Source organism: Pseudomonas sp. DCB_BI (assembly GCF_026240995.1).
Taxonomy (GTDB): Bacteria; Pseudomonadota; Gammaproteobacteria; order Pseudomonadales; family Pseudomonadaceae; genus Aquipseudomonas.
In genome coordinates, this window is the sequence record NZ_JAPFCG010000019.1 from 1 (window position 1) to 57,671 (window position 57,671).

General features: G+C 64.1%; 46 protein-coding genes (1 of these 46 running past the window's edge). 24 read left to right on the forward strand and 22 right to left on the reverse strand.

Annotated elements, in window-relative coordinates; translation table 11 throughout:
* The 7 genes from OO258_RS20020 to OO258_RS20050 all read right to left on the reverse strand — a co-directional run.
* On the reverse strand, window positions 1-2,170 hold a 2,170-nt coding region (locus OO258_RS20020; RefSeq protein WP_266032161.1), incomplete at its 3' end, for a condensation domain-containing protein.
* A 167-nt stretch (window positions 2,171-2,337) separates the two neighbouring features.
* Window positions 2,338-3,987, reverse strand: coding sequence for a cyclic peptide export ABC transporter (locus tag OO258_RS20025; protein ID WP_266032162.1), 1,650 nt, complete (start codon window positions 3,985-3,987; stop codon window positions 2,338-2,340).
* 22 nt (window positions 3,988-4,009) lie between these two features.
* Window positions 4,010-5,029: a GNAT family N-acetyltransferase gene (locus OO258_RS20030; RefSeq protein ID WP_266032163.1), complete on the reverse strand. Its 1,020-nt coding sequence runs from the start codon at window positions 5,027-5,029 to the stop codon at window positions 4,010-4,012.
* Window positions 5,030-5,105: 76 nt separating this feature from the next.
* Window positions 5,106-6,545, reverse strand: a complete 1,440-nt coding sequence (locus tag OO258_RS20035) for an efflux transporter outer membrane subunit (RefSeq protein WP_323054386.1) — start codon at window positions 6,543-6,545, stop codon at window positions 5,106-5,108.
* A complete protein-coding gene (locus tag OO258_RS20040; RefSeq protein WP_266032164.1) occupies window positions 6,542-8,512 on the reverse strand; it encodes a MacB family efflux pump subunit in 1,971 nt (656 codons plus the stop codon). The genes OO258_RS20035 and OO258_RS20040 overlap by 4 nt, the downstream gene beginning before the upstream one ends.
* Complete coding sequence (locus OO258_RS20045) at window positions 8,513-9,676, reverse strand: efflux RND transporter periplasmic adaptor subunit (protein ID WP_266032165.1); 1,164 nt, start codon at window positions 9,674-9,676, stop codon at window positions 8,513-8,515. It lies immediately after the preceding gene.
* A 205-nt stretch (window positions 9,677-9,881) separates the two neighbouring features.
* A complete protein-coding gene (locus OO258_RS20050) occupies window positions 9,882-10,166 on the reverse strand; it encodes a hypothetical protein (RefSeq protein ID WP_023381347.1) in 285 nt (94 codons plus the stop codon).
* Between the two features lie 153 nt (window positions 10,167-10,319).
* Here OO258_RS20050 and OO258_RS20055 point away from each other — a divergent pair, with 153 nt between their 5' ends.
* The 4 genes from OO258_RS20055 to OO258_RS20070 all read left to right on the forward strand — a co-directional run bounded on the left by OO258_RS20055 (window position 10,320) and on the right by OO258_RS20070 (window position 14,037).
* A complete protein-coding gene (locus tag OO258_RS20055; protein ID WP_266032166.1) occupies window positions 10,320-10,796 on the forward strand; it encodes a PaaI family thioesterase in 477 nt (158 codons plus the stop codon).
* The gene (locus OO258_RS20060) at window positions 10,793-11,275 is read left to right on the forward strand and encodes a PaaI family thioesterase (protein ID WP_110745672.1); all 483 of its coding nucleotides are present in this window, start codon (window positions 10,793-10,795) and stop codon (window positions 11,273-11,275) included. The genes OO258_RS20055 and OO258_RS20060 overlap by 4 nt, the downstream gene beginning before the upstream one ends.
* A gap of 68 nt (window positions 11,276-11,343) precedes the next feature.
* Entirely contained in the window at window positions 11,344-13,248 is a 1,905-nt protein-coding gene (gene htpG / locus OO258_RS20065) for a molecular chaperone HtpG (protein ID WP_110745673.1), read from the forward strand.
* A gap of 63 nt (window positions 13,249-13,311) precedes the next feature.
* Complete coding sequence (locus OO258_RS20070) at window positions 13,312-14,037, forward strand: dienelactone hydrolase family protein (protein ID WP_266032167.1); 726 nt, start codon at window positions 13,312-13,314, stop codon at window positions 14,035-14,037.
* A 30-nt stretch (window positions 14,038-14,067) separates the two neighbouring features.
* On the opposite strand, the gene OO258_RS20075 is transcribed toward OO258_RS20070, so the two are convergent.
* On the reverse strand, window positions 14,068-14,931 hold the full coding sequence (locus tag OO258_RS20075) for a pirin family protein (RefSeq protein ID WP_266032168.1): 864 nt from the start codon (window positions 14,929-14,931) through the stop codon (window positions 14,068-14,070).
* Window positions 14,932-15,047: 116 nt separating this feature from the next.
* On the opposite strand from OO258_RS20075, the gene OO258_RS20080 reads away from it, so the two are divergent.
* Complete coding sequence (locus OO258_RS20080; RefSeq protein ID WP_110745676.1) at window positions 15,048-16,055, forward strand: amidohydrolase family protein; 1,008 nt, start codon at window positions 15,048-15,050, stop codon at window positions 16,053-16,055.
* A 63-nt stretch (window positions 16,056-16,118) separates the two neighbouring features.
* Here the strand turns inward: OO258_RS20080 and fabB are convergent, their stop codons facing one another.
* The 5 genes from fabB to OO258_RS20105 all read right to left on the reverse strand — a co-directional run bounded on the left by fabB (window position 16,119) and on the right by OO258_RS20105 (window position 23,040).
* Window positions 16,119-17,339, reverse strand: a complete 1,221-nt coding sequence (fabB, locus tag OO258_RS20085) for a beta-ketoacyl-ACP synthase I (protein WP_110745677.1) — start codon at window positions 17,337-17,339, stop codon at window positions 16,119-16,121.
* Between the two features lie 11 nt (window positions 17,340-17,350).
* Entirely contained in the window at window positions 17,351-17,866 is a 516-nt protein-coding gene (gene fabA, locus OO258_RS20090) for a 3-hydroxyacyl-[acyl-carrier-protein] dehydratase FabA (RefSeq protein ID WP_008089108.1), read from the reverse strand.
* A 208-nt stretch (window positions 17,867-18,074) separates the two neighbouring features.
* Window positions 18,075-20,006 carry an ATP-binding protein gene (locus OO258_RS20095; protein ID WP_266032169.1) on the reverse strand — a complete coding sequence of 644 codons (1,932 nt, stop codon included), beginning with the start codon at window positions 20,004-20,006 and terminating at the stop codon, window positions 18,075-18,077.
* Complete coding sequence (locus OO258_RS20100; protein WP_266032170.1) at window positions 20,003-20,893, reverse strand: ABC transporter substrate-binding protein; 891 nt, start codon at window positions 20,891-20,893, stop codon at window positions 20,003-20,005. The genes OO258_RS20095 and OO258_RS20100 overlap by 4 nt, the downstream gene beginning before the upstream one ends.
* Window positions 20,893-23,040 carry a TonB-dependent receptor plug domain-containing protein gene (locus OO258_RS20105; RefSeq protein WP_266032171.1) on the reverse strand — a complete coding sequence of 716 codons (2,148 nt, stop codon included), beginning with the start codon at window positions 23,038-23,040 and terminating at the stop codon, window positions 20,893-20,895. The genes OO258_RS20100 and OO258_RS20105 overlap by 1 nt, the downstream gene beginning before the upstream one ends.
* Window positions 23,041-23,279: 239 nt before the next feature.
* Here OO258_RS20105 and OO258_RS20110 point away from each other — a divergent pair, with 239 nt between their 5' ends.
* The 14 genes from OO258_RS20110 to OO258_RS20175 all read left to right on the forward strand — a co-directional run bounded on the left by OO258_RS20110 (window position 23,280) and on the right by OO258_RS20175 (window position 37,878).
* Complete coding sequence (locus OO258_RS20110; protein ID WP_266032172.1) at window positions 23,280-24,305, forward strand: NAD(P)H-dependent glycerol-3-phosphate dehydrogenase; 1,026 nt, start codon at window positions 23,280-23,282, stop codon at window positions 24,303-24,305.
* A gap of 24 nt (window positions 24,306-24,329) precedes the next feature.
* Window positions 24,330-24,677, forward strand: a complete 348-nt coding sequence (locus OO258_RS20115) for a DUF4389 domain-containing protein (protein ID WP_110745681.1) — start codon at window positions 24,330-24,332, stop codon at window positions 24,675-24,677.
* Window positions 24,674-25,132: a phosphohistidine phosphatase SixA gene (gene sixA / locus OO258_RS20120; protein WP_266032173.1), complete on the forward strand. Its 459-nt coding sequence runs from the start codon at window positions 24,674-24,676 to the stop codon at window positions 25,130-25,132. Before OO258_RS20115 ends, sixA begins: the two co-directional genes overlap by 4 nt.
* 130 nt (window positions 25,133-25,262) lie before the next feature.
* Complete coding sequence (locus OO258_RS20125) at window positions 25,263-25,637, forward strand: hypothetical protein (RefSeq protein WP_266032234.1); 375 nt, start codon at window positions 25,263-25,265, stop codon at window positions 25,635-25,637.
* A 92-nt stretch (window positions 25,638-25,729) separates the two neighbouring features.
* Window positions 25,730-26,518 (forward strand): alpha/beta fold hydrolase, encoded by a 789-nt coding sequence (locus tag OO258_RS20130; RefSeq protein ID WP_266032174.1) that lies wholly within the window; start codon window positions 25,730-25,732, stop codon window positions 26,516-26,518.
* Window positions 26,515-27,369: an alpha/beta hydrolase gene (locus tag OO258_RS20135; RefSeq protein WP_266032175.1), complete on the forward strand. Its 855-nt coding sequence runs from the start codon at window positions 26,515-26,517 to the stop codon at window positions 27,367-27,369. Before OO258_RS20130 ends, OO258_RS20135 begins: the two co-directional genes overlap by 4 nt.
* Before the next feature lie 108 nt (window positions 27,370-27,477).
* Window positions 27,478-28,272 carry a DUF4892 domain-containing protein gene (locus OO258_RS20140; protein ID WP_266032176.1) on the forward strand — a complete coding sequence of 265 codons (795 nt, stop codon included), beginning with the start codon at window positions 27,478-27,480 and terminating at the stop codon, window positions 28,270-28,272.
* Window positions 28,273-28,283: 11 nt separating this feature from the next.
* Complete coding sequence (locus tag OO258_RS20145; RefSeq protein WP_266032177.1) at window positions 28,284-29,336, forward strand: AI-2E family transporter; 1,053 nt, start codon at window positions 28,284-28,286, stop codon at window positions 29,334-29,336.
* Window positions 29,337-29,954: 618 nt separating this feature from the next.
* Window positions 29,955-30,044 (forward strand): K(+)-transporting ATPase subunit F, encoded by a 90-nt coding sequence (gene kdpF, locus OO258_RS20150; protein WP_003251485.1) that lies wholly within the window; start codon window positions 29,955-29,957, stop codon window positions 30,042-30,044.
* A gap of 9 nt (window positions 30,045-30,053) precedes the next feature.
* Window positions 30,054-31,748, forward strand: coding sequence for a potassium-transporting ATPase subunit KdpA (gene kdpA, locus OO258_RS20155; RefSeq protein ID WP_266032178.1), 1,695 nt, complete (start codon window positions 30,054-30,056; stop codon window positions 31,746-31,748).
* Window positions 31,749-31,757: 9 nt separating this feature from the next.
* Entirely contained in the window at window positions 31,758-33,812 is a 2,055-nt protein-coding gene (kdpB, locus tag OO258_RS20160) for a potassium-transporting ATPase subunit KdpB (RefSeq protein ID WP_266032179.1), read from the forward strand.
* A gap of 10 nt (window positions 33,813-33,822) precedes the next feature.
* Window positions 33,823-34,374, forward strand: coding sequence for a potassium-transporting ATPase subunit KdpC (gene kdpC / locus OO258_RS20165; RefSeq protein WP_110748495.1), 552 nt, complete (start codon window positions 33,823-33,825; stop codon window positions 34,372-34,374).
* 157 nt (window positions 34,375-34,531) lie between these two features.
* The gene (locus tag OO258_RS20170; protein WP_266032180.1) at window positions 34,532-37,186 is read left to right on the forward strand and encodes a sensor histidine kinase; all 2,655 of its coding nucleotides are present in this window, start codon (window positions 34,532-34,534) and stop codon (window positions 37,184-37,186) included.
* On the forward strand, window positions 37,183-37,878 hold the full coding sequence (locus OO258_RS20175; protein WP_110748486.1) for a response regulator: 696 nt from the start codon (window positions 37,183-37,185) through the stop codon (window positions 37,876-37,878). Before OO258_RS20170 ends, OO258_RS20175 begins: the two co-directional genes overlap by 4 nt.
* 54 nt (window positions 37,879-37,932) lie before the next feature.
* Here OO258_RS20175 and OO258_RS20180 read toward each other — a convergent pair whose 3' ends face one another.
* Both OO258_RS20180 and OO258_RS20185 read right to left on the reverse strand, forming a co-directional pair.
* Complete coding sequence (locus tag OO258_RS20180) at window positions 37,933-38,838, reverse strand: LysR family transcriptional regulator (RefSeq protein WP_266032181.1); 906 nt, start codon at window positions 38,836-38,838, stop codon at window positions 37,933-37,935.
* Window positions 38,839-39,012: 174 nt separating this feature from the next.
* Window positions 39,013-41,943, reverse strand: coding sequence for an aminotransferase (locus OO258_RS20185; RefSeq protein ID WP_266032182.1), 2,931 nt, complete (start codon window positions 41,941-41,943; stop codon window positions 39,013-39,015).
* 191 nt (window positions 41,944-42,134) lie between these two features.
* Here OO258_RS20185 and OO258_RS20190 point away from each other — a divergent pair, with 191 nt between their 5' ends.
* Window positions 42,135-44,324 carry a TonB-dependent receptor gene (locus OO258_RS20190; protein ID WP_266032183.1) on the forward strand — a complete coding sequence of 730 codons (2,190 nt, stop codon included), beginning with the start codon at window positions 42,135-42,137 and terminating at the stop codon, window positions 44,322-44,324.
* A 162-nt stretch (window positions 44,325-44,486) separates the two neighbouring features.
* Here OO258_RS20190 and OO258_RS20195 read toward each other — a convergent pair whose 3' ends face one another.
* The 7 genes from OO258_RS20195 to gloB form a co-directional block, all read right to left on the reverse strand.
* Complete coding sequence (locus OO258_RS20195) at window positions 44,487-46,094, reverse strand: ABC transporter ATP-binding protein (protein ID WP_266032184.1); 1,608 nt, start codon at window positions 46,092-46,094, stop codon at window positions 44,487-44,489.
* A gap of 1 nt (window position 46,095) precedes the next feature.
* Window positions 46,096-47,115 (reverse strand): ABC transporter permease, encoded by a 1,020-nt coding sequence (locus OO258_RS20200; protein WP_110744728.1) that lies wholly within the window; start codon window positions 47,113-47,115, stop codon window positions 46,096-46,098.
* Between the two features lies 1 nt (window position 47,116).
* The gene (locus OO258_RS20205; protein ID WP_056803365.1) at window positions 47,117-48,190 is read right to left on the reverse strand and encodes a microcin C ABC transporter permease YejB; all 1,074 of its coding nucleotides are present in this window, start codon (window positions 48,188-48,190) and stop codon (window positions 47,117-47,119) included.
* A gap of 1 nt (window position 48,191) precedes the next feature.
* Window positions 48,192-50,027: an extracellular solute-binding protein gene (locus tag OO258_RS20210; RefSeq protein WP_266032185.1), complete on the reverse strand. Its 1,836-nt coding sequence runs from the start codon at window positions 50,025-50,027 to the stop codon at window positions 48,192-48,194.
* The gene (locus OO258_RS20215; protein ID WP_266032186.1) at window positions 50,024-51,853 is read right to left on the reverse strand and encodes an extracellular solute-binding protein; all 1,830 of its coding nucleotides are present in this window, start codon (window positions 51,851-51,853) and stop codon (window positions 50,024-50,026) included. The genes OO258_RS20210 and OO258_RS20215 overlap by 4 nt, the downstream gene beginning before the upstream one ends.
* A 220-nt stretch (window positions 51,854-52,073) precedes the next feature.
* Window positions 52,074-53,504: a lytic transglycosylase domain-containing protein gene (locus OO258_RS20220; RefSeq protein ID WP_266032187.1), complete on the reverse strand. Its 1,431-nt coding sequence runs from the start codon at window positions 53,502-53,504 to the stop codon at window positions 52,074-52,076.
* Between the two features lie 100 nt (window positions 53,505-53,604).
* Window positions 53,605-54,384, reverse strand: a complete 780-nt coding sequence (gene gloB / locus OO258_RS20225; RefSeq protein ID WP_266032188.1) for a hydroxyacylglutathione hydrolase — start codon at window positions 54,382-54,384, stop codon at window positions 53,605-53,607.
* Between the two features lie 85 nt (window positions 54,385-54,469).
* Here gloB and OO258_RS20230 point away from each other — a divergent pair, with 85 nt between their 5' ends.
* From OO258_RS20230 to OO258_RS20245, 4 genes are all read left to right on the forward strand, one after another.
* The gene (locus OO258_RS20230; protein WP_110744723.1) at window positions 54,470-55,243 is read left to right on the forward strand and encodes a class I SAM-dependent methyltransferase; all 774 of its coding nucleotides are present in this window, start codon (window positions 54,470-54,472) and stop codon (window positions 55,241-55,243) included.
* 15 nt (window positions 55,244-55,258) lie between these two features.
* Window positions 55,259-55,705: a ribonuclease HI gene (gene rnhA / locus OO258_RS20235; protein ID WP_029886642.1), complete on the forward strand. Its 447-nt coding sequence runs from the start codon at window positions 55,259-55,261 to the stop codon at window positions 55,703-55,705.
* A gap of 51 nt (window positions 55,706-55,756) precedes the next feature.
* Window positions 55,757-56,515 carry a DNA polymerase III subunit epsilon gene (gene dnaQ / locus OO258_RS20240; protein ID WP_266032189.1) on the forward strand — a complete coding sequence of 253 codons (759 nt, stop codon included), beginning with the start codon at window positions 55,757-55,759 and terminating at the stop codon, window positions 56,513-56,515.
* Between the two features lie 146 nt (window positions 56,516-56,661).
* On the forward strand, window positions 56,662-57,671 hold the start of the coding sequence (locus tag OO258_RS20245; protein WP_266032235.1) for an Orn/Lys/Arg decarboxylase N-terminal domain-containing protein. It continues 1,240 nt past the right edge of the window; 1,010 of the gene's 2,250 nt are visible here — the first part of the coding sequence; the start codon lies at window positions 56,662-56,664; the stop codon falls past the right edge of the window.

Here is a 57,671-nt window from a genome sequence, read left to right on the forward strand (position 1 = left end):
AGATTTCCCACACCGAGAAGTCGAAGGCATAGGAGTGGAACAGGCTCCACACGTCGTCGCTGCCGAAGCGGAAGTCGGCGTCGGTGGCCGTGAACAGGCGCAGCACGTTGCGCTGCGGCAGCAGCACCCCCTTGGGCTTGCCGGTGGAACCGGAGGTGTAGATCACATAGGCGAGGTTGTCCGGGCTGACGGTGACCGGCGAGCAGGCCAGTGGGTCGGCCTGGCTGCTGTCATCGTTGCTTTCCAGGCTGAGCACGCGCACGCCTGCCGGCACCGGCAGGCTGGCCAGCACCTGGGGCTGGGCCAGCACGCGCTGCAGGCCGCTGTCTTCGATCATGTAAGCCAAACGGTCGGCCGGGTAGGCCGGGTCCAGCGGCACATAGGCACCGCCAGCCTTGAGAATGGCGAAGATGCCAACGACCATGTCCAGCGAGCGCTCGGCAGCCAGGCCGACCAGCACGTCAGGCCCGACCCCGTCGTCGACCAGGCGCCGGGCCAGGGCGTTGGCACGCTGGTTGAGCTGGGCATAGCTCAGGGCCTGGCCCTCGCAGGTGACGGCGATGGCATCGGGGGTGCGCTGTACCTGGGCCTCGATGCGGCTGTGCAGGGCCTGATCGGCCGGGTGCTCGGCGGGGGCCGGGTTCCACTGGGCGAAGGTGGCCTGCTGTTCCGGCGTGCCCAGCATGTCGAGCTCGCCCAGCCGTTGTTCGGGCCCCCGGGCCATGGCCAGCAGCAGGTTCTGCCAGTGCCGGGCCATGCGTTGCACGGTGGCGTGGCTGAACTGGCTGCAGTCGTATTCGAGGCTGAAGCCAAGGCCATCGGCTGCGTATTCAAGGTCGATGCCGACCAGGCATTTGGCCTGGGCGCTGGCGGTATCGAGGAAGTCCAGCTGCAGTGGGCCCAGGGCCAGCGGGCCGCTGGCAGTCCCCGCCACGCGCCAGTTGAACAGGGCCTGGAACAACTGGGTGGGTAGCACCTGGCCGTTGTGCTGCAGCGTCTCCAGGTACAGCTCCATCGGGTAGTCGCTGTTGCTCAGGGCCGCAATAGACTGCTCGCGCAGGTTTTGCAGCAGGGTCTGCACGGATTGCTGCGGGTCGAGTTCGGCGCGGTAGATCTGGGTGCTGACGAAGAACCCTACCAACTGCTGGGTTTCGCTGCGGTTGCGCCCGGCGCTGGGCACGCCGAGGGTGAATTGCCGCTGGCCGCTGTAGCGGCCCAGCAGCACCTGCCAGGCGGCCAGGGCGATGACGAAGGGTTGCACGCCTTGCTGCCGGCTGAGCTGCTGCAGGGCCCGGAACACCTCGGCGTCCAGCTGCAGGCCATGGTAGCGGGCACTGGTGCCCTCGGGCGGTGCGTCAGCGCAGCGCGGGTCGACGTCACCCGGCAACATCAACGGCTGCAGTTCGTCACCCAGCCGGGTATGCCAGTAGCGGGCAGACGCTTTGCACTCGTCGCTTTGCAGGTAGGCCTGGCGTTGCCAGATGGCGTAATCGGCATACTGGATGGCGGGCCGTTGCAGCTTGCAGGCTCCCTGGGCGGCTGCCTGCGAATAGGCGCCGAGCAGGTCCTGCAGCAGGATCGGATTGGACCAGGCGTCTGAAACGATGTGGTGCATGTTCAGCAGCAACACATGCTCGTCACCTTGTACTTTCACCAGCCGGGCCCGGATCAGGGGCGCCTTGCCGAGGTCGAACGGTGCCAGCGCATCCGCTTCGATGAGCCGCTGCAATGCATGAGGGCGTTGCGTGGCGGGCATGGCGGTCAGGTCGTCGCAGGGCATTTCGAGGCGTGCGTCGGCTTCGACGAACTGCTGCGGTATCCCCTCGACCTCGGCGAACCTGCTGCGCAGGATGTCATGGCGGTCGACCACCGCCTGCAAGGCCATGGCCAGGTGCTGGTCATGCAGTTCACCCTTCAGTGACAGTGCCCGTGGCAGGTTGTACGCCGCGCTCTGCGGGTTGAACTGCTGCAGGTACCACAGGCGCTGCTGGGCGAAGGAGAGGGGGGCTGGCCCGGCGCTCTCGCGTGGTGTTATCCGGTCGGGTTCAGGCAGCTCATCCTGGAGGAGGGCGAGCAAGGCGTCGTCCAGCAAGTCTTCAGCGAGCGAGTCGGCATCCAGTGATTCGTGCATGGCGGTCCCTGTGGCAGTCGAGGCGAAGGACAGCAGCATGGGGGCCGGCCTTGCCGGCGAATGGCCGCTGCCCTCTGGAGAGGTGTATGGCCAGTAAACGAGCCGCCGCACGGCAAATTTACCGGCGGGCGCGTGGGTGACGGGGCGGGTGGGCAGGCCCCGGCCAGGGTTGTAGCCGACCTGGTCGGGGCGAGGGATGCAGCCGGTCAGGCCGGCTGGGCTGCGGTGCGAACCTTGCCGCTGTCCATGTGTACCAACTGGTCGGCAATATCGAAGTAGCGGTCGTCGTGGGAGATGACGATGATGGTCTTGCCCAGGCGCTTGAGGTCCGGCAGCAGCTCTGTGTAGAAGATGCGGCGGAAGGTTGGGTCCTGATCGGCTGCCCACTCGTCGAACACCAGTACCGGGCGCTGCTCCAGCCAGGCGCTGATCAGTGCCAGGCGCTTGCGTTGCCCAGTGGACAGGTCGGTGGTGGTGAAGGCGCCGTCGCGTACGCTGACCTTGTGCGCGATCTCCAGGCGTTGCAGGTATTGGGTCGCATCGTCGGGGATTTGCTGGTCACCCTGGACCACGTCGTCGAACAGGTAGTAGTCGGCGAAAATGGTGGTGAACAGCTGCCGGTAGTCATCCCGGTCAAGCACCGACACCGGCTGGCCATCCAGCAGGATGTCCCCACTGTGCGGCGCATACAGGCCAAGCAGCAGCTTGATCAACGTGGTCTTGCCACAACCGTTCTCGCCGACGATGAACACGACGTCGCCCTGGTTGATCGTGAGGTTCACCGGGCCCAGGCGAAACGGCGTGCTGCCCTCGACGGCCGGAAATGCGTACTGCACATTGCGCAGCTCCAGGCTGGTGATGGTCTGGCGCGGTGCGCCTTGGCCGTCGAGCAGCAGGTTCGGTTCGGGCGAGGAAAACTGCTCTGACAGCTCGGCAATGCGCTGGAATGCCACCTGTGCCTTGCTGACCAGCGGCAGTACGCTGACCAGATGGTCCAGTGGGCCTTTCATGTACAGCAGCACCAGCACGAAACCGGTCATTGCGGCCTGATCGACGCTTGTCCAGGTGCTTTGCAGCGCCAGGGCCAGGCCGATGACGATGAAGAACAGCGTCGAGCCGAACGTCTTGGCCAGGATGTAGGTATTGACTGCCTTGATCTGGATGGCGCTGATCCGCTCGCTGATCCCCTGGATATGCCGGGTGAACATGCGATACCGGCGTGGCCGGTGTATGCGCAGCTCCTTGGCGCCCTGGGCAATGGCGTTGTAATGCTTCTGCAGGTCGTCCTCGGCCTCGCGGGCGGTGTTGAACCCCTTGATGCCGCGCGTGCGGGCGATGACCTGGGCGGTGATGCCGGCGCCCAATGCCAGCAGCATCAGCAGGAACAGCGGGCCGGACAATGTTGCCAGGTAGCCCATGCAGCCCAGCGTCACCGCCAGCGAAATGGTCAGGGGGGCGAAGGCGAACGAGAAATCGCTGATGGTATCGATATCGTGGGTCAGCACCGGGATCAGGCGGTGGCTGCGATAGCGCTCGATCTGCTCGATGGGCGCCGAAAGCACTTTTTCGCCCAGCTCTTTGCGCAGTTTGGCGATGATCTTCTGGCCAACGAAGTTGGTGCCCATGTCGGAGAAGATGCTGCTGAGCAGGGTGAGCACGCAAAGGCTGGCGAATAACCACAGCACGGCATGGGTCAGCCCTGCTTCGCTGTTGAGGGCGCGGTTGATGGTGGCCAGCAGCGTGGTGACGCTGAAGCCGCCGAGGATGCCCAGCAGGGTGGACACCAGCACGATGGGCCAGAACGGCTTGAGCAACTGGGCAAGCTCGCGGGTCGCGCTGAGCGGTTTGCGAATCATGGGGAAGTCTTCTCCAGGCGGATCAAAGGACGTGGTCATCAAAGAAGGCTTCACGCTCCAGGCGCAGCAGGGCGGCTTTCTTGTGGGCCAGTTGAATGTCCTTCAGGTGGCCGAACCCCTGGGACTTGAGGAAGTCGATCTGGCGGGTATGGTCGATGCGCGGCTCGCCGAGGATGCGCTGGGTGCGGGGGTCATCGAGGAACATGTAATGCATCAGCGAACGGAACCAGCCGCGCAGTTTGCCAATGCCCTGGTGCTTGGGCTCGCCGATCACCACATGCCAGCCACGGTCGTAGTCGGCGACGTCGTAGTAGGGTGCGATGCGGTCTTCCTTGCACCAGTACACTTCAAAGTAGGCGAAGGGTTCGTCATCGAAGCAGCCGATCAGCGGGTGCACGCGCGGGTCGTCGAGCATTTCGCGAATGTATTGCGCATGTTCTTCCGGGGTGCCGGTCTGCTCCCAGAAGAACGCGACTTGCTCCAGGTTCATCCAGCGGTTGAAGGCTGCAAGGTCTTTCACCGGGTCGATGGTGCGCAGTGAAAAGGTGGTGTTCAGCTTCGGCAGGTGGCGTCGATAGACTTCGCCCGCCGGTTTTGGCGGGCGTTGCGGGTGGCGTTTTTCGCCGCTGAAGCAGTAACGCGGGGCCGTGTGCACGCTGGCCGGCTCACGAAGCCATGGCAGGGGTTGCTGCCAGAAGGTCTGGCGGGTGCAGCGCAGGGCAAGCTGGCCTTGGTCGTCGACCTGCCAGTGATCGAAAATGCCTTCACGTACCGCACGCACGGCAAATTCCCGGTCGCCAGGAACCCGCACAGTCACCTGGTCGCATTGTTTGCGGTGGCAGAAACGGGTCGCCAGTACCGCCAGCATCGCGCTGGCCGGGAACGCAGGCGGAAGTGGCTCGAAGACGATACTGTGGTCGACCTCCCGGTAGGGGATGGCGGCGCTGCTGTCGAGGCGCAGGCTGCCGCTCTCTGGCGTTTCATCCTGGGCGCTGGCTTTGCGGCCATCGGCCAGGATCAGACTGAAAGAGGGTGCGTTCATAGGGCTTCCTGTGAGGGGGCGGGTGCGACTTATCGGGTGCTGTCCATGGATAAAGACGAACCGCACCTGCCGATGTTTAAGCGCCGGGTGCGGCACCTGGTTCAGCGCCAGCGACCTGCCAGCCGCCGCCCAGGGCCTTGTACAGGGCGATGCTGCCCATGACCCGCTTGAGGCGCAGTTGCACATCCTCGTCCTGAGCCTGGTACAGGGTGCGTTGGGTCTGCAGGACGGTCAGCAGGTCCTCGGCGCCCGCCTGGTAGCGGCTTTCGGCAATGTCGAAGGCTTTGCGCGCGTGTTGCAGTTCGATCGCCTGCCAATGCAGTTGCCGGTCGATGCCGTCCAGGGTATTGAGGGCCTTTTCCACATCGCTGAAACCGGCCAGGATGGCACCGCGGTAGTCCTGCAGCAGTTCGTCCTGGGCTGCCACCGCTTTGTCGCGCTCGGCGCCCAGTCGGCCGTTGTCGAACACCGGGGTAACCAAGCCTGCGGCGAGGCTGGTGAAGGGGTTGCGCAAGACGTCCGGGAAATGATCGGCGCCGCTGCCGACGATCAGCGTCAGGTTGAGTTTGGGCAGCATCGCCGCGCGGGCTACCCGCACATTGGCCTGAGCCGCCGCCAGCCTGGCCTCGGCATTGGCGATATCCGGCCGTCGGCTGATCAGTTCGCTGGGCAGGCCCGCATCGATCGAGGGCCAGTTGAGCTGTTCAAAGCGCGTGTTGCCCAGTTGCAGGTCCTGCACCGGCTGCCCGACCAGGGTCGCCAGGGTGATCAGGGCTTCCCGGGCCTGTTGTTGGTACAGTGGGCGTTGCCGTTGCTGGGCGGCGACCAGGCTTTGTTGCTGGGCCAATTCCAGTGCCGTGGCCGAGCCTGCATCGAAGCGGGTTTGCACCAGTTGCAGGACACGCTCGGCATTGGCCAGGTTAAGGTCGGCAATCCGCCCCTGCTGCTGGAAGGCCAGCGCCTGCATGTAGCTGTCGGCAACCTTGCCGAGCAAGGTCAGTTCAACGGTCGCGCGGTCGAACTCACTGGCTTGCAGGTTGTGCAGGGCACTTTCGCGCGCTGCCGCGTTGCCGCCCCAGAAGTCCACCTCGTAGCTGGCCTTCAGGGCCACATCCAGGTAGTGAGTGGTGCGCTGGGTCGGGCTGGAATTCAGCTGGCTGTAGCCCTCGCCGTGCTGCAGGCGCTCGCGGTTGGCGTTGGCTGCCCCGGTCACCTCAGGCAGCAAGGGGCCGCCGGCAATGACCGCATCGGCCTGCGCCTGGCGAACCCGGGCCATGGCCGCACCGACTTCGACGCTGTCGGTGCGGGCTTGCTCCACCAGTTGGTTCAGTGTCGGGCTGCCGAACGACTGCCACCAGCCGGTCAAGTTGCGGGGTGGCGCCTCGGGCGTGGCTGCCTGCCAGCGGGCCGGGGCAGGCACGCCGTGTTGCGGCGGCAGTGCAGGGGTGGCGCAGGCGCTCAGCAGCAGGCAGGCGCCCAGCAGGGGCAAGGGTTTGATCAACGTTGGGGTACTCATACGCTGGTAAGGGCGGCCACCGGGTCGAGCCGGGCAGCCTTGCGGGCGGGCATGAAGCCGAACGCGATACCGGTGACCACGGCGCAGCCGAAGGCACCCATGGCGGCGGGCAGCGAGAAGGCGACGGCGACCTGGCCGAGGCTCAGGGCGCCGCCAATCAGCAATGCCAGGGCGATGCCGCTGACGCCGCCGACCATGGTCAGCATCACGGCTTCGGTAAGGAACTGGCGCAGGATGTCGCGCTGGCGCGCGCCGGTGGCCATGCGGATACCAATTTCCCGTGTGCGCTCGCGCACGGTCATCAGCATGATGTTCATCACCCCGATGCCGCCCACCAGCAGCGAAATGGCGGCAATGGCGCCCAGCATCAGCGACAGTGCGTTCTGCGTTTTGGCTTCGGCCTGGATCATCGCCGCATTGTTGGTGAGTTCGAAGTCGGTTACACCGTTGTGCAGTTTCAGCAGCAACTGGTCGATGACCTGCTCGGTCTGCTTCACCTGGCGCGCATCTGCAGCGGCGATCACCACGTATTCCGGGGCCTGGTTGCCGAACAGGCGCACGCTGGCGGTGGTGTAGGGCACCATCACCCGGGCATCGGCATCCTGGTCGCCAGAGCTGGCGCCCTTGCCGGCCAGCACCCCGATGACCTGGAACGGTGCGTTCTCGATGAGAATGTACTGGCCCACCGGGTTGCGGTCGGCAAACAGTTTTTCCCGGGTCTTTTCGCCAATTACCGCCACTGCCGCGCCGGCGGCTTCGTCGGCCTCGGTGAAGAAGCTGCCTTGCACGACCGGCCAGTTGAATATCTGCGGGAAGTAGGTGTTGGAGCCGCCTACATACAGCTTCAGGTCCTGGTTGCCATAGCGTACGCCGGCCTTGCCGCCATTGACGGGCATGATCATGCGTACCTGGGGCAGGGTGGCGATGGCGCGGGTGTCGTCCAGGGTGATGATGCCTTCCGGCGCCCTGGGGGCGGGTGGCTTGCCGTTGAGGTAGATGATGTTGGAGCCGAAGGCGCCCATCTGGGCCATGACCTGGCGCTTGCTGCCTTCACCCACTGCCAGCATGACGACCACCGACGCCACGCCGATGATGATGCCAAGCAACGTCAGTGCGGTGCGAAAGCGGTTGATCCACATCACCCTCCATGCCGCCTTGACGGCGTCCAGCAGTTCGCCTTTCCAGGCACCGTTGTGCTCGCTGCCGTCGTTCAGGCGTTGGCGCAGGTCAACGGCCTGCAGCGCGCTGGTCTTGGGTGTGGAAACGGGCCGTGGCTCAGGCTGGGCCTGGTCGCTGATGATTTGGCCATCGCGGATTTCGATGATGCGCTTGGCCCGTGCGGCGACTTCCCGGTCGTGGGTGATGAGGATCACCACATGGCCCTGGCTGGCCAGTTCGTCGAGCAGGGCCATGACTTCGGTACCGCTGCGGCTGTCGAGGGCGCCGGTGGGTTCGTCTGCCAGAATGATATGGCCACCGTTCATCAGCGCGCGGGCTATCGATACGCGTTGTTGCTGGCCGCCAGACAACTGGTGCGGGCGATTACCGGTACGTTCGGCCAGGCCCAGGCGGGTCAGCAGGGCATGGGCGCGTGCGTGGCGCTCGGCGGCAGGCGTGCCGGCATAGATCGCCGGCATTTCGACGTTTTCCTGGGCGGTGCCGGAGGCAATCAGGTGATAGCCCTGGAACACGAAACCGAAGGCTTCACGCCGCAGCCAGGCGAGTGCGTCACTGTCCAGGCTGGCCACCTGTTCACCCGCGAACAGGTAGTCGCCACTGGAGGGGCGGTCCAGGCAGCCGAGGATGTTCATCAGCGTAGATTTGCCTGAGCCAGAGGTACCGACAATGGCGACGAATTCACCGGCATGGATGCTCAGGTCGATGCCACGCAAGACCTCGATTCGCGGTGTATCGACGCCGCCATAGCCTTTGCGGATATCGCGCAGCTCAATCAGGGGAACCGGCATTCACCCTCCTGCACTGAGCAAGGGGCTGATCAGCAGGTGGTCACCTTCTTCCAGTCCTTCGAGAATCTGCACGCGCAGGCGGTCGCTGATGCCGGTGCGCACTTCGCGATTTTCAATGGCGCCTTGTTTCGTCAGTACCTGTGCCAGCCTAAGATCGGGCTGCTTGCCCGGGTTGAGCGCGGAAATCGGGGCGGTCAGCACGTTGTGCGCGCGGTCAGCGACGAAGAACACCTGGGTGGTCATTTCCGCCATCAGGGCGCCGTCGGCGTTGTCGACGTCCAGCAAGACCGTATACAGCACCACGCGGCCATTGCTTTTGCTGGCCGGGCTGCCGCTGCCCTGGTTGGCATGCTCCAGCGGCTTGGGCGGCACCGGCAGGATCTGCCGCACCCTGCTGCTCCAGCGCCGGGTGCCGCCGCTAAGGGTGGTGAAATAGGCGTGCATGCCGGGTTTGACATGGCCGATGTCCGCTTCCGAGACCTCTGCCCAGACGGTCATCGGTGACAGCTTGGCAATGCGCAGGATCAGCGGTGTTTGCTGCTGGGCGTTGAGTGTCTGCCCCTCGCGGGCATCCAGTGCGACCACAGTGCCACTCATGGGCGCATAGATGCGTGTGTAACCCAGTTCGGCCTGGTCGCTGCGCAGGCTGGCCTGGGCCTGGCGAATCTGCGCCTTGATCATGTCGATGCGCGCCTGGGTGGCCTTGAGTTCGGCACGCGCCGTTTGCACGTCCTCTTCGCGCGTGGCCCCGCCTGCCGCCAGGCTCTGCTGGCGCTCGGCCTTTTGCCGGGCCAGCTCATGCTGGGCACGTTGCTCTTGCAACTGTGCCTGCAGGTTCTCGACCGAGTAGCGTCCCGCGTCCAGCTTGGCCTGTTGCGTGGATGGGTCGATTTCGACCAGCAGCTGGCCTTCTTGCACGGCGTCGCCGACCTCGACCTTGATGGCGCGGATCTGCCCGGATGCCTGGGCGCCGACATCCACATAGCGGCGCGGCTGCAACGTGCCGATGGCGGTCACGCTGCTCTCGATATCACCCCGGCTGACAGTGACGGTGTTCAGGCCGTCGTGGCTGGGCGGCATGATCTGCCAGGCACTCACGGCCAGCAGCGTTGCCAGGCCAAATACGATGATCAGGGCCCGGCGGGCCAAGGGGGGACGATTCATGCAGGGTTCCGGCCAAAGTGAATTCCTCCGAGACGCGTCGCGGGGTTGTCCTTTGAACGAGAAGTAGCCTGCAAAATTTACTGCGCGGCATGCCGCAGGTGTTGAAAGTTGCCGGTGCCGCGTTAACTGTCTGATTAATCGATTAAGCTACAACTAGCAGAAACAAAAAAACCCGACAGGTGTCGGGTTTTTTTGTGAGCTTACATTACTGCTTGGCAGGTTCTGCCGGAGTAGCTGGCGCGGCTTCCGGAGCCGGAGTAGCCGGTGCGGCTTCTTCGGCAGCCTTCTGCTCGGCTTCGGCCTGATCTTTGGCAGCTTCGGCGTTTTCCTTGGCTGCTTCGTTCATTTTATCCTGAGCTTCGCCCATTTTTTCCTGGGCTTGCTCGGCGTGTTGCTGTGCGTCCTGGGCTTTGTCTTCGCTCGCTTTATCGCAAGCGGCCAGGCCCATGGCAGCGGCCAGCATCAGAGCAAAAGCAAAAGGTTTACGCATGGGGGTGTTTCTCCTTGGTGGAATAAGTGACTTGTTCCTTCGATGCAACTACGCGGAATAAGTTCCGCGAAGATTACAGATATATAACGTACCGTTCTACATAGACTTTTCAATAAATTTATGCCGCTGCGACAAAGCGGGTGGAAGCTGCCAATGAGCGATTCAACCTTGATGGCCATGGCCGAGCGTTTTCTCTCGGCGTTGAAACATTGCCAGTTATTGCAAATGCGTGTGGCGCAGGCGGATGGCGATGGCATGACCCTGGTCCTGCCGTGGTCGCCGGCCATTGTCGGCAACCCGCAAACTGGCGCCGTGCACGGCGGCGCGCTGACCACCCTGCTGGACACTACCTGCGGCATGGCCACCTTGTGCGTGTTGCCGCGTTTCGAAGTGTGCCCCACGCTGGACCTGCGCATCGACTACATGCACCCAGCCGAGGCCGGCAAGGACATCTATGGCCACGCGCAGTGCTACCGGGTTACCCGCGACGTGATCTTTACCCGTGGCAGCGCCTACCAGGACGACCCCGACCAACCCATCTGCCAGGTGGTGGGCACGTTCATGCGCCTGGGCCAGGAGATCAAGGGCGGCATCCGTTTCGGCAACAGCCTGAAGGAGGGCGGGGCATGATTCCGCACGCGGTTCGCCAGCAGCTCAACGCAGCCCACGCGGTAGGCGACTATCGACCACTGCTGGCGCTGATTCCCTACGCCGGCTTGATCGGCATCGAATGCGAGCGCCAGGGCGAAGACCTGCTGTTCCGCCTGCCGGCCAGCCAGGACAACATTGGCAACCCGCTGCTGCCGGCTATTCATGGCGGGGTGATCGCCGGCTTCATGGAGCTGTCGGCAGCGTTGTACCTGCTGATCTACAGCGAGAGCGCCAGCATTCCGAAGATCATCGATTTTTCCATCGACTACCTGCGCGCCGGGCATTTTCGCGATACCTACGCCCAGTGCCAGTTGTGGCGCCAGGGCCGACGCGTGACCAACGTGGCCATCACCGCCTGGCAGGGTGACAGGCAATCACCAATCGCCACGGCCCGTGCGCATTTCAAGATCGAGCCGGAAAAGCCCTTGAAATCATCCGGGCAGCCCCCATCTGCATGACATCCGCCTTGACGCAGGCCAGACCGGCCGCCAGGCGCCACTGCCATCAGATCGGAGTTTTGAAGACCATGAGTGTGGAGACTCAAAAAGAAACGCTTGGCTTCCAGACCGAGGTAAAGCAACTGCTGCACCTCATGATCCATTCCCTGTACTCGAACAAGGAGATCTTCCTGCGGGAACTGATCTCCAACGCCTCCGACGCTGCCGACAAGCTGCGTTTCGAAGCCCTGTCCAAGCCTGAACTGTTCGAAGGCGATGCCGACCTCAAGATTCGCCTGAGCTTCGACAAGGACGCCGGTACCGTCACCCTCGAGGACAACGGCATCGGCATGAGCCGCGAAGACGTCATTGCCCACTTGGGCACCATTGCCAAGTCCGGCACTGCCGACTTCATGAAGAACCTCACCGGCGACCAGAAGAAGGACTCGCACCTGATCGGCCAGTTCGGCGTGGGCTTCTACTCCGCGTTCATCGTTGCCGACAAGGTCGACGTGTACAGCCGCCGTGCCGGCCAGCCAGCGGCCGAAGGTGTGCACTGGTCGTCGCAAGGCGAGGGCGAATTCGAAGTCGCCACCATCGACAAGCCACAGCGCGGTACCCGTATCGTCCTGCACCTGAAGAAGGACGAGCAGGAATTCGCCGACGGCTGGCGCCTGCGCAACGTGGTCAAGAAATACTCCGACCACATCGCCCTGCCGATCCAGCTGCCGAAAGAGCAAGCTGCCGCCGAAGGTGAAGAGCAGCCGGCCGAAGAGTGGGAAACCGTCAACCGCGCCAGCGCCCTGTGGACCCGTTCGCGCACCGAGGTGAAGGACGAGGAGTACCAGGAGTTCTACAAGCACATCGGCCATGACTTCGAGAACCCGCTGGCCTGGAGCCACAACAAGGTAGAAGGCAAGCTCGAATACAACTCGCTGCTGTATGTGCCGGCCCGTGCGCCGTTCGACCTGTACCAGCGTGAAGCGCCACGCGGCCTGAAGCTGTATGTGCAGCGCGTGTTCATCATGGACCAGGCCGAGTCGTTCCTGCCGCTGTACCTGCGCTTCATCAAGGGCGTGGTCGACTCCAATGACCTGTCGCTGAACGTGTCGCGTGAAATCCTGCAGAAAGACCCGATCATCGACTCGATGAAGACCGCGCTGACCAAGCGCGTGCTGGACATGCTGGAGAAGCTGGCGAAAAACGAGCCTGAGCAGTACAAGGGCTTCTGGAAAAACTTCGGCCAGGTGCTGAAGGAAGGCCCGGCCGAAGACTTCGCCAACAAGGAAAAGATCGCCGGCCTGCTGCGCTTCGCTTCCACCCACGATGACAGCGGCGAGCAGAGTGTTGCCCTGGCTGACTACCTGGCCCGCGCCAAGGAAGGCCAGGACAAGATCTACTACCTCACCGGCGAGTCGTACGCACAGGTCAAGAACAGCCCGCACCTGGAGGTCTTCCGCAAGAAAGGCATCGAAGTGCTGCTGCTGACCGACCGCATCGACGAGTGGCTGATGAGCTACCTCAACGAGTTCGACGGCAAGGCCTTCGTAGACGTCGCCCGTGGCGATCTGGACCTGGGCAAGCTGGATTCGGAAGAAGACAAGAAAGCCCAGGAAGAAGTGGCAAAAGACAAGGAAGGCCTGGTCGAGCGCCTTAAAGGTGCGCTGGGTGACAGCGTCGCCGAAGTGCGGGTCTCGCACCGTCTGACCGACTCGCCGGCAATCCTCGCCATTGGCGAGCAGGACCTGGGCCTGCAGATGCGCCAGATCCTCGAAGCCAGCGGGCAGAAAGTGCCGGAGTCGAAGCCGATCTTCGAATTCAACCCGAGCCACCCGCTGATCGAGAAGCTGGACAACGAGCAGAGCGAAGACCGCTTCGCCGAGCTGTCGCATATCCTGTTCGATCAGGCAGCGCTGGCGGCCGGTGACAGCCTGAAAGACCCGGCAGCGTACGTTCGTCGCCTGAACAAGCTACTGGTCGAGCTGTCTGCTTGAGTTGATGCACAGCAAAGCCCGCTTCGGCGGGCTTTTTTATGACGAGTGCCAAAGGAGTGCTTGATGAGCAAAGTAATCGTCGAATCGCTGGTTTATCACCTGTCCGGCAAGACCTACGAAAGCCGCCTGGTCTATGAGCCGGGTGCGCTGGGCCGCCCAGGGCTGGTGATGGCGCCGAACTGGATGGGCATTGGTGAAGGTGCCGAACGCATCGCCAAGGAAGTGGCCGAGAAGGGCTATGTGGTGCTGATCGCCGACCTGTACGGGCAATCGGTGCGCCCGTCCAACGCCGACGAGGCTGGCGCGGCGATGATGCCGCTGAAGAACGACCGTAATGAATTGCGCAAGCGCATGAAGGAAGCCTTGGCGCAACTGCTTGGCCAGTCGAAGGCGCTGCTGGAGCCCGGGAAGGTCGCTACCTTCGGGTTCTGCTTCGGGGGTTGCTGTGCGCTGGAGCTGGCACGTACCGGCGCCGACCTGCGCGCGACGGTGTCGTTCCACGGCACCCTGGACACACCGGACCTTGAAGATGCCAAGCACATCAAGGGTTCGGTGCTGGTGCTGCATGGTGCCTCCGACCCGCTGGTGCCGAAAGAGCAGTTGCCGGCGTTCGAAGCGGAAATGAACGCGGCAAAGGTGGACTGGCAGTTGCTCAGCTACGGTGGGGCGGTGCATTCGTTCACCGACCCAAGTGCCAATGTGCCGGGCAAGATGCAATATGACCGGCGTACCTCGGAGCGGGCGTTCCGCTCGATGCATAACCTGCTGACTGAAGTGTTCCAGCGCTGAGCATGCATGGGGCCGCCAAGCGGCCCCCCATCACCGCGGTAACTCGATCCTCGAATTTTCCCCCGGCACCACAGGCCAATCTCCGGCAGCCCACCTGGCCCTTGCCTGCTCGATCAGCGCTGGGTCGCTGGCCACGAAATTCCAGTTCATCCGCCGCGGCCCATCCAGCGGCGCGCCACCTATCAGCACCAGCTCACACTCACCCTCCGCATACAACGTCACCGCTTCGCCCTCCGGAAGCACCACCAGGCTGCACGGCGCCACATCCTCATCATTCATAACCAGCTCTCCGTCGAGCAGGTACAGCGCACGCTGCGCAGGTTCTTCTGGCACCAGCAGGGTGGTCGCCGGCTGCATCCGAACATGGGCATACAGGGTGGGGGACAGTACCGGTACCGGGGACGTCAGGCAAAACCCGCTGCCGGCAATCATGCAGATACGCACCCCCAGGTTGTCGCTGACCGGCAGGCTCGCCGCAGGGTGATGGCTGTAACTTGCCGGGCCTTGTTCATGCTCACGCGGCGACGCCAGCCATACCTGCAGGCCGTGCAGGCGTGAGCCATGGGCCAGGGCGTCCGCTGGCGTGCGCTCGACGTGGGCCACGCCGCTGCCCGCCGTCATCCAGCTGACATCGCCGGGCAGCACGTGCTGGTCCGAACCCAGGCTGTCCTTGTGCTGGATTGCACCTTCGAACAGGTAGGTCAAGGTGGACAGACCGATATGCGGGTGCTGGCGGATGTCCATGCCATGCCCCGGGGCGTAGTCGGTTTCGAGCATGTGGTCGAAAAACACGAACGGGCCAACGCTGCGGCACTGGGCCGATGGCAGCGGGCGCAGGATCGGCTGACCCTCGACCGATTCGGCGCGGGGGTGAATGACCAGGGGGCTGCTCATGGGACGGCTCCAAGGGAGGTGACAGTGCTCCAAGCATAACGGTTTGCCTGCTGTGGCTGAACCGTCTCGCTGGCCGGCCGGTCTACTCTTTTCATACTCGTAGAAGGAACTTGCCCATGATTGCCAGAGCGCTGGCCTGCGTGATGTTGTCTGCCTGTTTGAGCCAGGCGGCCCAGGCACGCGACTACCGCTACAGCGATGCCCACCTGCATTACGTGGACTTTTTCCAGGAAAGCGAAGGCATGCCGGCCCTGCTTGAAGCCATGGATGCTGCGGGCATCGAGCAGTCGATGATTTCCGGAATACCGGTAGCCAAAAAATGGCACGAGGACGAGCCCAAGCGCCCGCGCTATTACGCCGGTGATGACGCCGACGCCTATTGGTACAGCGCCACCGATACATACGTGGCAGCGGCGCTGCAGCAACTGCCCAGTGAGCAGCGCAAGCGCTTCCACCCGTTTCTCAGCGGCTTCAACCCGGTGGACAAGAATGCTGTCAGCCATATCGAGCGCATGCTCGATATGTACCCGGGGTTGTGGCAGGGCATCGGCGAGGTGTTCACCCGGCATGATGACCTGACAGCGCTGACCAGCGGCGACACGCCACGTGCCAACAATGAAGCCATGACGCGTATCTACCACCTGGCGGCCGAGCGCGACCTGCCCGTGCTGCTGCATTCCAACATCACCTCCAAGCGCGAGCGCAACCCGTTGTACCTGGCTGAGATCGAGGAGCCGCTGCGCAATCACCCGCACACACGGTTCATTTGGGCGCATGCCGGCAGTAGCATGGAAATCCACCGGCACCAGACGCAGATGGACTTTCTGCTGCCGGTGCTGACGCGGCTGCTGGAGGACTACCCGAACCTGTACGTCGATTTGTCGTGGAGTGTGCTGCAGCCGTATTTGCTGGATGAGAAAGGCGTGCCGCGCAAGGCATGGCTGGCGCTGGTCGAGCAGCACCCGGAGCGCTTCATGTTGGGTTCGGATGTGGTGGGGCGGTTCGGCAGCCTGGGGGAGCAGATGCACGGGTTCAAGCCGTTTCTGGATGCTTTGCCGGAGCAGGTGGCCAACAAGGTGGCCCGGGAGAATTTTCTGGCGGTGCTGCCCAAGATCAAGCAGTGACCAGGCATGCAAATGAAAACGCCCCGAACCAGTCGGGGCGTTTTTGCTTACAGCAGCAGGGTCTTACTTGCCTTCCCAGCGCTTGAGCACCAGGGTGGCGTTGGTGCCGCCGAAGCCGAAGCTGTTGCTCATGACCGTGTCGATCTTGGCGTTTTCTTCGGTTTTACGCAGGATCGGCAGGTCAGCGACCTCCGGGTCCAGCTCGTCGATGTTGGCGGAGCCGGCGATGAAGTTGTTCTCCATCATCAGCAGGCAGTAGATTGCCTCGTGAACACCCGCGGCGCCCAGGGAGTGGCCCGACAGGCTCTTGGTCGAGCTGATCTTCGGCGCCTTGTCCTTGAATACCTCGCGAACACCTTTCATCTCGGCAACGTCACCGACCGGGGTCGAAGTGCCGTGGGTGTTCAGGTAGTCGATCGGGGTGTCGACGGTGGACAGGGCCTGCTGCATGCAGCGGATGGCACCTTCACCGCTCGGTGCAACCATGTCGTAGCCGTCGGAAGTAGCACCGTAGCCGACGATTTCGGCGTAGATCTTGGCGCCGCGGGCCAGGGCGTGTTCCAGTTCCTCGACCACCACCATGCCACCACCGCCAGCGATGACGAAGCCATCACGGTCGGCGTCGTAGGCGCGCGAGGCCAGTTCCGGGGTGTCGTTGCGCTTGGTCGACAGGGCGCCCATGGCATCGAACAGGAACGACTGGCTCCAGTGTTCTTCTTCACCGCCACCGGCGAAGACGATGTCCTGCTTGCCCCACTGGATCTGCTCCAGCGCAGTACCGATGCAGTGTGCCGAAGTGGCGCAGGCCGACGAGATCGAGTAGTTGATGCCCTTGATCTTGAACGGGGTGGCCAGGCACGCCGAAACGGTGCTGCCCATGGTGCGGGTAACGCGGTATGGGCCGACGCGCTTGACGCCTTTCTCACGCAGGGTGTCCAGCGCTTCCATCTGGTTCAGGGTCGAGGCGCCGCCGGAGCCAGCCACCAGGCCGGTACGCGGGTTGGACACCTGCTCTTCGGTCAGGCCGGAATCCTTGATCGCGTCCTGCATCGCCAGGTAGGCGTAGGCAGCAGCGTGGCCGACGAAGCGGTAGACCTTGCGGTCGATCAGTTCTTCGAGGTTGAGGTCGATGGACCCGGAAACCTGGCTACGCAGCCCCATTTCCTTGTATTCCGGGTTGTAACGGATACCCGGACGGCTGTTGCGCAGGTTTTCGGTGACGGTAGCTTTGTCATTGCCCAGGCACGATACGATGCCCAGACCAGTGATAACGACGCGGCGCATGCGAATAACCCTTAGAAATTGTCAGTGGAGGTGAACACGCCGACCCGCAGGCCTTCGGCAGTGTAGATCTCGCGGCCGTCGACGCTGACCGAGCCATCGGCGATGGCCATGTTCAGCTTGCCCTTCAGGACGCGCTTGATGTGAATGTTGTAGGTGACTTTCTTGGCGGTAGGCAGAACCTGACCGAAGAACTTCACTTCGCCCGAACCCAGGGCGCGACCGCGGCCCGGCAGACCCTGCCAGCCGAGGAAGAAACCGACCAGCTGCCACATGGCGTCGAGGCCCAGGCAGCCTGGCATGACAGGGTCGCCTTCGAAGTGGCAGGCGAAGAACCACAGGTCCGGGGTGATATCCAGCTCGGCGACCAATTCACCTTTGCCGTACTTGCCGCCTTCTTCGCTGATATGGGTGATGCGATCGACCATCAGCATGTTCGGCGCGGGCAGTTGCGCATTACCTGGGCCGAACAGCTCACCGCGACTGCAGCGCAGCAGGTCTTCCCGAGTAAAGGCGTGTTGTTTGGTCATGCGAGCTCCTCAATAACCCCCTGTGGCAGGGGATGAATCTTCCCGGCCGGCCCGAAAAACCATCGGCTTCGGGGCGGCAGCCTACAGGTAGACTATTGCGTTGTGGTGAAAGTCACAGCGCACCTGGCGAAAGAAGTACAGGTGTGCACTGAAACGTCTATTTTCAGGTCCGATGAAGATCCTGTCCAGTGTTTAAGACTGCCGCACTTTAGCATTTATCGCCAGTCGCGGTTGTCTGACCGGGCAACCAGCGTTGCATTACCCGCTGCAGTTCGATGCGGCGCAAGGGTTTGCTCAGGTAGTCGTCCATGCCGGCGGCCATGCAGCGCTCGCGGTCGCCGTCGAGGGCGTTGGCGGTCAGGGCGATGATCGGTAGCCCGACACCATTGGCCAGCTGGCGGATGCGCCGGGTTGCTTCATAGCCGTCCAGGTGCGGTAAACGGCAGTCCATCAGCACGGCGGCAAAACGCTGCCGGCCGACCAGTTCAACCGCCTCGAGGCCATCCTCAGCCGTGCACACTGTCAGCCCCAGGCTGCGCAGCATGGCCTCGATGACACTCTGGTTGACCGGGTTGTCCTCCACCAGCAGCACTTGCTCGTTGCCTGGCGGCGTCGCCTGGCTATCACTGGGGTGCGGCAGAGGCACGGGAGCAGGGCTGGCCAGGGCCAGTGGCATTTCCAGGGTAAAGGTCGAACCCAACCCCTCGCGGCTTTCACCGCGCAGCTTGCCACCCATGCGTTCGGCCAGGGTGCGGGCGATCGACAGGCCCAGCCCGGTGCCGCCGTAGCGTCGGGAAATCGAGCTGTCGGCCTGCTGGAACGCGACGAACATCATCTCCAGGCGCTCGCTGTCGATGCCGATGCCGGTGTCGCGCACGCTGCAGGTCAGCCAGATCAGTTGCCGGTCGAGTACCTGCCAGTGCGCTTCGACCTGTACCTGGCCATGCTCGGTGAACTTCAGCGCGTTGCCTACCAGGTTCAGCAGGATCTGGCGGATGCGCGTGGGGTCGCCGTTCACTTGCAATTGCTCGACCCCGGCTGGCAAGTGCAGGTGCAGGCCCAGGCCACGCTGCTGGGCGCTGTGCTGGAACGACTGGACGCTGCTGGTGATCAGCTCGCCGAGGTTGAAGTCGATATGCTCCAGCTGCAGTGCGGCGCGTTCGATGCGCGAGAAGTCGAGGATGTCGTTGATGACTTTGAGCAAATGCCCGGTGGACTCGCTGGCCACTGCGGTGTAATCGGCCTGTTCGTGGCTTAGCGGGGTGGTTTCGAGCAATTGCAGCATGCCCAGTACGCCGTTCATCGGGGTGCGCAGTTCATGGCTCATCATCGCCAGGAAGTCCGATTTGGCGCGGTTGGCTTGTTCGGCTTCTTCACGTGCCTGGATCAGCTCGGCAATGGCCTGCTTCTGTTCATCGCTGGCCTGTTCCAGGGCACTGGCCAGGTTGTTGATATGGCGCGCCAGGTGGCCCAGTTCGCTGTCGTCGACCACCGGCAAGGGGGTGTTGTACTCGCCCTGCTGGATGGCCTTGACCGCATGCCCCATGTCGCTGATCGGCTTGGCCAGGCTCAGTGCCAGGCGGCGCGCGAGCAGGAAGGTGAACAGCAGGGCGAACAGCGCCAGAATCCCGGCCTTGATCACGATTTCCTGCTGGCGCTCGCTGAAGGCGTCATCGGACATGCCGACGATCACCCGGCCCAGGTAGTCGTCGCCGATGGCCGGGGTGCTGGCCTTGCCCTGCTGCAGGAAGTCGCTGTCCAGGCGGATCTGTTGCAGGCGGATCGGCGCCTGGAACACTTCGACCTGCTGAGCGCGGTTGGTGCTTTCGTCGGACTGCTCGACGTACACCAGGATGTGGTTGCGGCTGTCCTGCACCTCGAGGAAACGCACATGGGGGATGCTGAGGGTAGCCCGCATCAACCCTTCGAGCACTTCGTTGTTGCCCGAGATCACCCCGTATTCCGAAGCGGGTGCCAACTGGTTGGCGATCAGTTGCCCGGTGTGGTTGAGCTCCTGGCGCAAGTCCTGGATACGCACGAAGGTAAAGAAGCTGATCAGCAGCAAAGTCAGCAGCAGGGCGGGGCCTAGGCTGATGATCTGGGTGCGGGTATGGATATCCCAGCTCAGGCGCTTGCTCATGGGGTGGGTTCTCCTTCGGCCAGGGCCTTGGCGGCGGCGTTCGGATCGATCGGTTCAAGGCCCAGGGCGCGTGCGACCTGCTGGTTGCCACTGACGCCGTAGCGAGCCGGATACAGGCTGCGTGGCCAGCGCGAGGGGGGCTGGTCGAGCAACTGGTCAAGCTCTGCCAGCCAGTCATCCTGGTCGCTGAACGTGCTGGCCAGGGCGCCGGCGCGCACGAAGCCGGCGTTCGGGCCGATCAGCGCCATCTGCCGGCCATAGCTGCTGAGCAACAGGTTTTTTGCGGTTTTGGAGTTGTACAGGTTGGGGTCGTCAACGCCCAGTAGCACATCACTGCTACCCAGCAGTTGCTGCAGCGGCCGGCTGTCCCGTGGGTCGGACCAGTTCTGGGCGACGATCTCCAGGCCCAGCGGGCGGGCGGCATGGCGCAACTCGTCAAGCAGGAAACTGCTGTGCTCGCCGTACAGCACGCCGATGCGCTGGGCTTGCGGCAACAGGTAGCGCGCCAGGCGCAATTGCCGGCCCGGTGGTGCGTCGCTCCACAACAAGGTGAGGAACGCGGGTCGCGACTTTCCCAGGCGTTGTTCAGCCTGTACCCGGCTGACCCGCATGACCAGTGCCGGCGGCCCGGCGGTTTCGCCCAGGCGCCATTCCAGCGCGGCGTTGTCCAGCAGGATCAGGCGCTGGTCGGCCTTGAGCTTCCCGGGGCGTGGCAGGTCGGTGGTGGTCTGGAACTGCACATGGTCATGCGGCCGACGGCTTTCCAGCGCGGCAACGAAGCTGCGGATGCCGGGCTGGTCTTCCGCGCCCACCAGCAAAATTTCGCTGGCTGACAATGGCCCCAGTGGCCACAGGCACAGCAGCACCAGGCGCAGCAGCAGGGCCATCAGAACTCCAGCTCCGCGCTGACGCTCAGGCGGTGACGGCTTTCGTAGCGGTTCTGGATTGCTGTGGTCGGCTGGTCGTCCAGGCGCTGCTGCCACAGCGCCGCCAGCTCAAGGTTGCTGCCCTGTACCCGAAAGCGCTTGGCCAGGCGCAGGTCCAGGCGTTCATAGCGGTATTGGTTAAGTGCATCGTCGCCATAGTAGAACAGCGCGCTCGACCAGCCGGCCCCCCATTCGCGCATCCATCCGGCGGAGCCGCTGTTGCGGGCGCTGAGGCGGCGGTCGTCAGGGTTGCTGGCCCAGGCGTCGACGTAGGCGTAGGTCAGGCGCAGGCGGTCGCGCAGCGTGGGGCGCCAGTCCAGTTGCGCCTCGCTGCCGCTGAAGCGGGCCTTGTTGGCGTTGCTGGCAATGTACTGGTTGTTTTTCAAGGGCTCGCTGATCATTCCGGTGATCTCGTCGTAGAACAGCTTCACATCCATGCTCAGGTCGATGTCGCTGAAGTAGCCGTTGTAGCCGAGTTCGCGCGAACGCATGCGCTCCTGGTCGAGGTCGCCCGGGCCACGGGTCTTGACGAAGTACTCTCCGTTTTGCTGGCCAAACGCGTTGGGGCTGAGGTTTTTGACCGTGTAGCTCCAGTTGATGTTGTTCTCGAACATGTCGGGTGAGCGCACTGCCTCGGAATACACTGCGCGCAGGCCATGGCGCGGGGTGATCAGGTAGTTGACCGCGACACGTGGGGTCAGCGAACTGCCGGACAGCCGCGAGTCCTCGAACATGGCGCCGCCCTGTACGATCCAGTGCTCGTCGGCGCGCCATTCCAGCTGGCCGAACAGGCGCCAGGTCTGGTCGTCGATGCTGCCATTGAAATAGGTTTGAGAGTCGGCACGATCATAGCGGTAGTTCATGCCGCTGAGCAGGCGCAGGCTGTCGGTCAGGTTCAGCGTGTCCTGGATTTCCAGGTCATAGCGGGTTTCGCGGGTGCTCTGGTCGACGTCGCCGCACACAACCTTACTGCCGCCCTGGTTGTTCCATTGGTCCTTGATCGCATCGACCAGGGCCTGTTCTTCAGGGTTGCTGCTGGAGGGCGGGTTGTTGGCTCCGCGCGCCACCAGCTCGGCGAAATTCGGGTTCAACTGCCACAATCGGGTCAGCTCGGGGCTGAACGACAGCGCCGCATCGCAGGCGCGCCAGACCTGCTGGCGATCGAAGTGTTGTGCAGAGCCCTGGACGTAGAGGCTGTGCTCGGGGTTGAAATCGATGCTCCAGCGCACGGAACCCGCGTAGTCTTTGGCGTTGACGTCAGCGTTGTCACCCCGCTGGGTGACATAGGGGAACACCGGCTGGTAGGTATAAGGCCGCTGATTGCTGCCTTCCTTGGCCGCCAGTTGCCACTCCAGGGTCTGGTCGACCGCCAGGTTGTGGCTGGCGCTGAGGTTGAAGCGGTTGAGGCGGCGGCTGTCGCGGTAGTCCTGGCCGAACTGGTTTTCATCGAAACCGTCGTCCTGCTGGCCGGACACCGACAGGCGCATGTCGCCGCCCTCCCAGCCGAACCCGTGGCTGAGGTAGTAATCGTTGATGCCGTCCTGGCCACGGGTCAGCTTCATGCGCGTGCCATGGCTGTCGGCCGGGTTGCGGGTAAGGATATTGACCACCGCCATCAGCGCGTTGGCGCCGTAGCTGACCGTGTTCGGGCCACGGAACACTTCGATGCGCTCGATATCCTCCATGGCCAGGGGGATGTCGCTCCAGTCCACGGTGGCCAGGCCGGCACGGTACACCGAGCGGCCATCGATCAGCACCTGCATACGCCGGGCGTCATTGACGTTGCTGCCGTGGTAGTTGACCGTGGGCTGGTTGCCGGCCCCGTAGCCGATCATCATGCCCGGCACCAGGCGCAGCAGTTCGGGGATGTCGCGGGCGCCGCTGGCGCGGATCAGCTCGCTGTCGAGCACGGTCATGCTGCCCGGGACCGCCGCAGGGGATTGTTTCAGCCTCGTGGCGGTCAGAACCTGCGGCAGGTCGCTGTTGTCGATGAACAGGTCGTCGGCCACGGCCGGGCCACCGAGCAGGGCGGTCAACAGCAGCAGGCGCGGGTACGGGGGCGTGCCAGGGAACACAGGGCGGCCTTGTATCAGGATTGAAACAGGCATGGTAACTGACCGTGGCGCATTTTCCAGTGATCTGCAGCGGTTTTGCAGCGTGTTGGCCTTGACGCCTTGATGGGGCGGAATCGAGCGCCGCCCGCGCGACGCACCGCGAGCAAGCCCGCGATTGCATCAGTTGCAACGTGGTCATGGCAGTGTCATTCGCGTTGCTGGCCTTGGCGCATTGCAGGCGAGCCGTATAATGGCCGGGTCGCCACTTAACTTTTGGCTTTAACGGATTGGATATGACTGAACAGCAACCTGTTGCAGTTCTGGGGGGCGGCAGCTTCGGCACCGCCGTGGCGAACCTGCTGGCGGAAAACGGTGTGCCGGTGCGCCAGTGGATGCGCGACCCGGCGCAAGCCGAGGCCATGCGCGTCAATCGTGAGAACCCGCGCTATCTCAAGGGTATTCGCCTGCACGATGGCGTTGAACCGGTCAACGACCTGCTGGCCACACTGCAGGCCAGCGAGCTGGTATTCGTCGCCCTGCCATCCAGTGCCCTGCGCAGCGTGCTGGCGCCGCATGCCGAGCTGCTGCGCGGCAAGGGCCTGGTCAGCCTGACCAAAGGCATCGAAGCGCAAAGCTTCAAGCTGATGAGCCAGATCCTTGAAGAGATCGCCCCGCAGGCGCGTATCGGTGTGCTGTCGGGGCCCAACCTGGCGCGCGAGATCGCCGAGCATGCGCTGACCGCCACGGTGGTCGCCAGCGAAGACGAAAAGCTGTGCCAGCAGGTGCAGGCGGTGCTGCACGGCCGCACCTTCCGGGTCTATGCCAGTGCCGACCGCTTTGGCGTCGAGCTGGGCGGGGCGCTGAAGAACGTCTACGCGATCATCGCCGGCATGGCCGTGGCCTTGGGGATGGGCGAGAACACCAAGAGCATGCTGATTACCCGTGCTTTGGCCGAAATGACCCGATTTGCCGTCAGCCAGGGCGCCAACCCCATGACTTTCCTCGGTCTGGCCGGTGTCGGTGACCTGATCGTCACATGCTCATCCCCCAAGAGCCGCAATTACCAGGTTGGCTACGCACTGGGCCAGGGCCAGAGCCTGGAGGAGGCGGTGAACCGCCTGGGCGAAGTGGCCGAGGGCGTCAACACGCTCAAGGTACTCAAGGCCAAGGCCCAAGAGGTCCAGGTGTACATGCCGCTGGTGGCGGGCCTGCATGCCATCCTGTTCGAAGGGCGCACGTTGAACCAGGTGATCGAGCACCTGATGCGCGCCGAACCCAAAACCGATGTCGATTTCATTTCCATCAGCGGCTTCAACTGAGCCAAGCAGAGCAAGGAGCGATACATGAACGATACCCCGGAGCGCGCCCAGCGCGAGTCGATCATCCTGCGGGTGCTGTGGATGCTGGTGTTCCTGGTGGTCTGGCAACTGGCCGAGTTGCTCCTGGGCGGGCTGGTGCTGGTACAGCTGATCTACCGCCTGGTGTACGGCGCGCCCAGCGCTAGCCTGATGAACTTTGGCGACAGCCTGAGCCAGTACCTGGCGCAGATCGGCCGTTTCGGCAGCTTCCACAGCGACCAGAAGCCTTGGCCGTTCGCTGACTGGCCGACACCGCGCGCCCCGGAAGGTGAAGCAGCGCACGCCGTGGCGCCGGCACCACACCCGGTGCGCGACGAGGAGCCCAAGCTGTGAAACTGTGGGTACTGCGCCATGGTGAAGCGGAGCCACGGGCCAATACCGATGCCGAGCGCCGCCTGACCGCGCAGGGTCGCGAACAGGTGCTGCACAGTGCCGCGCGCCTGCTTGGGCAACCGTTGCAGGCGATCATCGCCAGCCCTTATGTGCGCGCCCAGCAGACGGCAGCGCTGGTGCATGACACCCTGGGTTTTGCCGAGCCGGTGCGGACCGTGCCGTGGCTCACCCCGGAAACTGATGTGCAGCAGGCCATTGCCGAGCTCGAGCGCCTGGGGCTGGAGCATGTGTTGCTGGTCAGCCATCAGCCACTGGTAGGGACGTTGGTCGGTACGCTGGAACATGGCCACAAGCGACACCCGGCAGCCATGAGCACTGCCAGCCTTGCCGAGCTGGAAGGGGAGTGGCCGCTGGCCGGTTTGATGACCCTGCGGGCGCTCAACGCCCCTGACTGACCCCAGGCAAGGCCACACAGCAGCCCCGCAGATCGACGAGACAACTGGCATTTCTGCCAGTTGTGACCTTTCATCACCCCTTGCTAGCGTTGGCCCAAACACAGTCAGGGAGCGGCGCATGAGCGATATGATGGGGGAGCTGTTGTCCTCACTGGACCTGCAACCTACCCTCGAGCAGGTTGAACAAGGCGCTTCGCTGGACTTTGCCCAGTACAGCCTGCTGCGTGAATCGGCCGAGGCCAAATTCTACCAGTTGCTGCGCAAGGTCGAAGGTAACACCGGGCTGGAGACCGCCGCCAGGCAACAAAGCGAGCACGACCTGCGCACGCTGCAACACGCCTGCCTGCGTGTATCCCACCTGCTACAAACCAGTTGCCTGGCTTTGCGCCGCCTGCAACTGTCCTGTCAGGACCAGCGCCTTGCCCGTGAAGCGCTGGAGAGCCAGCTGGCCTACATGCAAGCCTGCCTGCGCCGGTCGCTGGGCAGTTTCGACCGCTCGGCATGACCTGATAGCCCTCGCCGATGACCTTTACAAACGTTGCCGAACGGCACCGCGATACCGACAATGAGCCATCATTCCCGTCCGGACCAGGCGCCATGTCGCAGCAGATCTTCTTCGCCCATGCCAACGGTTTCCCTTCGGCCACCTACGGCAAGCTGTTCGCCGCGCTGGCGCCGGACTACCAGGTGCAGCACCTGGCCCAGCACGGTCACGACCCGCGGTTTCCGGTGGGCGAAAACTGGCAGGGCCTGGTGGACGAACTGCTGCATCACCTGGCGCAGCAGGACCAGCCAGTCTGGGGCGTTGGCCATTCGCTGGGCGGGGTATTGCACCTGCATGCGGCGTTGCGTTGCCCCGAGTACTACCGGGGAGTGGTCATGCTCGACTCGCCGGTGCTCACCCGTGCTGACCAGTGGCTGCTGCGCACTGCCAAGCGCTTTGGCTTCATCGACCGCATCACCCCGGCCGGGCGCACTTTGGGGCGCCGTGAAACCTTCGACGACCGCGACAGTGCCCGGGACTATTTCGCCGGCAAGTCACTGTTCCGTCATTTTGACCCCGACTGCCTTGACGCTTATGTCGAGCACGGCCTGCAGGTGATGGAGCAGGGCCTGCAGCTGCGCTTCGACCCGGCGACCGAAATCAGCATCTATCGCAGCATCCCCCACACCAGCCCCGCCCCCGCGCGACAGTTGCAGGTGCCGCTGGCCATGGTGCGTGGCGACCGTAGCAATGTCATTCGTCGCCACCACACCCTTGCGGTACGTGGCATGCCCAACGGTGAGTACCACAGCGTGCCGGGCGGGCACATGTTCCCATTGGAACGGCCGGCCGACACCGCCAGCCTGATCAAAGGCCTGTTCGACCGCTGGGGCCAGGCATGAGCGCGCAGGTCGAGGAAATCCGCCTGAGCCTGGGCCATATCGAACTGGCGGCGCACCTGTTCGGCCCCGAAGACGGGCTGCCGGTGATTGCCCTGCACGGTTGGCTGGACAACGCCAACAGCTTCGCCCGCCTGGCGCCACGGCTGCAGGGCCTGCGTATCGTCGCCCTGGATTTGGCCGGGCATGGCTATTCGGAGCACCGCCCGCCGGGTGCCGGCTATGCCCTGGCCGACTATGCCCATGACGTGCTGCGCGTGGCCGAGCAACTGGGCTGGCAGCGCTTCGCCCTGTTGGGCCATTCGCTGGGGGCAATCATTTCGGTGCAACTGGCCGGTGCGTTGCCGGAGCGGGTCAGCCACTTGGCGTTGATTGACGGCGTCATCCCGCCAACCGGCGCCGAACAGGATGCCGGCGAACGCCTGGGCATGGCGCTGCAGGCCCAGCTGCGCCTGGATGGCAAACGCAAATCCGTCTACACGACGCTGGAGCAGGGCGTGCAGGCGCGCATGAAAGGCATGGTCGCGGTCAGCCGCGAGGCGGCCGAACTGTTGGCCCTACGCGGCCTGATGCCGGTGCCCGGTGGCTATAGCTGGCGCAGCGACAGCCGCCTGACCCTGCCGTCGCCGGTGCGTCTGAGTGAAGCGCAGGCGATGGCCTATGTGCGCCGGGTGAGCTGCCCGGTGCAACTGGTAGTAGCCGCCGATGGCATGCTGGTGCGTCACACTGCGTTGTTGGAGCAGCTACCCTTTGAGCAGGTGACCCTGCCCGGTGGCCATCACCTGCACCTGAACGATGAGCAGGGCGCGGCCCTTGTCGCAGACTGTTTCAATCGCTTCTTTGGGTTTGCTTGACTTGCATCGGACAAGTGTCGAGGCTTGGCGGGTTGAAAGGGAGACAACCATGCAACTGCCAGACATCCTGGAGCTTCAATCCGGCGCAAGGCGCCGTCCGGTTCGCCAATGAGCGCGCCGTTAGCCATCCGTACCGCTGTCGCTGCCTGCCTGGCGCTCGCCAGCCCCATGCTGTGGGCCGGCAGCCTGCCGGTCCCCGCAGACGCCAAGGTGGTCGATCAGCGCCCGGCCGTTGAGCAAGAGCGGGTCTACCCGATGGGCCCGCTGCGCAAGATCAGTGGCCGCCTGCGGGTGGACGACAAGGTCGAAAGCCGCGGTCAGGTCAGTTCTGTCACCTATGAGCTGCCGGTCGAACGCACTGCCCGCGAAGCCTTCACCAGCGCCCGCGAAGCACTGCAGCGCGACGGTGGCTACCCGCTGTTCTGGTGCCAGGGTCGCGATTGCGGCGAGGCCAGCTTGTGGGCCAACGATGTATTCGCCAACGCCCGCCTCAACGGTGGCGACGAACAGCAGGCGTTCATCCTGCTGCGTCGTTCGGCAGAAGAGGCCGACACCCTGGTCGCGTTGTACAGCGTCACACGTGGCAATCGGCGCGCCTACCTGCATGTGGAAGAGTTCGTTTCCGGCAGCCCGCTGGGCGAACTGCTGCCGACTGCGGCCACGGTGCTGCGCGAAATGCGCGACACCGGCAAGCTCGACTACCCTGACCTGGCCGCACCGCAGGACACCTGGGTCAACCTGCTGGCGCGCAGCCTGAACCTCGACAGCACCTTGCGTGCCAGCCTCAGTGGCACCCAGGCCGAAGCCTGGCGCGAAGCACTGGTCAAGGCGGGTGTGCGTAACGGTCGGCTGGAAGTTGGCAATGAGCCAACCGATGGCTTGCACCTCGAACTGATTCGTTGAACGAGCCCACCATGGTCAACAATGATCGCCTGCTGGTCCAGATTCTGCTGCTGGCGTTGCTGGGTGCCGGCCTGTGGGTGATGGCGCCGTTCATCTCGGCGCTGCTGTGGGGCGCCATCCTGGCCTTTGCCAGTTGGCCACTGATGCGATTGCTGACGCGTGTGCTGGGCGGGCGGGAAACGCTGGCGGCCGGCCTGCTGACCACGGCCTGGATCCTGATCGTGGCGCTGCCACTGGTGTGGCTGGGTTTCAACCTGGCCGATCACATTCGTGATGCTACGGCGTTCGTGCGTGACGTGCAGGTCGACGGCCTGCCCGATGCACCGGCCTGGCTGGGCGGCATCCCGTTCGTGGGCGAGCGCCTGGTCGGCTGGTGGCAATCACTGGACCAGCAGGGCGCGGCTCTGCTGGCCTCGCTCAAGCCTTACCTGGGGCAGGTTGGCAACTGGCTGCTGGCGCGCAGCGCGCAGATCGGCAGCGGTGTGCTGGAGCTGACCCTGAGCCTGGTGTTCGTATTCTTCTTCTACCGTGACGGCCCGCGCTTGTCAGCGTTTGTGCTGCGCTTGCTGCATCGGTTGGTGGGCGACCGTGCCGAGTACTACCTGGACCTGGTGGCTGGCACCGTGCAGCGGGTGGTCAATGGGGTCATCGGCACTGCGGCGGCGCAAGCGCTGCTGGCGTTGATCGGTTTCCTGATCGCCGGGGTGCCGGGCGCCATCGTGCTGGGCCTGGTGACCTTCATGCTCAGCCTGATCCCCATGGGCCCGCCATTGGCCTGGATCCCGGCCACCGCTTGGCTGGTGTGGAAGGGCGAATATGGCATGGCGGTGTTCCTGGGGATCTGGGGCACCTTCGTCATCAGCGGCGTGGATAACGTGCTCAAGCCCTACCTGATCAGCCGGGGGGGCAACCTGCCGCTGGTGATCGTGCTGTTGGGGGTGTTCGGTGGCTTGCTTGCTTTTGGCTTCATTGGCCTGTTCATCGGGCCGACCTTGCTGGCGGTAGGCTACAGCCTGCTGCTGGACTGGAGCCGGAACGCGACGCAGCAGCCGCCACCGCAGTAGCCTGCGCCGGCCTGTTCGCGGGGAAACCCGCCGAGGCCTTGAAGACTGTGCAGTCCACCCTGTGGGAGCGGCTTTAGCCGCGAACACCGGCGGAGCCGGTGCCATGCACCGTGTTGGATGCTTCGCGGGACAAGCCCGCTCCCACAGGTGCCCCGCAGGCTTGAGGCTGATGCACTACCCTGGGGAAACAACTGTTTTGCTCAGTTTCTAGAATCTAGTGCAATCCCTGTGGGCTTGATGCTGATGCAGTACCTGGGGAAACAATTGGCTTGCTCAGTTTCTAGAATCAAGCGCGGTCCCTGTGGGAGCGGCTTTAGCCGCGAACACCGGCGGAGCCGGTGCCATGCACCGTGTTGGATGCTTCGCGGGACAAGCCCGCTCCCACAGGTGCCCCGCAGGCTTGAGGCTGATGCAGTACCCTGGGGAAACAACTAGATTCTAAATCCCCACCAAGACACAAGCGTGCGTGCCCGCGAAGAGGCCGTTACAGGCAAACTGCAACGCTGATCTTTACGCATTCTTTATCCCCACCCCCGCCCCCCGATCTCGCCCCTTTACGCCCCTCTCTCGGACAATTCCCCCAAAGCGGCCCACGCCGCACTACGGGGAGAACCACTCATGAACATGCTCGACGGGCTGTCACTGCTGCTGGCAGTGGCCTTGGCGTTTTATCTGCTGGTGGCGCTGCTGCGCGCCGATCGCAGCTAAGGAGCGGCCATGCACAGTTACGACTACGCCTTGCTCCTGGCATTTTTTGCCATCGTGCTGCTACCAGCACCCTGGCTCGGGCGGTTCTACTTCAGGGTCATGGAAGGCCAGCGTACCTGGCTTTCGCCACTGCTGGGCCCGGTCGAGCAGACCTGCTACCGGCTGGCGGGGGTGAACGCCAGCCAGGAACAGAACTGGCGGCAGTACACCTTGGCGCTGCTGGCGTTCAACCTCGCCGGCTTCCTGCTGTTGTTCGCCGTACTGCTGCTGCAGGGCCACCTGCCGCTCAACCCTCAGCATTTGCCTGGCCAGGAGTGGTCACTGGCATTCAATACGGCCGTCAGCTTTGTCACCAACACCAACTGGCAGGCCTACAGTGGCGAGGCGTCGGTCAGCTACCTGAGCCAGATGCTGGGCCTGACCGTGCAGAACTTCGTCAGCGCTGCCACCGGCCTGGCCGTGCTGATTGCACTGTGCCGAGGTATTGCCCGGCGCAGCGCGACGACGCTGGGCAATTTCTGGGTCGACATGACCCGCGCCACCCTCTACGGCTTGTTGCCGCTGTGCCTGCTGCTGGCGCTGCTGCTGGTATGGCAGGGCGTACCGCAGACCTTTGCCGACTATGCCCACGCGCTGACCTTGCAAGGCACTGACCAAACCATCCCGCTGGGCCCGGCTGCCAGCCAGATTGCCATCAAGCAACTGGGCACCAATGGCGGCGGCTTCTTCGGCGTCAACTCGGCGCACCCGTTCGAAAACCCTACGGCCTGGAGCAACCTGTTCGAGGTGGCGTCGATCATCCTTATCCCGGCGGCCTTGGTGTTTACCTTTGGCCACTACGTGAAGGACCTGCGCCAGAGCCGCGCCATCCTTGCCTGCATGCTTGCCCTGTTCCTGATTGGCGGCAGTACGGCGCTGTGGTCGGAGCACCAGCCCAACCCGGCCCTTGAGAGCGCACAGGTTCAGCAAAGCGCGCCCATGGAAGGCAAGGAGAGCCGCTTCGGCACGACGGGGTCGGTGTTGTGGACAGTGACCACCACCGCGGCCTCCAATGGCTCGGTCAACGCCATGCATGACAGCCTCAACCCCCTGACCGGCATGGTGGCGATGGTCAACATGATGGTCGGCGAGGTGATCTTTGGCGGCGTTGGTGCCGGGTTGTACGGCATGTTGCTGTTCGTGCTGATCGCGGTGTTCCTGGCCGGGCTGATGATTGGCCGCACCCCGGAGTACCTGGGCAAGAAGTTGCAGGCCCGAGAGGTGCAGCTGCTGGTGGCGACCCTGCTGGTGATGCCGGTTGGCGTGCTGGTACTTGGCGCGATCGCCGCCAGCCTGCCCGGCCCGGCGGGGGCGGTCAGCAACCCCGGCGCGCATGGGTTCAGCCAGCTGCTGTATGCCTACACCTCGGGTACGGCCAACAACGGTTCGGCCTTCGCCGGTTTTGGCGCCAACACGGTGTATCACAACCTGATGATCGGCCTGGCCATGCTCATCGGCCGTTTCGGCTACATCCTGCCGATTCTGGCGCTGGCCGGCAGCCTGGCAGCGAAGAAGACCGCGCCCCAGGGGGTGAACAGCTTCCCCACCCATGGCCCGCTGTTCACCGGCCTGCTGCTGGTGACCATCTTACTGGTCGGTGGCCTGACCTTTCTGCCGACCCTGGCCCTTGGGCCAATCGCCGAACATTTGAGCCTGGGTTTCTGAGGATCGATCATGAACATGCCCATTCCTGAAGTGAACGCCCGGCACAGCGCCAAGGACCAGACCCGCTTTGCCGCCCTGTGGCGCCCGGCGTTGGTGCAGGCATTCGTAAAGCTCGACCCCCGCCAGCTCAGGCGCTCGCCGGTAATGCTGGTGGTGGCCCTGACTGCGGTGCTGACCACCGTGCTGTGCTTTGCCCCCGGCAATGGCGTGAGTACCGGCGTGGCGGTACAGATCGCCCTGTGGCTGTGGTTTACCGTGCTGTTCGCCAACTTCGCCGAAGCCCTCGCCGAGGGCCGTGGCAAGGCCCGCGCCGACAGCCTCAAGGCCGGCAGCCAGGGCCTGCTGGCTCAACGTCGCCAGCGTGATGGCAGCTACGAGACTGTCGCAGCGGGTGCGCTGCGCAAGGACGACGTGGTCCGCGTGGTGGCCGGTGAAATGATCCCCGCAGATGGCGAGGTACTTGAAGGTATTGCGGCGGTCAACGAGGCTGCGATTACCGGTGAATCCGCCCCGGTAATCCGCGAGTCTGGCGGCGATCGCTCGGCGGTGACTGGCAACACGCGGCTGGTTTCCGACTGGCTGCTGATCCGCGTCACCAGCAACCCTGGCGAGTCGACGCTGGACCGCATGATTGCCCTGGTCGAAGGCGCGAAGCGGCAGAAGACCCCGAACGAAATCGCTCTCGATATCCTGCTGATCGGCTTGACCCTGATCTTCCTGATCGTGGTGGTGACCTTGCAGCCGTTCGCCCACTTTGCCGGTGGCAGCCTGCCGCTGATCTTCCTCGCCGCCTTGCTGGTGACGCTGATCCCCACCACCATCGGCGGCCTGCTGTCGGCCATCGGCATTGCCGGCATGGACCGCCTGGTGCGGCTGAACGTGATTGCCCGCTCGGGCCGTGCGGTAGAGGCGGCTGGTGATGTGCATACGCTGATGCTCGACAAGACTGGCACCATCACCTTCGGCAACCGCCGCTGCAGTGCGCTGCATGCCGCGCCGGGCGTCACTGCCCGCGAACTGGGGGAGGGTGCTTTGCTGGCCTCGCTGGCCGACGACACAGCCGAAGGCAAGTCGATTGTCGAATACCTGCGCCAGTTGCATGACTTCGTCGAGCCGGCTGCCGGGCAGTTCGAAGCCGTGGCCTTCAGTGCCGAGACACGCTTGTCGGGTATCGACTTCCAGCAACGCCGCTTTCGCAAGGGCGCGGTCGATGCGGTACTGGCATTCGTCGGCATGCAACGCCTGGAGATGCCGCCAGCGTTGGCCCGTGAAGTGGAGCGCATCGCCCAGAGCGGGGGCACGCCGCTGTTGGTGTGCCTCGACAAGCGTCTGCTTGGGGTGATCCACCTGAAGGACGTGGTCAAGCCCGGCATCCGTGAGCGCTTCGCCGAATTGCGCAAACTGGGTATCCGCACGGTCATGGTGACCGGCGACAACCCGCTGACCGCTGCGGCTATCGCCGCCGAGGCCGGGGTGGATGACGTCCTGGCCGAGGCCACGCCGGAGAAGAAGCTGGCGCGTATTCGCCAGGAGCAAAATGACGGCCGCCTGGTGGCCATGTGCGGTGACGGTGCCAACGACGCCCCGGCACTGGCCCAGGCTGACGTGGGCATGGCCATGAACGACGGCACTCAGGCCGCGCGGGAGGCCGCCAACATGGTCGACCTGGACAGCGACCCGACCAAGCTGCTGGATGTGGTGCAGGTGGGCAAGGAACTGCTGGTGACCCGCGGGGCGCTGACCACTTTCTCCATCGCCAACGATGTAGCCAAGTATTTTGCCATCCTGCCAGCGCTGTTCGCCGCCATCTACCCGCAACTGGGTGTGCTGAACCTGATGCAACTGGCCAGCCCGCAGAGTGCGATCCTCTCGGCCATCGTGTTCAACGCGCTGATCATCATCGTGCTGATCCCGCTGGCGCTACGGGGCGTGCGGGTGCAGGCGGCGAGCGCGGCGCATTTGCTGCGGCGCAACCTGCTGGTCTACGGCCTGGGTGGCATTGTCGTGCCGTTTGCCGGGATCAAGCTGATCGATTTGCTGCTCAATGCCTTGCACCTGGTCTGAGGAGGCCATCATGAATGCTTATCTACGCCCGGCATTGAGCCTGGCTTTGTTGATGACCCTGGTGACGGGCGCCCTGTATCCGCTGGCGGTGACCGGTATTGCCCAGGTCGCTTTTCCGAGCCAGGCCAACGGTAGCCTGGTACGCGATGCGCAGGGCCAGGTGCGGGGTTCGGCATTGATCGCCCAGGATTTTCAGGGCGATGGCTGGTTCCACTCGCGGCCCTCGGCAGGTGCCTACGCGACCGTGGCCAGCAGCGCCAGCAACCTGTCGCCGAGCAACCCGGCACTGGCTGAGCGGGTAAGGGGCGATGCGGCTGCGTTGTATCAGGCACAGCAGGGGCCAGTGCCTCAGGCGCTGCTGACTACCTCGGGCAGTGGCCTTGACCCGCATCTGCCACCCGCGGCGGTGGCCTATCAGATCCCGCGGGTGGCAGCGGCACGGCAACTGCCGGTCGAGCGCTTGCAAGCCTTGCTGGAACAGGCCACCCTCCAGCCATTGATTGGTCCGCCAGTGGTTAATGTGCTGGCGTTGAACCAGGCGCTTGAGCAACTGAACCACTGATACTGGGGCCGCTTTGCGGCCCTTCGCGGGCAAGCCCGCTCCCACAGGAACAGCGCCCCTTTCAAAAGGGGGCGGTCTTCTTGTGGGAGCGGGCTTGCCCGCGAAGGCTTGGAAAGCGGGCCCTCGGTCGACCGCCGCACATGCTGAAGGATGAAACATGAGTGACTCCGCCCGCGCCGATGCGCTGTTGGCTAATCTGCCGCGAACCGGCCGGGGACGGCTGAAGGTGTTCCTGGGCGCCGCCCCCGGTGTCGGCAAGACCTTCGCCATGCTCCAGGCCGCACACGCCCAGCAACGCCAGGGCGTGCAAGTGTTGGCCGGGGTGGTCGAGACCCATGGCCGCGCCGAAACCGAAGCGTTGCTCGGAGGGCTGCAGCAGCAGCCCTTGCTGCGCAGCCAGTACCGTGGCGTCACCCTTGAGGAAATGGACCTCGACGGCCTGCTGCGTGCCGCGCCGGCCTTGGCCCTGGTGGACGAACTGGCTCACACCAACGCCCCCGGCAGCCGCCACGCCAAACGCTGGCAGGACGTACAAGAACTCCTGGCCGCGGGCATTGACGTATACACCACGGTCAACGTCCAGCACCTGGAAAGCCTCAACGACAAGGTCCGCGACATTACCGGCGTGCAAGTGCGCGAGACCCTGCCGGACTGGGTGCTGCAGGAGGCTTTCGAGCTGGTGCTGATCGACCTGCCACCGCGAGAGCTGCTTGAACGCCTGCGTGAAGGCAAGGTGTACGTGCCCGAGCAGGCTCGGGCGGCCATCGATGCGTACTTTTCGCAAACCAACCTGACCGCCCTGCGCGAGCTGGCCATGCAGACCGCCGCTGCTCAGGTCGATGCCGACCTGGCCCACGGCTATCGGCAGCGCGGCCAGGAGGCTCCGGCCTTGCGCGGCCGGTTGCTGGTGGGCATAGAGGGTGACGACCAGGCCGAACGCCTGGTGCGCCATGCCAGCCGCGTGGCCCAGCGCCGCCACCTGCCCTGGAGCTTGGTGCATGTGGATAACGGCCGCCTGCGTGATGAAGCCGCACGGCACCGTTTGCAAGCCGCGCAGCAACTGGCCGAGCGACTGGGCGGGGAGGTAGTGCTGCTGCGTGCTGGCGAAGTGGCCCGCACGCTGATCCAACATGCTGTGGAACGGCGGGCCAGCCTGGTACTGGTCGGTCAGTCCCGCAACCGTCTGCGTCGGCGTCTGTTCGGCGCGGGTGTGGCGGCGCGGCTGCTGCGCGAGAGCCATGGCCTGGAAATCAACGTGCTGGACCGTGACGTGCAGCCGCCAGCGCCGCGCTCAGCCGTGCGGCGGGTGTGGGTGTGGCGTCATTACCTGCTGGCGCTGCTGGCCACCGTGATGGCTGCGGGGTTGGCCTGGGCGGTGTCCAGGGTGCTGGCGTTGCCCAATATCTCGCTGGTGTTCCTGGCTGCGGTGTTGTTGGTAGCGGTGCGCAGTAGCCTGGGACCTGCCTTGGCTTGCGCCGCGCTGTCGTTCCTGGTCTATGACTTCCTGTTCATACCGCCTAACTTCTCGTTCACCATCCAGCGCGAAGAAGACGTGCTGACCCTGGTGTTCTTTCTGTTGATGGCTGCGCTCACCGGCAACCTGGCCGCCCGCCAGCGCCACCAGCTCCAGGCGCTGCGCGAAACCCAGGCGCAGACCAGCCAGTTGCTCGACCTGTCGCGCCGGCTGACGGTAGCCACCGACCGCCAGGCCGTGCTCAATGCCGCCAGCCAGCACCTGGGTGGCTGGCACGACATGCAGGTGTGCCTGCTGCAACGCAACGCCGAGGGCCAGCTGCAGGTGGCCAGCGGCGAAGCCCACGCCTTCAGCGATACCGAACGGGCTGCCGCCGACTGGGCCTGGCTGCATGGCCAGGCGGCCGGCCACGGCAGCGACACCTTGCCCAACGGCCGCTGGTGGTGGTGGCCGTTGGCGGTGGACGAGCAACCGCTGGCGCTGCTGGGCGTGCGCCCACGCTCCGGTCAGCCGCTGAGCGACCCGCGTCGGCGCCTGCTCGTCGCCCTCGGCCAGCCCCTGGCCCAGGCCTTGGCCCGCGCGCGCCTGGCCGAGCAACTGGAGGCCGCGCGCTTGCACGGTGAAACCGAGCAGCTGCGCAGCGCTTTGCTGGCTTCGGTGTCCCATGACTTGCGCACGCCTCTGACTGCCATGCGCGGCAGTATCGACAGCCTGCTGGCGTTGGGCGAAGCGATCCCGGCTGACGACCGCCGCGAGCTGTTGGAAGGTACCCGCAACGAGGCCGAGCGCCTCGACCGCTACATCCAGAACCTGTTGGACATGACCCGTCTGGGCCATGGCGGCCTCAAGCTGGCGCGCGACTGGGTCGCCCCGGCGGATATTGTCGGCAGTGCGCTGAACCGCCTGCGCGTGGTGCTGGCGCCGTTGCGCGTGCACACTGACGTGCCCGCCGAGCTGCCGCTGCTGTTCGTGCATGCGGCGCTGATCGAGCAGGCCCTGGTCAATGTGCTGGAAAACGCCGCACGCTTCTCCCCGGCCAACGGTCGGCTGGAGCTGCAAGTCGCGGTGCAGGACGAGCAGTTGCGCGTGACCGTCAGCGACCAAGGCCCCGGCATTCCCGTGGCCGACCGCGAGAAGATCTTCGACATGTTCTACACCGCAGCCCGTGGTGATCGCGGCGGGCAGGGGACCGGCCTGGGCCTGGCCATCTGCCAGGGCATGGTGGGCGCCCATGGTGGGCAGATTCTGGTGGGTGAAGGCATCGATGGCCAGGGCACTGGCATCACTCTATGCTTGCCGCTGCCCCCTCAACCTGAAGCCGAAAGCGAAAGCCCATGAATCAGTCCGCCACCCTGTTGGTCATCGACGATGAACCGCAGATCCGCAAGTTCCTGCGTATCAGCCTGGCCTCGCAAGGCTACAAGGTACTCGAGGCGGCTACTGGCGCCGAAGGCCTTGCCCAGGCAGCGCTGGGCAAGCCGGACCTGGTGGTGCTCGACCTGGGTTTGCCGGACATGGACGGCCAGCAGGTACTGCGGGAACTGCGCGAATGGAGTGCAGTGCCAGTGATGGTGTTGTCGGTGCGCGCCAGTGAAATGCAGAAGGTCGACGCGCTGGATGGCGGGGCCAACGACTATGTGACCAAGCCGTTTGGTATCCAGGAGTTTCTTGCCCGGGTACGGGCTTTGCTGCGCCAGGTGCCGCAGGCCGGGGGCTCGGAAGTAGCAGCCAGCTTTGGGCCGTTGACCGTGGATTTTGCCTTCCGCCGGGTGACGCTGGCGGGCGCGGAGGTGGCGCTGACGCGCAAGGAGTATGCGCTGCTGGCGCTGTTGGCCGGGCATCCCGGGCGGGTGATTACCCAGCAGCAGTTGCTCAAGGATATCTGGGGCCCCAGCCATGTGGAGGACACCCATTACCTGCGGATCGTGGTCGGGCATCTGCGCCAGAAACTGGGCGATGATCCCACGGCGCCACGGTTCATCATCACCGAGGCCGGGGTGGGGTACAGGTTGGTGGCGCCGACAGCATGATCCTTGTGCAAACCGAGGCGCGTTGGGCGGTGCAGGGCGCTGCCACAAGGGCTATCAGGCCCTGGGTGGCTCCTTCTCGAACAGCTGGCGCATCACGTCCAGATAGCGCCGCGCCCCCAAGCCTAGCGGGCGTGGCTTGAGCCAGATGATGTCCACCCACAGCCGTAAACGGCTGGCCATGTTGTCGAAGCGCACCTCGGCCAGTGCGCCGGATGCAATCAGCGGTTCAACCAGCGGCTGCGGCAGGTACGCCCACCCCAGCCCGGACTGCACCAGGTCGAGCGTGGCCAGGTAGCTGTCGGTCAGCCAGATGCGCCGCGACAGCACCATGCGCGGGTCCGAGCCCGTGGCCTTGCCTGAAGCCACGATGATTTGCCGTTGCTCGGCGAAGGCCTCTTCGGGCAGTGGCGTGCCGCTGTTCTGCCCGGCCGGATGGCGCGGTGAGGCGACGGCCACCAACAACTGGCTGCCGGCCTCGAGGAATGACTCGCGCTCATCGATACCGGGGCGTTCGAACACCAGCGCCAGCTGCACGCTACCGTCGTGCAACAGGCGAATGGCTTCGGTCTGGGTGGCCGAGCGCACCTCGATTTCCAGGCTGGGAAATTCCTGGGCGAGGATTTCCAGCGGTTGGTTCCAGGGGCCGGTCTGCAACTCGGGCGCCATGGCGATGGTCAGGCGTTTTTCCAGGCCCTGGTGCAGTTGCAGGGCCTGGGCGCCGAGCAGGTTGAGTTGGCAGATCACCTGCCTGGCCTGGGGTTCGAGGGCCAGGGCCGCGCTGGTGGGCAGGGCCTTGCGCGTAGCCCGGTCGAACAGCGGCAGGTCCAACTCGGCCTCCAGCTGGGCGATCGCCATGCTCACGGCTGAAGGTACACGGCCCAGCTTGCGGGCGGCGGCGGAGAACGAACCGGCATCCAGCACCGCGAGGAAGATTGCCAGGGAGTCGCTGGAGAAGGCCATGTTCGGTGAACCTGATGTTTTTTTGGGGGGAGTCAGCGAATAGTAATGGATGGGATTGCGAAGGGTAGGGCTTGAAATATTCGGTGTTCGTGAGATCGAGCGGCGCCCGCGCGGCGCTCGATCTAACAGGCGCTGAACCCCTAAAGCCCAACACCCCCAGCCCCACCCAATCCCCTACAACCCCTCACCCAGCACCCGGTCAATACAATCGACAAAGTAGTCCACGCTGGCCCGGCTGGTGCACATCGGCGGTTTGATCTTGAGGATGTTCAGGTAATCGCCAGTTGGCTGCATGAAGATACCCAGGTCACGCAGCCGGTCGCACAGCAGCATGGTTTCTTCGGTAGCCGGCTCCAGGGTGGAGCGGTCACGCACCAACTCCAGCCCCAGGTAGAAGCCCGAACCATGCGCCGCACCGGCCAGCGGGTGCTTGTCGACCAGGGCCTGCAGGCGCGCCTTGAAGTAGCGGCCGGTGTCGCGGGCGTTGTCCCACAGCCCTTCTTCCTGCATCACATCCAGCACCGCCATGCCAATGCGGCAGCTGACCGGGCTGCCACCGGCCGAGGAGAAGAAGTAGCCCTCGGCCTCCAGCGCCTCGGCGATTTCGCGGCGGGTGATGACCACGCCCAGCGGCTGGCCGTTGCCCATGCCCTTGGCCATGGTGATGATGTCGGGCACCACGCCTTGCTCTTCGAACCCCCAGAAGTATTCGCCCAGGCGACCATAACCGACCTGTACTTCGTCGGCGATGCACACGCCACCCCGCGCGCGAACCTTGGCATAGGCTTCCCGCAGGTAGCCCGCTGGCAAGGAGATGCCGCCGGCATTGCCGTACACCGGCTCGCAGATGATGCCCGCCAACTGGCGGCCACGGGTATCGAGGTCGGCCAGCTTGGCGTCGACATCGCGCAGGTAGCCTGCAGCGCTGTCGGCCCCGCGATAGCGGCCGCGGAAGGTGTTCGGCGCCTCGACCGGGTGTACCCAGTCCGGGCGGGTTTCCAACGCTTGCGGGTTGTCGGCGATCGACGTGGAGATGGCGTCGGTCGCCACCGACCAGCCGTGGTAGGCCTCCAGCACACTCAGCAGATCGCGCCCGCCGCTGTAGGCCCAGGCCAGGCGAATCGCCAGGTCGTTGGCTTCGGTGCCGCTGTTGACCATGAATACCCGGTCAAAACCTTCGGGGGCCAAGTCCAGCAGGCGTTCGGAGAACTCGGTGATGGCTGCGTAGTGGAAGCGCGAGTTGGTGTTCAACAGCGACCACTGGCGCGCCGACTCGGCGACCATGCGCGGGTGGCCATGGCCCAGCACCGCGACGTTGTTCAGCATGTCGAGGTAGGAGCGGCCCTGCATGTCGATGAGGTAGTTTCGCCAGCCGCGTTCGATGTGGGGTGGCTGCGCGTAGTAGTGCTTCTGCGAGCGGGCGAAGCTGGCATCGCGGCGTGCCAGCAGGGCCTGCGGATCCGGCAGGGGATCGGCATCGCAATCGAAGCCCAGCAGGGCGGCCGGTGAGGGGCACAGGGCCAGCCAGGCGGCAGCCTGAGACGGGGTGGCGAAGGATGGCGGCTGGAGGGTGGTGTCCAGGCACAGCTGCACGCTGAGGAAACCGCAGCTGTTGCCCAGGGCCTGGCCTTTTTCCACGGCCTGGCCGTGTGCCGGTGCGTCTTCCAGCCCCTGCAACCACAAGGCCCAGTGCGCGGTGCGCAGCCAGCCCCGGCCGTCACCGTGGCGCTGCCAGGTGCCGGCTGCCGGGGCTTGCACCGGGCTACCGTTGGGCACATGCAGCTCGACGCCGAGGGCGCAGGTGGCGGGCTCGTCGGGGCGGTCGATATGGGTTCGCGACAGGCGATACTGCCCGTGCAGGCTGCAGGCCGGGGCAGGGTGCCGGTTTAACAGGTGTTGGTCGAAGCCGGGTTGTTCCCAGTTGCCCGCTTCACAATGCTCGCTGAGCACGCCGAGGTCCACGCGCGTCACTGGTTGCCCTGCAAGTTCGGGCAGCAGCGGCGCGCAGCCGGTCAGGTCTGGGGTGGCGGGCTGCAGGCCGGCAGCTTGCAGGATGGCCGTTTGCATCAGCGCGAAAGGCACGGCGGTGGCGGTGTCGAAGATTTCCCACTCATGGGCGACGTTGTCGCGGGTGTACTGGTTTCCTGGGTCCACGGCCAGTTGCTGCGCGCTGCTTAGCACCAGCACTGCCGCGCGGTTCAGTACCAGAGGCCACAAGGCACGCAGCTCGGCCTCGGTCAGCGGGTTGAGCGCCTGGTAGGCGCTGATCGCCGGCAGGATCCGCAGCGGGTCGCCTTCGGCGTGGTGCAGCAGCGCCGCGCAGGTCACCGACAGGTCGGCGATGCGCCAGGTGCGCAGCAGGTCGCCGAAGTCGATCACCCCTTGCAACTGCCACTGGCGCTCGCCATCACGGGCCCAGACGGTGTTGTCGTCGGTAATGTCCAGGTGCACGGCCTGGCTTGGCAGCCGATCAACCAGCGGTGCGAGGTGTTCGTTGGCGAGGCGGGTGGCGTGTTCGATGCGGGCGCGTTGCTCGGTGTTGTGCAGTACGGGCAGCAGATGCTGGATCAACGCCTGGGCGTGTTGCGGGTCCCACTGCAGGGTGCGCGCAAGGCCGGGGTGGTCGAAATCGGCCAGGGCGCTGTCGAGCCGCGCGCACAGCCTGCCCATTTCGGCCATCAACTGCGCCGGCATGTGCTTGAGACGCGTCAACGGTTGACCTTCGATGTAGTCGAGCAGGCGTACCCGCAGCGGTTGGCCATCAACCTCCACGGCCAGCAAGTTTTCGCCGCTGTGTGCCGCACGTACTGCGGGCACCGACAGGCCGTGCTCACGCAGGAAGGCGAGGGCGGCATGCTGCGCCTCCAGCTCCAGCTTGGCGTAGCTGCCATGGCAGGCCTTGAGCACGTACTGCCCTTCAGCCGTGTCGACCCGGAAGTTCAGGTCCTGCTGACTGCCCAATGCCGACAACCCACCGGCAACGCCGTAGTGCATCTGCAGCAAGGCATGCGCCTGGGCTTCGCTGAGCGTGGGGCCTGGCAGGCTGGCGCGCTGGATCAGCTGCTCGAGGGCAGGGGAGACGTTTTTTTGTTGTTGACTGGGCATGGGCTCTACCGTTGGAGCAGGAGTGACAGCAGCGACTGTATGCCCGATCTGGCTGATGATGAAAGACGATCGTGATCAGAAATCCTGATAAATGGCGGCCATTTGCCACGTGCCTGGGTTGATGTTTGTGTTTGGTAAGCATTACCATTTGCATTCTGTTTCACTTCCTCAGCGCTGTCAGGAATTTACCAATGCCTTCCCGTATTCCCTCACGCCCCGCATTACTGGCGATCTGCTGTTCCGTAACCCTGATGGCGCAGGCTGCCGAGCCGATCCAGCTGGAGGCGACCGATGTCAGCGCCGATGCCTTGAAAGCGCGGCCCGACGCGTTACCGGACGAGTTTGCCGGAGGCCAGGTCGCCCGCGGCGGGCGGATGGGCGTGCTGGGTAACCAGGACTACATGGATGTGCCGTTTACCATGACCAGTTATACCGCCAAGGTGATCGAGGACCAGCAGGCGGAGGATATCGGTGACGTCTTGGCCAACGATCCTTCGGTACGTGAATCATTCGGCTTCGGCAACCAATCCAAGGTGTTCGTGATCCGTGGTTTGCCGTTGGCTGGCGACGATATTTCCTTCAATGGCCTGTACGGCATCTTGCCGCGGCAGATCATGTCCACCGACGGCGTCGAGCGGGTCGAAGTGTTCAAGGGGCCCAATGCCTTCCTCAATGGCGTAAGCCCGACCGGCACCGGCCTGGGCGGCAACGTCAACCTGCAGCCCAAGCGCGCCGGCGATGAGCCGACCCGCCGCTACACCCAGGACATCAGCTCTGATGGCCGCATTGGCGAGCACCTGGATATCGGCCAGCGCTTCGGTGAGGACAACCGCTTTGGCGCGCGCCTGAACCTCAGCCAGCGCGAAGGTGAAACCGCCGTCGACGACCAGGACCAGCGCACCAAGCTGTTCACCGCTGGCCTGGACTACCGCGGCGACAACTTCCGCGTGTCGACTGATATCGGCTACCAGAAACAGCGCATCAACCACCTGCGCAATTCGGTGCGCCTGGGCAGCACCGTGACCAAGGCCCCGACTGCGCCGGATGCCAGTCACAACTATGGCCAGAGCTGGAGCTACAGTGAGTCGGAAGATACCTTCGGCATGGTTCGTGGCGAATGGGACCTGAGCGACAACTGGACCGCCTACCTCGCCGGTGGCGCCCGTCACACGCGCGAGCAGGGTACCTACGGCACGCCGGTACTGGTCGGCAACAGTGGCGCAGCGACGATGACCGCTTCGGACATCGTGCACGGCGAAGACAACACCAGCTTCAGTACCGGCCTGAATGGGCGGCTGCAGACCGGGCCGATCAGCCACCAGATCGCCGTGGGGGCCAATACCATGTGGACCCAGGCGGAAAACGCCTACATCTTCTATTCGCCAATCAGCACCAACATTTACGACACCGTGCAGCAGGCCAAGCCGGGCACGGTCACCAGCACGGGTGGCGAAATGGGTGACCCTGGTGTCACCGGCAAGACGCGCGCGCGGAGCATCGCCATTTCCGACACCATTGGCGTCTTCGATGACCGCCTGCTGCTGACTTACGGCTTGCGACGGCAGCAACTGCGGGTGGAAAGCTACACCTACGATGGCACTGTCTCCCAAGGGCAGCCCAACCTGGCGAATGACGGCAGCCGCAAAGGCGACCCGTACGAGGAGTCGATCACCACACCGGTCTATGGCATCGTTTTCAAGGCTACCGACAGCATTTCCTTGTATGCCAACCGCATCGAAGGCCTGGCGCAGGGGCCGACGGCGCCAGCCAATGTGTCGAACGCCAGCGAGATGTTCCCGCCAGGCCGCACCAAGCAGCTTGAGGCTGGTATCAAGTTCGACCGACAGACCTTTGGTGCGAACCTGGCCGTGTTCCGTATCGAGAAGCCTTCGGACGGCTACACCTTGAACAACGTCTTCGTTCGCGACGGCGAGCAGGTCAACAAAGGGCTGGAGTTGAGTCTGTTCGGCGAGCCGGTCCAGGGCTTGCGCCTGATGGCCGGCGGCACGCGCATGACCTCGGAGCAGAAAAATACCGCCAACGGCAGCAACGATGGCAACCATGCCATCGGCGTGCCGACATTCCAGCTCAATGCCAGCGTCGACTGGGACGTGCCCGGCGTGCCGGGGCTGGCGCTGAATGCGAGGATGCTGCGCACCGGTGGCCAATTCGTCGATGCGGCGAACAATGTCAGCCTGCCGACCTGGAACCGTTTCGATGCCGGTGCCCGTTACAAGTTGAAGGTAGCGGAGAAAGACCTGACCTTGCGGGTGAATGTGGAGAACTTGACCGACAAGAACTACTGGGCCTCGGCTAACGGCGGTTACCTGACCCAGGGTGACCCGCGGCTGGTGAAGTTCTCCGGGACCATCGATTTCTGATAACCCCGGGCGTACACACTCTCCAGGTGTTCTGCGCCCGATTGCGTCAGGGCAGCAGGGCGCCTGCCTTGGGTTTTGCGGTGTTGCGTAGATCGAGCGCCGCGCGGGCGGCGCTCGATCTCAAACACGCTGCAAGAATCAAGGCGAACACACACCCTTCCTCTACAAACCCTCAACCTCCAAAAACGCCGCCTCCAGCAACTGCCGCGTATAGGGATGCTGCGGCGCATGGAAAATCGCCTGCGCGTCCCCTTGCTCCACCACATGGCCATGCTTGATCACCATCAATTGGTGGCTCAACGCCTTGACCACTGCCAGGTCATGGCTGATGAACAGGTAGGTCAGGTTGTACTTCTGTTGCAGATTACGCAGCAGCTCCACCACTTGCCGCTGCACGGTACGGTCCAGCGCCGAGGTGGGCTCATCCAGCAGAATCAGCGCCGGCTTCAGCACCAGCGCCCGGGCAATCGCTATGCGCTGGCGCTGGCCACCCGAAAACTCATGCGGGTAGCGATGCCGCGTGCGCGGGTCCAGCCCCACTTCCTCCAGCGCCGCGATGATCGCCGCTTCCTGTTCCTGCGCATTGCCAATACCGTGAATGCGCAGCCCCTCGCCGACGATATCCGCTACGCACATGCGTGGGCTCAGGCTGCCAAACGGGTCCTGGAAAACCACCTGCATTTCGCGCCGCAAGGGTCGCACGGCCTTCTGGTTCAGCCCGTCGAGGTTATGCCCATGGAAGCGAATGCCTCCCTGGCTGGAGATCAGGCGCAAGATTGCCAGCCCCAATGTCGACTTGCCTGACCCGGACTCGCCAACGATTCCCAGTGTCTGCCCCTGCGGCAAGCTGAAGTTGATCCCGTCCACCGCCTTTACATGGTCGACCGTACGCCGCAGCAGGCCCTTCTTGATCGGGAACCACACCTTGAGATCGTTCACCTCCAGCAACGGTGCGCCGACCGGGTTGTGCGCTGGCAGCCCGCTGGGCTCGGCGTTGATCAGCATCTGCGTGTAGTGGTGCTGAGGGGCACTGAACAGCGTCGCGCAATCAGCCTGCTCGACAATTTGCCCGCGCTGCATCACGCACACACGATGGGCGATGCGCCGCACCAGGTTCAGGTCATGGCTGATCAGCAGCAGGGCCATGCCCAGACGCGCCTGCAGTTCCTTGAGCAGGTCGAGAATCTTCAACTGCACGGTCACGTCCAGCGCCGTGGTGGGTTCGTCGGCAATCAGCAGCTCCGGCTCGTTGGCCAGTGCCATGGCGATCATCACCCGCTGGCGCTGGCCGCCGGACAGTTCGTGGGGCAGGGCCTTGAGGCGCTTGCGTGGCTCGGGGATGCCGACCATGTCCAGCAGCTCCAGGGTGCGCGCAGTGGCTTCCTTGCCGGTCAGGCCTTTATGCAGCAGGAGGATTTCGTTGATCTGTTTCTCGATGCAATGCAGCGGGTTCAGCGAGGTCATCGGCTCCTGGAAGATCATCGCAATGCGATTGCCGCGAATGCGTTGCAGGGTCTTTTCGTTCTGTTGCAGCAGGTCTTTGCCTTCGTGGCGGATGCTGCCGCTGGGGTGGCGGGCCAAGGGGTAGGGCAGCAGGCGCAGGATCGAATGCGCGGTCACCGACTTGCCGGAACCACTCTCGCCCACCAAGGCCAGTGTCTCGCCCTTGCGGATATCGAAGCTGATGCCGTCCACCACCCGGTTGACCTGGTCGCCGGTAACAAACTCTACCGCCAGGTCGCGCACTTCGATCAGGTTCTGTTCACTCATGTCACTTCCTCGGGTCGAAGGCATCGCGGGCGGACTCGCCGATGAACACCAGCAGGCTAAGCATCAATGCCAGCACGGCAAACGCGCTGATGCCCAGCCACGGCGCCTGCAGGTTGGACTTGCCCTGGGCCACCAGTTCGCCCAGCGAGGGCGAACCGGCGGGCAGGCCGAAGCCGAGGAAGTCCAGGGCGGTGAGGGTGCCGATGGCGCCGGTGAGAATGAATGGCATGAACGTCATGGTCGAGATCATGGCGTTGGGCAGGATGTGCCGGTACATGATCGCGCCGTTGCGCATGCCCAGGGCGCGTGCGGCGCGCACGTATTCCAGGTTGCGCCCGCGCAGGAACTCGGCGCGTACCACGTCCACCAGGCTCATCCACGAGAACAGCAGCATGATCCCCAGCAGCCACCAGAAGTTTGGCTGCACGAAGCTGGCAAGGATGATCAGCAGGTACAGCACTGGCAGGCCCGACCAGATTTCCAGGAAGCGTTGCCCGGCCAGGTCGACCCAACCGCCATAGAAGCCCTGCAATGCGCCGGCGATAACGCCGACGATCGAACTGGCCACGGTCAGGGTCAGGGCGAACAGTACCGAAATGCGGAAACCGTAGATCACCCGCGCCAGCACGTCGCGGCCCTGATCATCGGTGCCCAGCCAGTTGTCTGCCGAAGGCGGAGCCGGGGCAGGGACGCGCAAGTCGTAGTTGATGCTCTGGTAGCTGAACGGGATCGGCGCCCACAGCACGAAGCTGTCTTTGCTGGCCAGCAGTTCGCGGATGTACGGGCTCTTGTAATTGGCCTCCAGCGGGAACTCACCGCCGAAGGTGGTTTCCGGGTAGCGCTTGAACGCCGGGAAGTACCACTCGCCGTCATAGCGCACGGCGATGGGTTTGTCGTTGGCGATCAGTTCGGCGCCCAGGCTCAGGCCGAACAGGATCAGGAACAGCCACAGCGACCACCAGCCACGGCGGTTGGCCTTGAAACGCTCGAAGCGTCGGCGATTGAGGGGGGACAAGGCCATGTCAGTGCTCCCGGCTGGCGAAGTCGATGCGCGGATCGACCAGGGTGTAGGTCAGGTCGCCGATCAGTTTCACCACCAGCCCCAGCAGGGTGAAGATGAACAGGGTGCCGAAGACCACCGGGTAGTCGCGGTTGATGGCCGCCTCGAAACTCATCAGGCCCAGGCCGTCGAGGCTGAAGATCACCTCGATCAGCAATGAGCCAGTGAAGAAGATACCGATGAACGCAGAGGGGAAACCGGCGATCACCAGCAGCATGGCGTTGCGGAACACGTGGCCATACAGCACCCGTGGCCGGCTCAGGCCCTTGGCCTTGGCGGTGACCACATACTGCTTGTTGATCTCGTCGAGGAAGCTGTTCTTGGTCAGGAGGGTCATGGTGGCGAAGTTGCCGATGACCAGCGCGGTGATCGGCAGCACCAGGTGCCAGAAGTAGTCCAGCACTTTGCCGGTGGTGCTCAGCTCGTCGAAGTTGTTGGACGTGAGCCCGCGCAGCGGGAACCAGTCGAAATAGCTGCCGCCGGCGAACAGCACGATCAGCAGGATGGCGAACAGGAACGCCGGAATGGCGTAGCCGACGATGATCGCCGAACTGGTCCAGACATCAAAGTGGCTGCCGTGGCGCACCGCCTTGGCGATGCCCAGCGGGATCGACACCAGGTACATGATCAACGTGCTCCACAGCCCCAGCGAGATCGACACCGGCATCTTCTCGATGATCAGGTCGATGACCTTGGCGTCACGGAAGAAGCTGTCGCCGAAGTCCAGCTGGGCGTAGTTCTTGATCATGATCCACAGGCGTTCGGGCGGCGACTTGTCGAAGCCGTACATGCGCTCGATCTCGGCGATCAGCGCCGGGTCCAGGCCCTGGGCACCGCGGTAGTTGGAGCCGGCCACGGACACTTCGGCACCGCCACCGGCAATGCGGCTGGTGGCGCCTTCGAAGCCTTCGAGCTTGGCGATCATCTGCTCGACCGGGCCACCGGGGGCAGCCTGGACGATGATGAAGTTGATGATCAGGATGCCGAACAGGGTCGGGATGATCAGCAGCAGGCGGCGCAGGATGTAGGCAAGCATGTCAGTTGGCCTCGTCCGCAGAGGCTTCGCTGACCGCCGGGGTCACCCCGGGCTTGATCCACCAGGTGTCGATGCCGATGTCGTACTTGGGCGACACTTTCGGGTGGCCGATGTGGTTCCAGTAGGCCACGCGCCAGGTCTTGATGTGCCAGTTGGGGATCACGTAATAGCCCCACAGCAGTACGCGGTCGAGGGCGCGGCAGTGGTCGATCAGGCTCTGCCGCGAGTCGGCGTTGATCAGCTGGTCCACCAGTTGGTCGATGGCCGGGTCGCGCAGGCCGATGAAGTTGCGGCTGCCGGGGTTGTCGGCGGCGGCGCTGGACCAGAACTCGCGCTGCTCGTTGCCAGGCGAATTGGATTGCGGGTAGCCGCCAACGATCATGTCGTAGTCACGCGAGCGCAGGCGGTTTATGTACTGCGAAACATCGACACGGCGAATGTTCAGCTCGATACCCAGGTCGGCAAGGTTGCGCTTGAACGGCAGCAGAATGCGTTCGAACTCGGTCTGCGCCAGCAGGAACTCGATGCTTGCCGGCTTGCCTTGGGCGTCGACCATCTTGTCGTCGACGATTTTCCAGCCGGCTTCCTGCAACAGCTTGTAGGCCTGGCGCTGCTGCTCGCGGATCATGCCGCTGCCATCGCTCACCGGGTTGCGGAAGGCTGCGGTGAATACCTGGTCGGGCACTTTGCCGCGCAGTGGTTCCAGTATTTTCAGCTCGTTGGCGCCGGGCAGGCCGTGGGCGGCCATTTCCGAGTTCTCGAAGTAGCTGCCGGTGCGGGTGTAGGCGCCGTTGAACAGCTGCTTGTTGGTCCACTCGTAGTCCAGCAGCAGGCTCAGGGCCTGGCGCACACGCACATCCTGGAACACCGGGCGACGGATGTTGAAAATGAAGCCCTGCATGCCGGTGGGGTTGCCGTTGGGCAGCTCCTCCTTGATCAGCCGGCCGTCGCGCACGGCGGGGACGTTGTAGGCGGTGGCCCAGTTCTTTGCACTGACTTCCAGGCCATAGTCGAATGCCCCGGCCTTGAGCGCCTCCAGGGCGACGGTGGTGTCGCGGTAGGCGTCGAACGTCATGGCGTCGAAGTTGTAGAAGCCGCGGTTGATCGGCAGGTCCTTGGCCCAGTAATCCTTGACCCGTTCGTAGCGCACCGAGCGCCCGGCCTTGACCTCGGCGACCTTGTACGGGCCGCTGCCCAACGGGATTTCCAGGTTGCCGCGGTTGAACTCGCGGTTTTCGTACCAGTGCTTGGGCAGTACCGGCAGCTGGCCGAGAATCAGTGGCAGCTCGCGGTTGTTCTTGTGCTTGAACTTGAACAGCACCTTCAGCGGGTCTTCGGCGACCACTTCGGCGACGTCGGCGTAGTACTGGCGGTACAGGGGCGCGCCGTCCTTGATCAGGGCGTTGAAGGTAAATACCACGTCGTCGGCACGCATCGGATGGCCGTCATGGAAGCGCGCCTGCGGGCGCAGGTAGAAGCGCACCCAGCTGTTATCAGGGGCTTTTTCGATCTTGCCGGCCACCAGGCCGTACTCGGTGAACGGCTCATCCTGGCTCTGGCGCATCAGCGTGTCGTAGATGATGCTGATGTTTTCGGCCGCGACGCCCTTGTTGATGAACGGGTTCAGGCTGTCGAAGCCACCGAAGCTGGACTGGCGAAAGGTGCCGCCCTTGGGGGCGTCGGGGTTGACGTAGTCGAAGTGCTTGAAGTCAGCGGGGTACTTGGGCGGCTCGTCGTACAGGGTGAGGGCGTGTTGCGGTGCGGCCAGGGCGGGAAGGCTCAGGCAGGCGAGCAACAGGCTGCCTGCCAGCCGGCGCAGACGGTGCGTTGGCGTCATTGGGCTTTCTCCGAAGTCTTGATCCACCAGCTGTTCAGCCCCAGGGTATAGGGCGGCGTGGTGACGAAGGCGAACCGGTTGCGGTAAGCCAGGCGGTGGTTGTCGAGGTACCAGTTGGGGATCATGTAGTACTGCCATGAGAGCACGCGGTCCAGGGCACGGGCGGCAGCGACCTGGTCATCGCGGGTACGTGCGGCCAGCAGGGTGTCGAGCAGGTGGTCGACGACCGGGTCCTTGACCCCCGCATAGTTCTTGCTGCCCTTGGTCGCGGCCTGGCTGGAGTGGAAGTACAGCCACTGTTCAAGGCCGGGACTGAGGGTCTGGTTCAGGGTCATCAGAATCATGTCGAAATCGAACTGGTCCAGGCGTTGTTTGTACTGGGCACGGTCTACGGTGCGCAAGCGCGCATCGATGCCGATGCTGGACAGGTTTTCGACATAAGGTTGCAGGATGCGTTCAAGGTTGGGGTTTACCAGTAGCAGCTCCATGCGCAGCTGCTGGCCCTTGCTGTCGACCAGGCGCTGGCCGTTCAGCTTCCAGCCGGCGTCAGCGAGCAGGCCCAGGGCCTGGCGCAGGGTCTGGCGGCTGATGCCACGGCCGTCGGTGTGGCTGACCTTGTACGGTTCGCTGAACAGCTTGGCCGGCAACTGGTCACGGAATGGCGCCAGCAACAGCCATTCCTTGCCGGTGGGCAGCCCGCTGGCGGCGAACTCGCTGTTGGGGTAGTAGCTGGTCGAGCGCCGGTAGGCACTGCTGAACAGTGCGCGGTTGGTCCATTCGAAGTCGAGCATCAGCCCAAGCGCCTGGCGCACCCGCGGGTCACTGAAGGTGGCCCGGCGACTGTTCATGAACAGGCCCTGGGTTTGGGTGGGGATGCTATGCGGGATCTGTGCCTTGATCACCTCGCCACGGCGCACGGCCGGGAAGTTGTAGCCGTTGGCCCAGTTCTTTGCCTGGTGCTCGATATAAATGTCGAACTCGCCCGCCTTGAACGCCTCGAAGGCCACCGTGGCGTCACGGTAAAACTCGTACTCCACGCGCTTGAAGTTGTACTTGCCACGGTTTACCGCCAGGTCCTTGCCCCAGTAGTTCTTCACCCGCTCGAACACCAGCCGGCGCCCGGGCTGTACCTCGGTGATGCGGTAGGGCCCGCTGCCCAGTGGTGGCTCGAAGGTGGTGGCCTTGAAGTCACGCTTTTGCCAGTAATGCTTGGGCAGCACCGGCATTTCGCCCAGGCGCAGGATCAGCAGCGGGTTGCCGGCGCGCTTGAACACGAAGCGGATTCGCAGCGGGCCGAGGATGTCGACCCGTTGTACTTCCTGCAGGTTGGTGCGGTAGATCGGGTGGCCGTCCTTGAGCAGCGTGCGGTAGGAAAAGGCCACGTCTGCCGAGGTGATCGGCTGCCCATCATGCCAGCGGGCTTCCGGACGCAGGTTGAATACCACCCAGCTGCGGTCCTCGCTGTACTCCACCGAACGGGCAATCAGGCCATAGCTGGAGGTGGGTTCGTCACCGGACGGGTCGTACTGCCCGGTGCCGACCATCAGCGGCTCGTTCAGCTCGCTGATGCCGTACTGCTGGAAATTGGGCGTGGTGATCGGGCTCGACCCCTTGAAGGTGTAGGGGTTGAGGGTGTCGAAGGTGCCAAAAGCCATGGCCCGCAAAGTACCGCCCTTGGGCGCTTGCGGGTTGACCCAGTCGAAGTGGGTGAAGGTGGCTGGGTACTTGAGCGTGCCGAACTGCGCGTATCCGTGGCTTTCGCTCACCATCGCGGCTGCGGGGAAGCTCAAGGCCAGGCTGAGTGACAGCAGGAGGGGACGTATCAAGTCGGCATCCGATCCAGAGGCGTTGGGCTTTGATCGAGTACAGTAACAGCTTGGTGGGGTTGGAAAAAGAGAGGGGCTGGGGTTTTCCAGTGGCTGGGTTTTCAGGCCCATTCGCGGGCCCGCCCGCTCTCACAGGTACGGCACTGGCTTTGAGGGCTGTGAAACACCTGTGGGAGCGGGCGGGCCCGCGAATGGGCTGCAAAGCAGCCCCTGTAACGACTCAATGCCCGAGGTAGACGGTCAGGGTCTGGCCTGGCTTGAGGGCATGGCCGCTGCGTGGGTTCCAGCGCTTGAGGTGCTTCATTTCCACATTGAAGCGCTTGGCTACCAGATACAGGGAGTCGCCCTTGCGGACCTTGTACTGCGTGGAGCGCTTCCCGGAAGCGGCAACCCGGTTGCCGGCGGCACTCGAGGCGTTGCCGCCGCGCAGGGCCAGGACCTGGCCGGCGCGCAGGCTGTTGCCGGACAGGCGGTTCCAGCGCTTGATGTCCTTGACCGACACCCGATTGGCCTTGGCGATGGCGCCCAGGTTGTCGCCCCGCTTGACCCGGTAGCTGCGTGTGGCCACCGGTGCCTTGGCTTCGGCCACGGCGCGGGCGAACGCGGCCTTGGGCGGCTGCAGGCTGACCAGCTGCTCTGGGTTGAGGTTGGACAGGCTGGCACTGAGCAGCTGTGCCTTGGCGGTCGGTACCAGCAGTTGTTTAGGGCCGTCGACGGTCATCCGCTTCTTGAACGCCGGGTTAAGCTGGATCAGCTCATCCTCGTCGATGTTGGCGAAGGCTGCAACGCGGGTCAGGTCCAGGCGTTCATTGATCGCCACCGCCTCGAAGTACGGTTCGTTGGCGATCGGGGTGAGATTGACGCCATAGGCTTCTGGCGTGGACACCACCTGCGACAGCGCCAGCAACTTGGGTACGTAGTCGCGGGTTTCCTGTGGCAGGGGCAGGTTCCAGTAGTCGGTCGGCAGGCCGAGCTTTTCGTTGCGCTCGATGGCCCGGCTGACGGTACCTTCGCCGGCATTGTAGGCCGCCAGGGCAAGCAGCCAGTCACCGTTGAACATGTCGTGCAGGCGGGTCAGGTAGTCCAGCGCCGCGTTGGTCGATGCGGTGACGTCGCGGCGGCCGTCATAGAAGTTGGTCTGGCGCAGGTTGAAGTGACGACCGGTGGCGGGCATGAACTGCCACATGCCGGCGGCGCTTGCACGCGAGTACGCCATCGGGTTGTAGGCGCTTTCGATGGCCGGCAACAAGGCCAGCTCCAGCGGCATGCCACGTTCTTCAAGACGTTCGACGATATAGTGCAAGTACAGGCTGCCACGCTCGCCAGCGCTTTCGATGAAGGTTGGATTGCTGGCGAACCACAGGCGCTGCTGCTCGATGCGCGGGTTGACGTCGATGCTGTCCTGCAGGGCGAAGCCCTGGCGCATGCGCTCCCATACATCCTGCGGCGCCTGCTCCGCCGGCTTGACCAGTAGCGGCGAAGGCTTGTGCTTGATCCGCGCCTGGTAGTTGTGCGCGCGAACGCTATCGGATTCGTCGAGCTGACGGGTGCTCTGGCAGCCCACCAAGGTGGCGGCCAGAGCCAGCGCACTGATTTGGGCCAGACGCGTCAGGGCGACGGAATGAGAGGTTCTGCGGCTACGGGAAGACATCGGCTGATACAGGTATCCGGGCGAAAAAGTTCGGCGATTCTAGAAACCGCTCCGGGCCTGGTCAACCTTTGACCATCACTTGCGATATATCTTGCGGTTATCAGAAGGTGTCCTTCCAAGACCTCAAGGCAGCAAAAACAGCGACATGCGAGGTGTTCGAATGTCCCTTCCATTCGTCTGCTTTTTGTTTAACTAATGTTTCAGAGGTACGCAAAAAGGGGTTGGTCAGGCGTTCCAGGCCAATCGTCGATGGCAAGCTGATGCGATTTTCCGCGCGCAACCGGCTAACGTCTTCGAACCGTTGCTGAACATGCGGATTGCTGGGCTCCACTGCCTTGGCGAAGCGCAGGTTGCTGAGGGTGTATTCGTGGGCGCAGTACACCTCGGTTTGCGCTGGCAGCGCCGCCAGGCGGGCGAGGGCAGGCTGCATCTGTTCGGGTGTACCCTCGAACATGCGCCCGCAGCCGGCGGCGAACAGGGTGTCGCCACTGAACAGAATGGGCGTTGCTGGCTGGTCGCTGAAGAAGGCGATATGCCCCAGCGTGTGGCCGGGCACTGCGAGCACCTGGAAGCCCACGCCCAGCACTTCCAGCAGGTCGCCGTCGTTCAATGCCAGGTCGCGGCCGGGGATGCGCTCGTTGGCCGGGCCGCAGACCCGCGCGCCGCTCAGTTGCTTGAGCCGTTCAACGCCGCCGACATGATCGTTGTGGTGGTGGGTGACCAGGATGTCGCTCAGCGTCCATCCGGGGTTTGCCGCTAGCCAGCGTTCCACCGGGCCGGCATCACCCGGGTCAACCACCGCGCAACGGCGTTTGGCAGTATCCTGTAACAACCAGATGTAGTTGTCGGAGAAAGCGGGGAGAGCATCGATCTGTATCATGGTGCGGATCCGATTCGCCTAGCGTGGCACATGAGGGCATCTTAGCCGCGATGGCGCGGTGGGAGAACCTTCGAAGGAGAGCGCAATGACCGACCAAGCGTTTGCCCAGGCCGACCCGGACTGGGTCGAGCTGATCAGCCTGGCCCGTGAGTGGTTCAACGGCCCACTCGGGCAACTGATGCTCAAGGAGGAGGACAAACTGCTGGAAGAAGAGCTAGGGCGCTTCTTCGGGGGTTACCTTGTGCATTATGGGCCATGCGCCGAGGCACCGCCCAGCGCCCCGCAGGTGCAGCGCAACGTGCGCCTTGGCGCGCCATTGCCGGGGGTGGAGATCGTCTGCGAAGAGCAGGCGTGGCCGCTGAGCGAGCATGCCGCCGACGTGGTGGTACTGCAGCACGGCCTGGACTTCTGCCTTTCACCGCATGGTCTGCTGCGCGAGGCGGCCAGTGCAGTGCGCCCGGGCGGGCATCTGCTGATCGTCGGCATCAATCCGTGGAGCAGCTGGGGCATGCGCCATTTCTTCAGCCATGGCGCCCTGCGCAAAGCGCGTTGCATCTCGCCTTCGCGGGTGGGCGACTGGCTCAACCTGCTGGGTTTCGCGCTGGAGAAACGCCGCTTCGGGTGCTATCGTCCGCCGCTTGCCTCACCTGCCTGGCAGCAACGCCTGGAGGGCTGGGAACGACTGGCCGGCGGCTGGCAGGGCTCTGGTGGCGGGGTATACCTGCTGGTGGCGCGCAAGATGGTGGTAGGCCTGCGGCCTCTGCGGCCGGAACGCCGCGAGCCAATGGGCAAGCTGCTGCCGCTGCCACTGGCGAAGGTCAACCGCACCGCAGCCAACCCCGAAACTGACAAGCACTGAATTCAAGAGTGGTACATGAGCGATAGCGTCGAGATGTTTACTGATGGTGCCTGCAAGGGCAACCCTGGCCCGGGTGGCTGGGGCGTGCTGATGATCTACAAGGGCGTCGAGAAGGAACTGTGGGGCGGCGAACGTGAGACCACCAACAATCGCATGGAGCTGATGGCCGCGATCCAGGGCCTGATGTCGCTCAAGCGTGAATGCGAGGTGGTCCTGACCACCGACTCGCAGTACGTGATGAAGGGCATCAACGAATGGATGGTCAACTGGAAGAAGCGCGGCTGGAAGACCGCCGCCAAGGAGCCGGTGAAGAACGCCGACCTGTGGCAGCTGCTGGATGAGCAGGTCAACCGCCACAAGGTGACCTGGAAGTGGGTGCGCGGCCATATCGGCCACCCCGGCAACGAACGCGCCGACCAGCTGGCCAACCGGGGGGTTGATGAGGTGCGCGCCCAGCGTTGAGCTGGGTTACAATCGCCGCCTTTGTAACTGATGCAAGTTGGAGCGCCCCGCGTGGAGCAGCAGCAAGATAAACGGTTCGTCATTCTCGATACCGAAACCACGGGTATGCCGGTTGGCGAAGGCCACCGGATCATCGAGATCGGCTGCGTCGAGGTCATCGGCCGGCGCCTGACCGGGCGGCACTTCCACGTCTACCTGCAGCCGGACCGCGAGAGTGACGAGGGCGCCATCAACGTCCACGGTATCACCGATGCGTTCCTGGTCGGCAAGCCACGTTTTGCGGATGTTGCCGAGGAATTCTTCGCGTTCATTCAAGGTGCCACGCTGGTCATCCACAACGCGGCGTTCGACGTTGGTTTCATCAACAACGAATTCGCCTTGCTCGGCCAGCAGGATCGTGCGGACGCTGCGCAATATTGCACCATCCTCGATACCTTGCTGCTGGCACGCTCGCGTCACCCGGGGCAACGCAACAGCCTGGATGCGCTGTGCAAACGTTACGACATCGACAACTCGGGCCGTGAGCTGCACGGCGCGCTGCTCGACTCGGAGCTGCTGGCAGACGTCTACCTGGCGATGACCGGTGGCCAGACCAGCCTGTCGCTGGCTGGCCATGGGGCAGACGCCGATGATGATGGGCAGGGCGCTGGCGGTAGCGAGATCCGCCGGATTGTCGGGCGTGCGCCTGGGCGGGTGATCATGGCCAGTGCTGAAGAACTGGAGGCGCATGCCGAGCGGCTGGCGGCCATCGCCAAGTCGGCGGGTGGGCCTTCGATGTGGCAGGCCCTGACCGAGACACCGGCGGGTTGAGACGCTTGGCTTGCCGTGGGTTGTGCGGTGGTGTTGAGATCGAGCGCCGCCCGCGCGGCGCATGATTTACGCCCCACCCCAACCCTCAAGACAGGCACGTCAACTACCCTGAAATGGACCCCATGTCCTTCGGAGGTAGCCACCTGATGTACAAGGACCTCAAGTTCCCGATCCTCATCGTCCACCGCGCCATCAAGGCCGACAGCGTTGCCGGCGAACGGGTGCGCGGAATTGCCGATGAGCTGACCCAGGACGGCTTCACCGTCATCAAGGCCGCTGACCACGCCGAAGCACGCCTGGTCGCCGCCACCCACCACGGCCTGGCCTGCATGCTGATCGCGGCCGAAGGCGCCGGCGAGAACACCCACCTGCTGCAGAACATGGCCGAGCTGATCGGCTTGGCCCGCCTGCGTGCACCCAACCTGCCGATCTTCGCCCTGGGCGAGCAGGTCACTTTGGAAAACGCACCCGCCGAGGCCATGAGCGAGCTCAACCAGCTGAGGGGCATCCTCTACCTCTTCGAAGACACCGTACCATTCCTCGCCCGCCAGGTGGCGCGAGCTGCACACGCATACCTCGACGGCCTGCTGCCGCCTTTCTTCAAGGCGCTGGTGCAACATACCGCGCAGTCCAACTATTCCTGGCATACCCCGGGGCACGGCGGCGGCGTGGCTTATCACAAAAGCCCGGTTGGCCAGGCCTTTCACCAATTCTTCGGGGAGAACACCCTGCGCTCGGACTTGTCCGTTTCGGTCCCTGAACTGGGCTCGCTGCTCGACCATACCGGCCCGCTGGCCGCAGCCGAGGCCAGGGCCGCACGCAACTTCGGCGCTGACCACACCTTCTTCGTCATCAATGGCACCTCGACAGCCAACAAGATCGTCTGGCACGCCATGGTCGGTCGTGACGACCTGGTATTGGTGGACCGCAACTGTCACAAGTCGGTGGTGCACGCGATCATCATGACCGGCGCCATTCCCCTGTACCTGTGCCCCGAGCGCAATGAACTGGGCATCATCGGACCGATCCCGCTCAGTGAGTTCAGCGCCGAGGCAATTGCGGCGAAGATCCAGGCCAACCCCTTGGCTCGCGACCGTGGGCAGCGAATCAAGCTAGCGGTGGTGACCAACTCGACCTACGACGGGCTGTGTTATCA

What these genes read in the sequence shown, in the direction of transcription:
- fabB (WP_110745677.1), bottom strand. Translation starts at nt 17,339, where the DNA reads ATGCGCCGCGTCGTTATCACTGGTCTGGGCATCGTATCGTGCCTGGGC.
- OO258_RS20145 (WP_266032177.1), top strand. Translation starts at nt 28,284, where the DNA reads ATGGTCAACAATGATCGCCTGCTGGTCCAGATTCTGCTGCTGGCGTTG.
- rnhA (WP_029886642.1), top strand. Translation starts at nt 55,259, where the DNA reads ATGAGCGATAGCGTCGAGATGTTTACTGATGGTGCCTGCAAGGGCAAC.
- OO258_RS20135 (WP_266032175.1), top strand. Translation starts at nt 26,515, where the DNA reads ATGAGCGCGCAGGTCGAGGAAATCCGCCTGAGCCTGGGCCATATCGAA.
- OO258_RS20035 (WP_323054386.1), bottom strand. Translation starts at nt 6,545, where the DNA reads ATGAGTACCCCAACGTTGATCAAACCCTTGCCCCTGCTGGGCGCCTGC.
- kdpF (WP_003251485.1), top strand. Translation starts at nt 29,955, where the DNA reads ATGAACATGCTCGACGGGCTGTCACTGCTGCTGGCAGTGGCCTTGGCG.
- OO258_RS20110 (WP_266032172.1), top strand. Translation starts at nt 23,280, where the DNA reads ATGACTGAACAGCAACCTGTTGCAGTTCTGGGGGGCGGCAGCTTCGGC.
- OO258_RS20175 (WP_110748486.1), top strand. Translation starts at nt 37,183, where the DNA reads ATGAATCAGTCCGCCACCCTGTTGGTCATCGACGATGAACCGCAGATC.
- OO258_RS20040 (WP_266032164.1), bottom strand. Translation starts at nt 8,512, where the DNA reads ATGCCGGTTCCCCTGATTGAGCTGCGCGATATCCGCAAAGGCTATGGC.
- OO258_RS20080 (WP_110745676.1), top strand. Translation starts at nt 15,048, where the DNA reads ATGATTGCCAGAGCGCTGGCCTGCGTGATGTTGTCTGCCTGTTTGAGC.
- OO258_RS20125 (WP_266032234.1), top strand. Translation starts at nt 25,263, where the DNA reads ATGGGGGAGCTGTTGTCCTCACTGGACCTGCAACCTACCCTCGAGCAG.
- OO258_RS20140 (WP_266032176.1), top strand. Translation starts at nt 27,478, where the DNA reads ATGAGCGCGCCGTTAGCCATCCGTACCGCTGTCGCTGCCTGCCTGGCG.
- OO258_RS20205 (WP_056803365.1), bottom strand. Translation starts at nt 48,190, where the DNA reads ATGCTTGCCTACATCCTGCGCCGCCTGCTGCTGATCATCCCGACCCTG.
- OO258_RS20025 (WP_266032162.1), bottom strand. Translation starts at nt 3,987, where the DNA reads ATGATTCGCAAACCGCTCAGCGCGACCCGCGAGCTTGCCCAGTTGCTC.
- OO258_RS20130 (WP_266032174.1), top strand. Translation starts at nt 25,730, where the DNA reads ATGTCGCAGCAGATCTTCTTCGCCCATGCCAACGGTTTCCCTTCGGCC.
- OO258_RS20060 (WP_110745672.1), top strand. Translation starts at nt 10,793, where the DNA reads ATGATTCCGCACGCGGTTCGCCAGCAGCTCAACGCAGCCCACGCGGTA.
- htpG (WP_110745673.1), top strand. Translation starts at nt 11,344, where the DNA reads ATGAGTGTGGAGACTCAAAAAGAAACGCTTGGCTTCCAGACCGAGGTA.
- kdpA (WP_266032178.1), top strand. Translation starts at nt 30,054, where the DNA reads ATGCACAGTTACGACTACGCCTTGCTCCTGGCATTTTTTGCCATCGTG.
- OO258_RS20230 (WP_110744723.1), top strand. Translation starts at nt 54,470, where the DNA reads ATGACCGACCAAGCGTTTGCCCAGGCCGACCCGGACTGGGTCGAGCTG.
- gloB (WP_266032188.1), bottom strand. Translation starts at nt 54,384, where the DNA reads ATGATACAGATCGATGCTCTCCCCGCTTTCTCCGACAACTACATCTGG.
- OO258_RS20180 (WP_266032181.1), bottom strand. Translation starts at nt 38,838, where the DNA reads ATGGCCTTCTCCAGCGACTCCCTGGCAATCTTCCTCGCGGTGCTGGAT.
- fabA (WP_008089108.1), bottom strand. Translation starts at nt 17,866, where the DNA reads ATGACCAAACAACACGCCTTTACTCGGGAAGACCTGCTGCGCTGCAGT.
- OO258_RS20115 (WP_110745681.1), top strand. Translation starts at nt 24,330, where the DNA reads ATGAACGATACCCCGGAGCGCGCCCAGCGCGAGTCGATCATCCTGCGG.
- OO258_RS20030 (WP_266032163.1), bottom strand. Translation starts at nt 5,029, where the DNA reads ATGAACGCACCCTCTTTCAGTCTGATCCTGGCCGATGGCCGCAAAGCC.
- OO258_RS20095 (WP_266032169.1), bottom strand. Translation starts at nt 20,006, where the DNA reads ATGAGCAAGCGCCTGAGCTGGGATATCCATACCCGCACCCAGATCATC.
- OO258_RS20220 (WP_266032187.1), bottom strand. Translation starts at nt 53,504, where the DNA reads ATGTCTTCCCGTAGCCGCAGAACCTCTCATTCCGTCGCCCTGACGCGT.
- kdpC (WP_110748495.1), top strand. Translation starts at nt 33,823, where the DNA reads ATGAATGCTTATCTACGCCCGGCATTGAGCCTGGCTTTGTTGATGACC.
- OO258_RS20075 (WP_266032168.1), bottom strand. Translation starts at nt 14,931, where the DNA reads ATGAGCAGCCCCCTGGTCATTCACCCCCGCGCCGAATCGGTCGAGGGT.
- OO258_RS20105 (WP_266032171.1), bottom strand. Translation starts at nt 23,040, where the DNA reads ATGCCTGTTTCAATCCTGATACAAGGCCGCCCTGTGTTCCCTGGCACG.
- OO258_RS20170 (WP_266032180.1), top strand. Translation starts at nt 34,532, where the DNA reads ATGAGTGACTCCGCCCGCGCCGATGCGCTGTTGGCTAATCTGCCGCGA.
- OO258_RS20100 (WP_266032170.1), bottom strand. Translation starts at nt 20,893, where the DNA reads ATGGCCCTGCTGCTGCGCCTGGTGCTGCTGTGCCTGTGGCCACTGGGG.
- OO258_RS20070 (WP_266032167.1), top strand. Translation starts at nt 13,312, where the DNA reads ATGAGCAAAGTAATCGTCGAATCGCTGGTTTATCACCTGTCCGGCAAG.
- OO258_RS20190 (WP_266032183.1), top strand. Translation starts at nt 42,135, where the DNA reads ATGCCTTCCCGTATTCCCTCACGCCCCGCATTACTGGCGATCTGCTGT.
- OO258_RS20195 (WP_266032184.1), bottom strand. Translation starts at nt 46,094, where the DNA reads ATGAGTGAACAGAACCTGATCGAAGTGCGCGACCTGGCGGTAGAGTTT.
- OO258_RS20200 (WP_110744728.1), bottom strand. Translation starts at nt 47,115, where the DNA reads ATGGCCTTGTCCCCCCTCAATCGCCGACGCTTCGAGCGTTTCAAGGCC.
- OO258_RS20210 (WP_266032185.1), bottom strand. Translation starts at nt 50,027, where the DNA reads ATGACGCCAACGCACCGTCTGCGCCGGCTGGCAGGCAGCCTGTTGCTC.
- OO258_RS20185 (WP_266032182.1), bottom strand. Translation starts at nt 41,943, where the DNA reads ATGCCCAGTCAACAACAAAAAAACGTCTCCCCTGCCCTCGAGCAGCTG.
- OO258_RS20055 (WP_266032166.1), top strand. Translation starts at nt 10,320, where the DNA reads ATGAGCGATTCAACCTTGATGGCCATGGCCGAGCGTTTTCTCTCGGCG.
- OO258_RS20045 (WP_266032165.1), bottom strand. Translation starts at nt 9,676, where the DNA reads ATGAATCGTCCCCCCTTGGCCCGCCGGGCCCTGATCATCGTATTTGGC.
- OO258_RS20050 (WP_023381347.1), bottom strand. Translation starts at nt 10,166, where the DNA reads ATGCGTAAACCTTTTGCTTTTGCTCTGATGCTGGCCGCTGCCATGGGC.
- kdpB (WP_266032179.1), top strand. Translation starts at nt 31,758, where the DNA reads ATGAACATGCCCATTCCTGAAGTGAACGCCCGGCACAGCGCCAAGGAC.